At 69.1% G+C, this 54,674-nt stretch carries 56 protein-coding genes and 4 tRNA genes (2 of these 60 cut by a window edge); 42 read left to right on the top strand and 18 right to left on the bottom strand.

Going from position 1 to position 54,674, the window contains the following annotated elements:
* Positions 1-483, bottom strand: the 5' portion of a protein-coding gene (locus AB4Y94_RS03885) for a YajQ family cyclic di-GMP-binding protein (protein WP_441724994.1). Its footprint begins 6 nt before the window's first position; only the first 483 of its 489 coding nucleotides appear in the window; it begins with the start codon at positions 481-483; its stop codon lies beyond the left edge, outside the window.
* A gap of 141 nt (positions 484-624) precedes the next feature.
* Between AB4Y94_RS03885 and AB4Y94_RS03880 the strand changes: the two genes are divergently transcribed.
* A complete protein-coding gene (locus tag AB4Y94_RS03880; protein WP_441724991.1) occupies positions 625-1,761 on the top strand; it encodes a YihY/virulence factor BrkB family protein in 1,137 nt (378 codons plus the stop codon).
* Between the two features lie 35 nt (positions 1,762-1,796).
* Here AB4Y94_RS03880 and AB4Y94_RS03875 read toward each other — a convergent pair whose 3' ends face one another.
* Positions 1,797-2,816: a LacI family DNA-binding transcriptional regulator gene (locus AB4Y94_RS03875; RefSeq protein ID WP_441724989.1), complete on the bottom strand. Its 1,020-nt coding sequence runs from the start codon at positions 2,814-2,816 to the stop codon at positions 1,797-1,799.
* Between the two features lie 178 nt (positions 2,817-2,994).
* Here AB4Y94_RS03875 and AB4Y94_RS03870 point away from each other — a divergent pair.
* The 3 genes from AB4Y94_RS03870 (at position 2,995) to AB4Y94_RS03860 (ending at position 5,648) form a co-directional block, all read left to right on the top strand.
* Positions 2,995-3,076 (top strand) — tRNA-Tyr (locus AB4Y94_RS03870).
* 32 nt (positions 3,077-3,108) lie between these two features.
* Complete coding sequence (locus AB4Y94_RS03865) at positions 3,109-3,942, top strand: inositol monophosphatase family protein (RefSeq protein WP_441724987.1); 834 nt, start codon at positions 3,109-3,111, stop codon at positions 3,940-3,942.
* Positions 3,943-4,229: 287 nt separating this feature from the next.
* Positions 4,230-5,648 carry a M23 family metallopeptidase gene (locus AB4Y94_RS03860; protein ID WP_441724985.1) on the top strand — a complete coding sequence of 473 codons (1,419 nt, stop codon included), beginning with the start codon at positions 4,230-4,232 and terminating at the stop codon, positions 5,646-5,648.
* Positions 5,649-5,979: 331 nt separating this feature from the next.
* Here the strand turns inward: AB4Y94_RS03860 and AB4Y94_RS03855 are convergent, their stop codons facing one another.
* Positions 5,980-7,683, bottom strand: a complete 1,704-nt coding sequence (locus AB4Y94_RS03855; RefSeq protein WP_441724982.1) for a glycoside hydrolase family 13 protein — start codon at positions 7,681-7,683, stop codon at positions 5,980-5,982.
* Between the two features lie 221 nt (positions 7,684-7,904).
* Here AB4Y94_RS03855 and AB4Y94_RS03850 point away from each other — a divergent pair.
* The 4 genes from AB4Y94_RS03850 (at position 7,905) to AB4Y94_RS03835 (ending at position 10,707) form a co-directional block, all read left to right on the top strand.
* Positions 7,905-7,976, top strand: a tRNA-Thr gene (locus AB4Y94_RS03850).
* A 37-nt stretch (positions 7,977-8,013) separates the two neighbouring features.
* Positions 8,014-8,087, top strand: a tRNA-Met gene (locus tag AB4Y94_RS03845).
* A gap of 132 nt (positions 8,088-8,219) precedes the next feature.
* Positions 8,220-10,040: a thiamine pyrophosphate-requiring protein gene (locus tag AB4Y94_RS03840; protein ID WP_441724979.1), complete on the top strand. Its 1,821-nt coding sequence runs from the start codon at positions 8,220-8,222 to the stop codon at positions 10,038-10,040.
* A gap of 10 nt (positions 10,041-10,050) precedes the next feature.
* Positions 10,051-10,707: a DNA-3-methyladenine glycosylase I gene (locus AB4Y94_RS03835; RefSeq protein WP_441724977.1), complete on the top strand. Its 657-nt coding sequence runs from the start codon at positions 10,051-10,053 to the stop codon at positions 10,705-10,707.
* Positions 10,708-10,779: 72 nt separating this feature from the next.
* On the opposite strand, the gene AB4Y94_RS03830 is transcribed toward AB4Y94_RS03835, so the two are convergent.
* Together AB4Y94_RS03830 and AB4Y94_RS03825 are read right to left on the bottom strand one after the other, a co-directional pair.
* Positions 10,780-11,703: an ornithine cyclodeaminase family protein gene (locus AB4Y94_RS03830; RefSeq protein WP_441724975.1), complete on the bottom strand. Its 924-nt coding sequence runs from the start codon at positions 11,701-11,703 to the stop codon at positions 10,780-10,782.
* Positions 11,700-12,710, bottom strand: a complete 1,011-nt coding sequence (locus AB4Y94_RS03825; protein ID WP_441724972.1) for a proline racemase family protein — start codon at positions 12,708-12,710, stop codon at positions 11,700-11,702. Before AB4Y94_RS03825 ends, AB4Y94_RS03830 begins: the two co-directional genes overlap by 4 nt.
* Before the next feature lie 133 nt (positions 12,711-12,843).
* Here AB4Y94_RS03825 and AB4Y94_RS03820 point away from each other — a divergent pair, with 133 nt between their 5' ends.
* The 14 genes from AB4Y94_RS03820 (at position 12,844) to AB4Y94_RS03755 (ending at position 26,706) form a co-directional block, all read left to right on the top strand.
* The gene (locus AB4Y94_RS03820; protein ID WP_441724969.1) at positions 12,844-13,521 is read left to right on the top strand and encodes a GntR family transcriptional regulator; all 678 of its coding nucleotides are present in this window, start codon (positions 12,844-12,846) and stop codon (positions 13,519-13,521) included.
* 79 nt (positions 13,522-13,600) lie between these two features.
* Positions 13,601-14,773, top strand: a complete 1,173-nt coding sequence (locus AB4Y94_RS03815) for a branched-chain amino acid ABC transporter substrate-binding protein (RefSeq protein WP_441724966.1) — start codon at positions 13,601-13,603, stop codon at positions 14,771-14,773.
* An 80-nt stretch (positions 14,774-14,853) separates the two neighbouring features.
* Positions 14,854-15,747, top strand: coding sequence for a branched-chain amino acid ABC transporter permease (locus tag AB4Y94_RS03810; RefSeq protein ID WP_441724963.1), 894 nt, complete (start codon positions 14,854-14,856; stop codon positions 15,745-15,747).
* 1 nt (position 15,748) lies between these two features.
* Entirely contained in the window at positions 15,749-16,789 is a 1,041-nt protein-coding gene (locus AB4Y94_RS03805; RefSeq protein WP_441724960.1) for a branched-chain amino acid ABC transporter permease, read from the top strand.
* Entirely contained in the window at positions 16,786-17,580 is a 795-nt protein-coding gene (locus tag AB4Y94_RS03800) for an ABC transporter ATP-binding protein (RefSeq protein ID WP_441724957.1), read from the top strand. The genes AB4Y94_RS03805 and AB4Y94_RS03800 overlap by 4 nt, the downstream gene beginning before the upstream one ends.
* Positions 17,567-18,277, top strand: coding sequence for an ABC transporter ATP-binding protein (locus AB4Y94_RS03795; protein ID WP_441724955.1), 711 nt, complete (start codon positions 17,567-17,569; stop codon positions 18,275-18,277). The genes AB4Y94_RS03800 and AB4Y94_RS03795 overlap by 14 nt, the downstream gene beginning before the upstream one ends.
* A gap of 68 nt (positions 18,278-18,345) precedes the next feature.
* The gene (locus AB4Y94_RS03790; protein WP_441724952.1) at positions 18,346-19,626 is read left to right on the top strand and encodes an aconitase X; all 1,281 of its coding nucleotides are present in this window, start codon (positions 18,346-18,348) and stop codon (positions 19,624-19,626) included.
* Entirely contained in the window at positions 19,607-20,035 is a 429-nt protein-coding gene (locus AB4Y94_RS03785; protein WP_441724949.1) for an aconitase X swivel domain-containing protein, read from the top strand. The genes AB4Y94_RS03790 and AB4Y94_RS03785 overlap by 20 nt, the downstream gene beginning before the upstream one ends.
* An 85-nt stretch (positions 20,036-20,120) precedes the next feature.
* Complete coding sequence (locus tag AB4Y94_RS03780; protein ID WP_441724946.1) at positions 20,121-21,302, top strand: NAD(P)/FAD-dependent oxidoreductase; 1,182 nt, start codon at positions 20,121-20,123, stop codon at positions 21,300-21,302.
* Positions 21,303-21,304: 2 nt separating this feature from the next.
* Entirely contained in the window at positions 21,305-21,643 is a 339-nt protein-coding gene (locus AB4Y94_RS03775) for a (2Fe-2S)-binding protein (protein WP_441724944.1), read from the top strand.
* Positions 21,640-23,127, top strand: coding sequence for an FAD-dependent oxidoreductase (locus AB4Y94_RS03770; protein ID WP_441724941.1), 1,488 nt, complete (start codon positions 21,640-21,642; stop codon positions 23,125-23,127). The genes AB4Y94_RS03775 and AB4Y94_RS03770 overlap by 4 nt, the downstream gene beginning before the upstream one ends.
* Positions 23,124-24,053, top strand: coding sequence for a dihydrodipicolinate synthase family protein (locus tag AB4Y94_RS03765; RefSeq protein ID WP_441724939.1), 930 nt, complete (start codon positions 23,124-23,126; stop codon positions 24,051-24,053). The genes AB4Y94_RS03770 and AB4Y94_RS03765 overlap by 4 nt, the downstream gene beginning before the upstream one ends.
* A 114-nt stretch (positions 24,054-24,167) precedes the next feature.
* Positions 24,168-25,169: a proline racemase family protein gene (locus tag AB4Y94_RS03760; RefSeq protein WP_441724938.1), complete on the top strand. Its 1,002-nt coding sequence runs from the start codon at positions 24,168-24,170 to the stop codon at positions 25,167-25,169.
* Positions 25,170-25,179: 10 nt separating this feature from the next.
* Positions 25,180-26,706 (top strand): aldehyde dehydrogenase (NADP(+)), encoded by a 1,527-nt coding sequence (locus tag AB4Y94_RS03755; protein WP_441724936.1) that lies wholly within the window; start codon positions 25,180-25,182, stop codon positions 26,704-26,706.
* A 52-nt stretch (positions 26,707-26,758) separates the two neighbouring features.
* Here AB4Y94_RS03755 and AB4Y94_RS03750 read toward each other — a convergent pair whose 3' ends face one another.
* The 3 genes from AB4Y94_RS03750 to AB4Y94_RS03740 are packed head-to-tail and all read right to left on the bottom strand — an operon-like array spanning position 26,759 to position 28,772.
* A complete protein-coding gene (locus AB4Y94_RS03750; protein WP_441724933.1) occupies positions 26,759-27,112 on the bottom strand; it encodes a hypothetical protein in 354 nt (117 codons plus the stop codon).
* Between the two features lie 15 nt (positions 27,113-27,127).
* Positions 27,128-28,048, bottom strand: a complete 921-nt coding sequence (locus AB4Y94_RS03745) for an NAD(P)H-hydrate dehydratase (protein WP_441724930.1) — start codon at positions 28,046-28,048, stop codon at positions 27,128-27,130.
* A complete protein-coding gene (locus AB4Y94_RS03740) occupies positions 28,032-28,772 on the bottom strand; it encodes a histidine phosphatase family protein (protein WP_441724927.1) in 741 nt (246 codons plus the stop codon). The genes AB4Y94_RS03745 and AB4Y94_RS03740 overlap by 17 nt, the downstream gene beginning before the upstream one ends.
* A gap of 68 nt (positions 28,773-28,840) precedes the next feature.
* On the opposite strand from AB4Y94_RS03740, the gene AB4Y94_RS03735 reads away from it, so the two are divergent.
* The 5 genes from AB4Y94_RS03735 (at position 28,841) to AB4Y94_RS03715 (ending at position 33,054) form a co-directional block, all read left to right on the top strand.
* Entirely contained in the window at positions 28,841-29,539 is a 699-nt protein-coding gene (locus tag AB4Y94_RS03735; protein ID WP_441724924.1) for an HAD family hydrolase, read from the top strand.
* Positions 29,536-30,633 (top strand): acyl-CoA dehydrogenase, encoded by a 1,098-nt coding sequence (locus tag AB4Y94_RS03730; RefSeq protein WP_441724921.1) that lies wholly within the window; start codon positions 29,536-29,538, stop codon positions 30,631-30,633. The genes AB4Y94_RS03735 and AB4Y94_RS03730 overlap by 4 nt, the downstream gene beginning before the upstream one ends.
* Positions 30,627-32,072: a PIG-L family deacetylase gene (locus tag AB4Y94_RS03725; RefSeq protein ID WP_441724919.1), complete on the top strand. Its 1,446-nt coding sequence runs from the start codon at positions 30,627-30,629 to the stop codon at positions 32,070-32,072. The genes AB4Y94_RS03730 and AB4Y94_RS03725 overlap by 7 nt, the downstream gene beginning before the upstream one ends.
* On the top strand, positions 32,069-32,773 hold the full coding sequence (locus AB4Y94_RS03720; protein WP_441724916.1) for a glycosyltransferase: 705 nt from the start codon (positions 32,069-32,071) through the stop codon (positions 32,771-32,773). Before AB4Y94_RS03725 ends, AB4Y94_RS03720 begins: the two co-directional genes overlap by 4 nt.
* Positions 32,774-32,889: 116 nt before the next feature.
* Complete coding sequence (locus AB4Y94_RS03715) at positions 32,890-33,054, top strand: hypothetical protein (protein WP_441724914.1); 165 nt, start codon at positions 32,890-32,892, stop codon at positions 33,052-33,054.
* A gap of 88 nt (positions 33,055-33,142) precedes the next feature.
* On the opposite strand, the gene AB4Y94_RS03710 is transcribed toward AB4Y94_RS03715, so the two are convergent.
* Together AB4Y94_RS03710 and AB4Y94_RS03705 are read right to left on the bottom strand one after the other, a co-directional pair.
* Positions 33,143-33,973, bottom strand: coding sequence for an SGNH/GDSL hydrolase family protein (locus tag AB4Y94_RS03710; RefSeq protein ID WP_441724911.1), 831 nt, complete (start codon positions 33,971-33,973; stop codon positions 33,143-33,145).
* A 99-nt stretch (positions 33,974-34,072) separates the two neighbouring features.
* Positions 34,073-34,561: a GNAT family N-acetyltransferase gene (locus AB4Y94_RS03705; protein ID WP_441724908.1), complete on the bottom strand. Its 489-nt coding sequence runs from the start codon at positions 34,559-34,561 to the stop codon at positions 34,073-34,075.
* A gap of 87 nt (positions 34,562-34,648) precedes the next feature.
* Here AB4Y94_RS03705 and AB4Y94_RS03700 point away from each other — a divergent pair, with 87 nt between their 5' ends.
* From AB4Y94_RS03700 to AB4Y94_RS03690, 3 genes are read left to right on the top strand one after another with little or no spacing between them, the layout of a single operon-like run.
* Positions 34,649-35,095 (top strand): FAS1-like dehydratase domain-containing protein, encoded by a 447-nt coding sequence (locus tag AB4Y94_RS03700; protein ID WP_441724906.1) that lies wholly within the window; start codon positions 34,649-34,651, stop codon positions 35,093-35,095.
* Positions 35,092-35,520 (top strand): MaoC family dehydratase, encoded by a 429-nt coding sequence (locus AB4Y94_RS03695; RefSeq protein WP_441724904.1) that lies wholly within the window; start codon positions 35,092-35,094, stop codon positions 35,518-35,520. The genes AB4Y94_RS03700 and AB4Y94_RS03695 overlap by 4 nt, the downstream gene beginning before the upstream one ends.
* 16 nt (positions 35,521-35,536) lie before the next feature.
* The gene (locus AB4Y94_RS03690) at positions 35,537-36,694 is read left to right on the top strand and encodes a UDP-N-acetylmuramate dehydrogenase (protein ID WP_441725189.1); all 1,158 of its coding nucleotides are present in this window, start codon (positions 35,537-35,539) and stop codon (positions 36,692-36,694) included.
* A 78-nt stretch (positions 36,695-36,772) separates the two neighbouring features.
* Here the strand turns inward: AB4Y94_RS03690 and AB4Y94_RS03685 are convergent, their stop codons facing one another.
* Together AB4Y94_RS03685 and AB4Y94_RS03680 are read right to left on the bottom strand one after the other, a co-directional pair.
* A complete protein-coding gene (locus AB4Y94_RS03685; protein WP_441724901.1) occupies positions 36,773-37,117 on the bottom strand; it encodes a hypothetical protein in 345 nt (114 codons plus the stop codon).
* A gap of 3 nt (positions 37,118-37,120) precedes the next feature.
* Positions 37,121-38,722 (bottom strand): PspC domain-containing protein, encoded by a 1,602-nt coding sequence (locus AB4Y94_RS03680; protein ID WP_441724899.1) that lies wholly within the window; start codon positions 38,720-38,722, stop codon positions 37,121-37,123.
* Positions 38,723-38,850: 128 nt separating this feature from the next.
* On the opposite strand from AB4Y94_RS03680, the gene AB4Y94_RS03675 reads away from it, so the two are divergent.
* The 3 genes from AB4Y94_RS03675 (at position 38,851) to AB4Y94_RS03665 (ending at position 41,507) form a co-directional block, all read left to right on the top strand.
* Entirely contained in the window at positions 38,851-40,344 is a 1,494-nt protein-coding gene (locus AB4Y94_RS03675) for an ATP-binding protein (protein ID WP_441724896.1), read from the top strand.
* Between the two features lie 133 nt (positions 40,345-40,477).
* Positions 40,478-41,149: a LuxR C-terminal-related transcriptional regulator gene (locus AB4Y94_RS03670; RefSeq protein ID WP_441725186.1), complete on the top strand. Its 672-nt coding sequence runs from the start codon at positions 40,478-40,480 to the stop codon at positions 41,147-41,149.
* Between the two features lie 115 nt (positions 41,150-41,264).
* The gene (locus tag AB4Y94_RS03665; RefSeq protein ID WP_441724893.1) at positions 41,265-41,507 is read left to right on the top strand and encodes a hypothetical protein; all 243 of its coding nucleotides are present in this window, start codon (positions 41,265-41,267) and stop codon (positions 41,505-41,507) included.
* A 51-nt stretch (positions 41,508-41,558) separates the two neighbouring features.
* On the opposite strand, the gene AB4Y94_RS03660 is transcribed toward AB4Y94_RS03665, so the two are convergent.
* From AB4Y94_RS03660 to AB4Y94_RS03645, 4 genes are all read right to left on the bottom strand, one after another.
* The gene (locus tag AB4Y94_RS03660) at positions 41,559-42,371 is read right to left on the bottom strand and encodes an ABC transporter permease (protein WP_441724890.1); all 813 of its coding nucleotides are present in this window, start codon (positions 42,369-42,371) and stop codon (positions 41,559-41,561) included.
* A complete protein-coding gene (locus AB4Y94_RS03655; RefSeq protein WP_441724887.1) occupies positions 42,368-43,267 on the bottom strand; it encodes an ABC transporter ATP-binding protein in 900 nt (299 codons plus the stop codon). Before AB4Y94_RS03655 ends, AB4Y94_RS03660 begins: the two co-directional genes overlap by 4 nt.
* 237 nt (positions 43,268-43,504) lie before the next feature.
* Positions 43,505-44,440: a hypothetical protein gene (locus AB4Y94_RS03650; RefSeq protein ID WP_441724884.1), complete on the bottom strand. Its 936-nt coding sequence runs from the start codon at positions 44,438-44,440 to the stop codon at positions 43,505-43,507.
* 205 nt (positions 44,441-44,645) lie between these two features.
* Positions 44,646-45,848 carry a pyridoxal phosphate-dependent aminotransferase gene (locus AB4Y94_RS03645; RefSeq protein ID WP_441724881.1) on the bottom strand — a complete coding sequence of 401 codons (1,203 nt, stop codon included), beginning with the start codon at positions 45,846-45,848 and terminating at the stop codon, positions 44,646-44,648.
* Positions 45,849-46,067: 219 nt separating this feature from the next.
* Here AB4Y94_RS03645 and AB4Y94_RS03640 point away from each other — a divergent pair.
* The 6 genes from AB4Y94_RS03640 (at position 46,068) to AB4Y94_RS03615 (ending at position 49,610) form a co-directional block, all read left to right on the top strand.
* Positions 46,068-46,140: transfer RNA gene (locus AB4Y94_RS03640), tRNA-Trp, on the top strand.
* Positions 46,141-46,182: 42 nt separating this feature from the next.
* Positions 46,183-46,458, top strand: coding sequence for a preprotein translocase subunit SecE (gene secE, locus AB4Y94_RS03635; protein ID WP_441724878.1), 276 nt, complete (start codon positions 46,183-46,185; stop codon positions 46,456-46,458).
* An 83-nt stretch (positions 46,459-46,541) separates the two neighbouring features.
* Positions 46,542-47,468 carry a transcription termination/antitermination protein NusG gene (gene nusG / locus AB4Y94_RS03630; RefSeq protein WP_441724875.1) on the top strand — a complete coding sequence of 309 codons (927 nt, stop codon included), beginning with the start codon at positions 46,542-46,544 and terminating at the stop codon, positions 47,466-47,468.
* Between the two features lie 131 nt (positions 47,469-47,599).
* Positions 47,600-48,031, top strand: coding sequence for a 50S ribosomal protein L11 (gene rplK, locus AB4Y94_RS03625; protein ID WP_441724872.1), 432 nt, complete (start codon positions 47,600-47,602; stop codon positions 48,029-48,031).
* A 107-nt stretch (positions 48,032-48,138) separates the two neighbouring features.
* Positions 48,139-48,828, top strand: a complete 690-nt coding sequence (gene rplA / locus AB4Y94_RS03620) for a 50S ribosomal protein L1 (protein WP_441724871.1) — start codon at positions 48,139-48,141, stop codon at positions 48,826-48,828.
* A gap of 173 nt (positions 48,829-49,001) precedes the next feature.
* Positions 49,002-49,610 carry a carboxymuconolactone decarboxylase family protein gene (locus AB4Y94_RS03615; protein WP_441724868.1) on the top strand — a complete coding sequence of 203 codons (609 nt, stop codon included), beginning with the start codon at positions 49,002-49,004 and terminating at the stop codon, positions 49,608-49,610.
* Between the two features lie 61 nt (positions 49,611-49,671).
* On the opposite strand, the gene AB4Y94_RS03610 is transcribed toward AB4Y94_RS03615, so the two are convergent.
* A complete protein-coding gene (locus tag AB4Y94_RS03610) occupies positions 49,672-50,049 on the bottom strand; it encodes a VOC family protein (protein ID WP_441724865.1) in 378 nt (125 codons plus the stop codon).
* 19 nt (positions 50,050-50,068) lie between these two features.
* Positions 50,069-51,436 carry an NAD-dependent succinate-semialdehyde dehydrogenase gene (locus tag AB4Y94_RS03605; protein WP_441724863.1) on the bottom strand — a complete coding sequence of 456 codons (1,368 nt, stop codon included), beginning with the start codon at positions 51,434-51,436 and terminating at the stop codon, positions 50,069-50,071.
* A gap of 176 nt (positions 51,437-51,612) precedes the next feature.
* On the opposite strand from AB4Y94_RS03605, the gene AB4Y94_RS03600 reads away from it, so the two are divergent.
* From AB4Y94_RS03600 to AB4Y94_RS03590, 3 genes are all read left to right on the top strand, one after another.
* Positions 51,613-52,800 carry an acyl-CoA dehydrogenase family protein gene (locus AB4Y94_RS03600; RefSeq protein WP_441724860.1) on the top strand — a complete coding sequence of 396 codons (1,188 nt, stop codon included), beginning with the start codon at positions 51,613-51,615 and terminating at the stop codon, positions 52,798-52,800.
* A gap of 179 nt (positions 52,801-52,979) precedes the next feature.
* Positions 52,980-53,843 carry a hypothetical protein gene (locus AB4Y94_RS03595; protein ID WP_441724859.1) on the top strand — a complete coding sequence of 288 codons (864 nt, stop codon included), beginning with the start codon at positions 52,980-52,982 and terminating at the stop codon, positions 53,841-53,843.
* A gap of 247 nt (positions 53,844-54,090) precedes the next feature.
* Positions 54,091-54,674 carry the 5' portion of a hypothetical protein gene (locus AB4Y94_RS03590; RefSeq protein WP_441724856.1) on the top strand. The gene runs 451 nt beyond the window's last position, so only the first 584 of its 1,035 coding nucleotides appear in the window; its start codon is at positions 54,091-54,093; its stop codon lies beyond the right edge, outside the window.

The following is a 54,674-nucleotide window of genomic DNA, read 5'->3' as shown; positions in this document are numbered from 1 at the left end:
GAAGTTCACGAACTGGAGCGCGACGTCCAGGTCCTTGCCCTTGAGCAGCGCCATGGTCGCCTGCAGGTCGTCGCGGCTCTTGGAGCTGACCCGCAGTTCGTCGCCCTGGATCTGGCTCTTCACGCTCTTGGGAGCCTCGTCGCGGATGATCTTGCTGATCTTCTTCGCGTTCTCCTGGTCGATCCCGGCCTTCATCGATGCCTCGATGCGGTATTCCTTGCCGGAGGCGAACGGGTCGCCGGCGTCGAGGCTGCGGAGGGAGATTCCGCGCTTGATCAGCTTCGCCTCGAACACCTCGAGGATCGCCTTCACGCGGTCTTCCGAGTTCGCCTTCATGAGCACCTTGTCGCCGCTCTGCTCGATCGACGCGCCCACGTTCTTGAAGTCGTAGCGCTGGGCCACTTCCTTCTGGGCCTGGTGGAGGGCGTTGTCAGCCTCCATCTGGTCGACCTTGCTGACGATGTCGAATGTTGAATCTGCCATGCCTGCCATCGTACCGAGAAGGACGTCAAAGCGGGCCGCATGGTAACCGTTCGCGGCCCGGAGCGCAGCCCCGTAGGGAGAGATGCTCGCCGCGGGTACCGTATCGAAAGCCTGGGCCACTGGACGCGGAGGGAAACGCTGATGTCGACACGAACACAAGAACGGGAACCGGAGAGCGGGCGCGAAGACAGCGTCGCCAAGAGCCGGAACGCGCCGCACCCGGAGGACGACAGGAAACCGGACAACGTTACTGAAGTGAGCAAGCCGGCCTGGAAGTACATCTTCAAGCGCACTCTCCACGAGTTCTCCCGGGACAAGTGCACCACGCTTGCGGCCGCGCTCACCTACTACGCCGTCCTGGCCATGTTCCCGGCGCTGCTCGCGTTGCTTTCGTTGCTCGGCATCTTCGGCCAGGCCAAACAAACGACGCGCATCCTCATCCAGGTCGTGTCGTCGGTGGGAGATCCGACGGTGGTTGCGGTGCTGCGGCAACCGATCGGACAGCTTGCCAGCAACTCCAGCGCCGGGTTTGCGCTGGTCGTGGGGATCGTCGGTGCGATCTGGTCCGCCTCCGGTTATGTCGGTGCCTTCGCCCAATCAATGAATCGGATCTACGAGGTGGACGAGGGCAGGCCGATCTGGAAGCTCCGGCCGGTGATCCTGTTGATCACAGTGATCCTCCTGCTGATCGCGGTTGTGATGGCGTTGCTGCTGGTGGTTTCCGGACCCATCGCCCAGGCGATCGGTGATGCCATCGGCCTCGGGGACACCGCGCTGACCGTGTGGAACATCGCGAAATGGCCGATCCTCGTCGCGTTCGCGATCGTCATGATCGCGGTGCTCTATTACGGGACGCCCAACGTCAAGCAGCCGAAGTTCCGCTGGATGAGCATCGGTTCGGCGATCGCGCTGGTCGTGCTGGCCCTGGCCTCGCTCGGCTTCTTCTTCTATGTCTCCAACTTCAGCAACTACAACAAGACCTACGGAAGCATCGGCGGCATGATCGTCCTGCTCCTCTGGCTCTGGATCGCGAACCTGTCCCTTCTGTTCGGAGCCGAATTCGACGCGGAGATGGAACGCGGACGCGAGCTGCAGGGCGGGATCGAGGCCGAGGAGACCATCCAGCTCCCGCCGCGGGACACCAAGCAGAGCGAGAAGAAGCTGGCGAAGGAAGAGAAAGACGTGGACAGCGGGCGGGAGGTCCGGGAACAGCACTCCGATTCCGAGCCCAATCCAGCCGCCGAGAACGCAGTTGATGGGTCTAAACGGCGCTCATAACCCCAACGAGTGCGTTCTCGGCGGGAGAGGGTAGGTCAGGGCGCGGGCGGGCGTGCGGTGCTTGAGCGCACGATCAGCTCGAACGGCATCGGGGTACTGAGGCCGGCCTGGTCGCGCACGCCGGGATGCAGTTGGTCCATCAGGATCTCGACAGCCTTCTCACCCTGGCCCTTGGGGAATTGGGCGATGGTGCTGAGCCCGAAGAAGTCGGCCAGCTCGTGGTCGTCGATGCCGATGATCGACACGTCCCGCGGCACGACCAGGCCGAGGTCCCGCGCGGCCAGGATGCTGCCGATCGCCATTTCGTCTGACGTTGCGAAGATCGCGGTCGGGCGGTCGTGCGGGCTGCCGAGGAGCTGTTTGGCCGCTTGGTATCCGCCGCGGATCGTGAAGTCCGCTGCCTGGACGAGCTCCGGCGCAAGCGGGATGCCCGCCGCCTGGAGGGCGGCCTGGTAGCCGAAACGACGGTTCGTCGGCAGGTGGAAGTCGAGGTCGTAGTCCTTGTTGCCGCCGATGTGGGCGATCCGGGTGTGCCCGAGTGCGAGGAGGTGCTCGGTGGCCAGGCGGGCAACGGCCACATCGTCGATCATGAGCGTGCGCACGCCCTCGATCGGTCCCCCCACCCCCACCAGCGGCTTGCCGAGCGCGTGCAGGCTGCCCACCTCGCGCTCGGTGAGTTCCAGCGATATCGCGATCACGGCATCCACTCGCTGACGCAGCAGGAAGTGTTCGAAGACGCTGCGTCGCTCCTCGCCGCCGCCGGTGAGGTTGTAGAGGGTGAGGTCGTAGCCGTTTCGCAGCAGCGACTGCTGGGCGCCCTCGACAACGCTTGAGAAGAACCAGCGGCCAAGGACCGGCACGACGACGCCGATGTTCTTCATGCGACCGGATGCCAGGCTCGACGCGTTCGACGACACCACGTACCCGAGAGCCCCGGCCGCGGCCTCGACCTTCAACTTCGTGGTCGGCGACACGTGCCCGTTGCCGCTCAGCGCGCGCGACACCGTGGCGGTGGAGACGCCCGCGCGGCGGGCAACCTCATCGATGCCGACCATGGATTCCTCCGTTGTGGCAGCGTCGCTGCATGTGCTGAGCGTGATGAATGGCTGGTTCAGATCATAGCGAGGGCGCCGCGGGGCTACCCGCCGGGGGCTGATTTCGTCCAGCGGGATTCACCTTGTATTCTGAGTGCGCGTCTCCGGTCAGGTGGAAACATATGGTCGGGTGCGCAATGGCGAGTTACCCAAGCGGCCAAAGGGATCTGACTGTAAATCAGACTGCTCAGCATTCGGGGGTTCGAATCCCTCACTCGCCACTGTATTCAGGACAGCGCTGTAGCGTTGACGGATGACTTCACGCGCCTCAGCAGACCTGCTCACCCTTGCCCGCGAGACCGCTGTGACCGCGGGGAACCTGGCGAAACTGCGTCGCTCAGAGGGCGTCGAGGTCGCGGCCTCGAAGTCCGCGCCGGAAGACATCGTCACCCACGCCGACCAGGAGACCGAGGCGCTGATCCGCCGACTGTTGACCGATGCCCGCCCGGATGACGGCTTCTATGGGGAAGAATCGGAGGCCACTCCGGGCACGTCGGGGCTGACCTGGGTGGTCGACCCGATCGACGGCACGGTCAACTTCCTCTACGGCATCCCGTCATATGCGGTCAGCATCGCCGTGGTGGAGGGCGACCCTGACCCCACCACCTGGACCACCCTGGCCGGCGCCGTGTACAACCCCGCCGCCGACGAGTTGTTCACGGCCTCCGCCGATGGAGGGTCGTTCCTCGGCGACCGCCGCCTGCGGGCCAACACCGGCGTCCCGCTCTCGCTCGCCCTGGCCGGCACCGGGTTCGGCTACAACGCCGCCCGCCGGCAGCGGCAGGCGCAGGTGGTGACCGCGCTCGTCGGGCAGGTGCGGGACATCCGTCGCATCGGCTCAGCTGCCCTCGACCTGTGCGCCGTGGCCGCCGGACGGCTCGACCTCTACTACGAGCGCGGGCTCAACCCCTGGGACCACGCCGCCGGCGCGCTTGTCGCCCGTGAGGCCGGCGCCCGGGTGGGCGCGTTCGGCGGTGGCCGAGAAAGCGCCGACCTGCTGATCGCGGCGGCACCGGACCTCTATGACACGCTCGAACCCATCCTCGAGGACTTGTTCGCACAATTCATGAACGAAGACGGGCACTAGCGATCCCTCCCGTGCGCCCGCTTGCCTGCCCCGAGATTACGCGGATCTGGCAACAATCCGGTGAACGACGGGTGAACCAGAGTCGGGCCGGCCGCCCCCGTTTATGGGGGCATTCGGGCCGGTTCGCTTTGAAATCCCGGCGACGGCGGGTTAGCCTTTACCGATTCGTTATTTTGGCACTGGCCAAGATGAGCACCTCTAATCATTCGCCTCTGCCGGAAGAAACCGCCCTTTTGTCACGTCAAACCGCTGCATCGGATGCCTCTGCATCCGGTGTCGGTGAACCCGTGGCAGCGGATCTGACGACGGATGTCCCAGCCGCGGATCGGCCGCTCACTCGCCGGGAGATCCGCGAGCGTGAGCGCCAGGCCGCGACGCGCAACGCGCTGGACCTGGCTCCCGCCGGCATCGTTCAGTCCGCCGTGCCGGTCGTTGGACCGGCCGTCGTGCCGGCCGTCGTGTTGCTCGCGTCCGCGGAGCCGGCAGCGGCGGCAGAACCCACCTCGGCTGCAGTGCCCGTCGTCTCCGATCCACCCATCCTCCCCGATGCGGCCGAGGGCCTCCCCGGCAGCATCGACCTCGCCGACCGTGTCATCGCTGCCCCCGCACCGGCCGATGCCCCGGTACCCGACATCGCGCAGCTGCTGACTGACGTGCCAACGACGACCACCTCGACGCCGATCCAGCTGCCCACCCGCGCGCGGTTGCGGAGTGAATTGCGCGGGACTTCGCAGTCCGGCGCCGGGCGGACAGGCGCCTCGCCGGCAGCCCCGCAGCCGACTATTCTCCAGCAGCCCAGCGGCGACGAAGCCACAACCGGCACCACTACCCAGCAGGTTGCAGGCCCGTCCGAGTCGACCCGGCGGTCCTCAGCCCGGCGCGCATCCTCTGCACCGGCATCCGCTCCCCGCGCATCCGCTGCCCGGCCGGCTGCCCGGCGCGCGAATGCGAAGCCGGCCATCGAGCCGGCGTCCACCCGCGCCGCCATCCGCGTTCGCCGCGGCGCCGCAAAGGGTTTGAGCTTTGCCGCGATGGCGTTCGTCGCGCTGATGGCTGTCTCCACTTCATTGCCCGCCGAGGCGCTGCTCTCCTCCGCCGATGTGCAGGCCGCCGCCGTCGCCGCCCGCCAGTCCGCTCCGGCCGCCCCGGCCCAGACCCTGGACATGGCCACGGGCACGGACACCATCTCGGTCGAGCGCGACGGTTACGAGTCCAAGAGCATCGCCGAGGTCGCAGCGGCCAGCGGCATCCGCCTCGAGGCGACGTTCACCAACAACCCGAACGGCACGATCCAGTGGCCGTTCGCCGTCGGGGTTCACATCGGCGACCACTTCGGCTACCGCAACTGCGCCGGCTGCTCGGTCAACCACGGCGGGCAGGACTTCAACCCCGGTATCGGTGCTCCGATCCAGGCCATCGCCGACGGCGTGGTCAGCCTGGCGGAGGACGGCGAGGGCAGCCTCGGCGTGCACATGATGATCGACCACATGATCGACGGCAAGAAGGTCACCAGCGTCTACGCGCACATGATCCACGGCTCGATGAAGTTCAAGGTCGGCGACGTGGTGAAGGTCGGCCAGGTCATCGGCAACACCGGGAACACCGGTATGTCCACCGGCCCGCACCTGCACTTCGAGATCCGCCTTGGCGGCAAGGACGGCACCCACGTCGACCCGCTCGACTGGCTCTACGCCAACGTGAACTGACCGTCACACTGCCTCCGGGCCGGCCACCGCGGGTCCTCTGCATGTCGCGGGGCGTATTGCGCGCTGAATGCCGCCCGCTGAATGCCGCGCGCTGAATGCCGCCCGCTGAGTGCCACGCGCCGTCGCCCGTCCCGCCCGCCCGTCGCCTCGTGCGCGTCTCCGGTTCGCTCCGTGCGTAACTCCTGCAAATCAGGTGGCGCCGCGCGGGACTTCCGCAAAAAGACGCGGCAGCGCCCTGAGCGCCTGCGCGAATTGCAGGAGTTACGCACTCGGGCGCGGCGAGACTGCCCGCCCGGTGAACGGGGCGGGCCCGCAAGCGGGAGTTGACCGGTTAGACGCGCAGCCAGACGGTGGTGTCAGCGGGGAGCACACGCCCGGAGCCCAGCGCGTCACTCGAGAGCAGCACCTCGCCGTCGGGCAGGCCGACGGAGGCCGACCCGGTGTTCCCGATGACCGTCACGGCCCCGTTGCGGTACGCCACGACGTCCTTCCCGAAGCCGTCCAGCCACTCCACGGTTCCGGTGCCGAGGCAGAGGTCGCGGCGGAGTCGCAGTGCCTGCTTGTACAGTTCGAGGGTCGAGCCCGGCACGCCGTCCTGCCGGTCGCGGGCGAGCAGCGCCCACTCCGTCGGCTGGGGGAGCCAGCTGGCCTGCGACGGGCCGAACCCGTACGAGGGAGCTGTCGCTTCCCAGGGGATCGGGACCCGGCATCCGTCCCGGCCGTACCGCTCCCCGTTGCTGCGGAACCAGGTCGGGTCCTGTCGCGCCGAGTCCGGCAGGTCGATGACCTCCGGCAGGCCGAGTTCTTCGCCCTGGTAGAGGTAGCTCGAACCCGGCAACGAGAGCATCAGCGACGTGGCCGCGCGCGCCCGGCGGAGTCCCACCGCCTGGTCGGGCAGGCCCACCGTCTTCGGCCCGATGCCGGCGCCCTGCAGGTTGTCGGCGGTCAGGGCCAGCCGCGACGCATGCCGAACGACATCGTGATTCGAGAGCACCCAGGTGCTCGGCGCCCCGACCGCGCCGAACGCGTCAAGCGACGCGTTGATCACGGCCTTGAGGGCCGCCCCCTCCCACGGCGTCTCGAGGTAGGCGAAGTTGAAAGCCTGGTGCATCTCATCGGCCCGCACCCAGCGGGCGACGTGGCTGAGCGGGTCGACCCACGCCTCGGCGGCCAGGATCCGCTCTCCCGGGTACTCTTCCAGCAGCTCGCGCCAGTCGCGGTAGATCTCGTGCACGCCGTCCTGCGCCCAGTACGGGGCCGGAACCTCCGGCTCGGCACTGATCGACGGCTCGAGCGAGGCGGTGCCGCCGCCCATGCTGCCGCCGTCGACCGGCGGGTGGTAGTCAGGCAGCCCGTCAGCCTTGATCATGCCGTGCGCAACATCGACACGGAAGCCGTCGACGCCGCGGTCGAGCCAAAAGCGGAGGATGCCGCGGAACTGCTCGCGCACCCACGGGTTCTGCCAGTCCAGGTCGGGCTGGGACGAGTCGAACAAGTGCACGTACCACTGCCCGGGTACGCCGTCCCGATCGGTCACCCGGGTCCAGGCCCGGCCGCCGAACACGGAGTCCCAGTTGTTCGGCGGGAGCTCCCCATTCTCGCCGCGGCCGTCGCGGAAGATGTACCGGCCGCGTTCCTCGCTCCCGGCCCCGGCGGCAAGCGCAGCCTGGAACCAGGGGTGGTCGCTCGACGTGTGGTTGGGTACCAGGTCGACGATGACGCGGATGCCGCTGGCGTGGGCCGTGTTCAGCATCAGGTCGAAGTCGGCGAGGGTCCCGAAGAGCGGGTCGACGTCGCAGTAGTCTGCGACGTCATACCCGGCGTCACGCTGGGGAGACGTATAGAACGGAGAGAGCCAGATTGCGTCAATCCCCAGCTCGAGGAGGGCCGGGAGCCGGTTGGTGATGCCGGCCAGGTCGCCCATGCCGTCACCGTCGGCGTCAGCGAACGAGCGCGGGTAGATCTGGTAGATGACGGCGGTGCGCCACCATTCCCGGCCGGGCTGGTCCAGAACATGCGTCGAAGAGGCACTCATGTGCGACACACTACGGCATCCCGCGCGCATTGGAAGCGTTTGCACTTACCCCGTGCGACCCACCACCTCCGCGAGAACGCAGTAGTTGGGTCTAAGAGGCGCGGATAACCCCAACGAGTGCGGGTTCGCGGGGACGGGGGCGGTCACGGACGGGCGGGAGTGATGATATTCTTTACCGGTTGCCAAAAACGGCGGCGCTGCTTCGTCTCGTGTGAAGCTTCGCCCCCTTAGCTCATTGGTAGAGCACTTCCTTGGTAAGGAAGAGGTAGTGGGTCCGATTCCCACAGGGGGCTCAGGCTTGGTTCGCGCTTCGGCTCGGGTCACAGTCGCGGCGGGGTAGCTCAGGTGGTTAGAGCACACGGCTCATAATCGTGGTGTCGCGGGTTCAAGTCCCGCTCCCGCTACAACACAACATTCGGCGAACAGGCTCGCCCTCGTACAGGGCCCGAGATCAGCCCACCGTCGCACCCGGTGCCCCGGCCAATCGGGCGTACCATGGCGCCCATCGGCAGTAGGCGACGCGGAGGGTGAGTGACGTGGGCGAAAAAACGGTAGCGGATGCCGTGGTGGAGCGTTTGCAGGACTGGGGCGTCGGCCGCATCTTCGGTTACAGCGGCGACGGAATCAACGTCTTCATGGAAGCGCTGCACCGCGCCGAGTCGACGGGCGGGCCCGAATTCATCCAGGCCAGGCATGAGGAGAACGCGGCGCTGATGGCCGTGGGCCACGCCAAGTACGCCGGCGGCGTCGGCGTGGTGACCGCCACCCAGGGCCCGGGAGCCGTGCACCTCCTGAACGGGCTCTACGACGCGAAGCTCGACAGTGTGCCGGTGGTCGCGATCATCGGCCAGCAGAAGCTGAGCGTGCTCGGCTCGGCATACATGCAGGAAATCGACCTGCTCACGCTGTTCAAGGACGTCGCAGCGCAGTTCGCCGGCCAGATCAGCACGCCGGACCAGGCGCTGATGGTCATCGACCGGGCCTTCCGCACCGCCCTGGAGACCAGGTGGCCGTGCGTCGTCATCCTCCCGCACGACGTGCAGCTGGAGCCGGCGCCGACCCTCGAGCAGGAGCACGGCATCGTGGTCACCTCCCCGACCTGGCACCAGGCCCGGGTGCGGCCCTATGACGAGGACCTCGCCGCGGCCGCCGAGGTCCTTGCCGCGGGCAGCAGGGTTGCCCTGCTGGTTGGCCAGGGTGCGCGTGCCGCGGAGGCGCAGGTCGTGGCGATCGCTGACCGGCTCGGCGCCGGCATCGGCACCAGCCTGCTCGGCAAACCCTACGTCGACGAGTCCCTGCCGAACGCCGTCGGCACGATCGGCCACCTCGGAACGACGGCATCCGCTCACCTGATGGGCGGCTGCGACACCCTGCTCATCATCGGATCGAACGACCCCTGGACCGAGTTCTATCCACCGCCCGGCGCCGCGCGGGCCGTGCAGATCGATATCGACGGTCGGAAGATCGGCAACCGGTACCCGATCGAAGTGGGCCTGGTCGGCGATGCGGCCGAGACCCTGGATGCCCTGCTCGACCTCATCCCGGCCCGAACTGTCGCGTCCGACGGGGGCTGGCGGAACGAGGTCGAGCAGGAGGTGGCGGCGTGGCACGCGCTGGCCACCGAGCGGGCGATGACGCCGGCCGACCCGGTGAACCCGGAGCGCGTGGTCTTCGAGTTGAACGCCGTGCTGCCGGCCGACGCCCGGGTCGCGGTGGATGTCGGCAGCTGCGTCTACTGGTACGCCCGGCAGTTGCGCCTGCCGCGGGGGGCCCCGGCGCACCTGTCCGGCACGCTCGCGACCATGGGCTGCGGGGTCCCCTACGGGCTGGCCGCGAAACTCGATGCCCCGCAGCAGCCGGTGGTGGTGCTGAGCGGCGACGGGGCCATGCAGATGGCCGGACTCGCCGAACTCATCACGGTGAGCCGGCTCTGGCCTGGCTGGTCCGACCCGCGCTTCGTCGTCTGCGTGTTCAACAACGGTGACCTGGCCGAAGTCACCTGGGAGCAGCGGGAGATGGAGGCGGAGCCGCGGTTCCCGGCCAGCCAGGCGCTCCCCGACTTCCCGTACGCCGGCTACGCCGAACTGCTCGGGCTGACCGGCATCCGCGTCGACGACCCGGAGGCGCTGGCCGGAGCCTGGGAGCGGGCATTCGCCGCCGACCGCCCGGTGCTGATCGAGGTGATCACCGACCCGAATGTGCCGCTGCTTCCGCCGTTCCCGGCCGGCGCGGAGAAGCTCGAGTCGATGCGCGAGGGCCTGGAAGCCGAAGGCGCGGAGGGGGAGGCCGCGCGCCGGCTCCTCGACGTGTACGCAGGGCAGGAGGAGCGCCTGCGCGGTTCGCGTCCGACCGGGTAGCGTGGTGCAGGTGGATCAGACGGATGCGACAGGGGCGGCCCCGCCGGTGGTCCGCGGTGACGACGGACTCGCCCGGCCGACCTGGGCGGCGACCGATCCGCTCCTCCGCGACTACTACGACACCGAGTGGGGCATGCCGGTGCGTGACGAGCACGGGCTCTACGAGCGCATCAGCCTCGAGGCGTTCCAGGCCGGGTTGTCGTGGGCCACGATCCTCCGGAAGCGTCCCGCCTTCCGGGAGGCGTTCCACAACTTCGACCCCGACGCGGTGGCACAGTTCACGGATGCCGACGTCGAGCGACTGCTCGCCGACGCCGGAATCGTGCGCAACCGGATGAAGATCGCCGCCGCCATCACCAACGCGAAAGCGACCGTCGCCCTGCGCGCCGAGGGCGGCCTGGTCGACTTCGTCTGGTCGTTCCAGCCCGCCACCACGCCCGCGCCGCGCTCATACGCTGAGATCCAGACCACCTCGCCGGAATCGGTGGCGCTCTCGAAGGGGCTGCGTGCGAAGGGATTCGCGTTTGTCGGCCCGACCACCATGCACGCGCTGATGGAGGCGATCGGCATGATCGACACGCACCTCGTCGACAGCCACCGGCGCGGCACGTCCGGCGTATGGGCATCCGTACCCCTGCACGGCGCACTTTCCGGCGATGCGCGGTAGTTGCGCAGCAGTGCGGCAGGCGCGCCACCCGCATAACGGCGCAAGTACCGCATGACGCGGGCGAGGACCTGGTCAGCTTGCGCGATAGACCTCCGCGGCGACCACGAGGTCCTCCCACGACATCCCTGAGCTCTTGAACACCCGGGGGCGGTCCAGGTCCACCGGGACCGCGCCGGTCACGATGGCGCGCATCGGCACCAGCGAACCGGCGTCAAAGACCCCCTCGTCGATCGGGATGATCAGGTCCCCGGCTTCCCGGAGGGCGACGGAGGTGTCCTCCACCACCAGCTGGGCCCGGCCCACCAGGGCGGACGGAAGTTCCCTGACGCCCGGCTCGTGCGAGCCGACGGCGACGCTGCAGGAGTCGACCGGTACCAGCGCCCCGTCGAAGAGCGGATGCCGCGCCGTCGTCGCGCAGACGATCAGCTGGGCGTCCCGCACCGAGTCGGGTGTGCCGACGCCGGCAGCGAGCCCGCTGTCCTGCACCCGGAGCGCGAGCGCGGCGGCACGCGCCTGGTCGCGGGCGACGATCGACACCCGTCCGATCGCGCGAATCGAACGCATGGCTTCGATGTGCCCCCAGGCTTGCGGTCCTGAGCCGAACACGACGAGCTGGTCGACCTGTGCCGGGGCGAGCAGGTCGGCCGCCGCGGCGGAGACGGCGGGGGTGCGCAGCGTGGTGAGCGCGGTGCCGTCCAGCAGTGCGATCGGTGAGAGCGTCGCGGCGTCCATCAGCAGGTAGACGCCCTGGATGCGCTCCTTGCCGACGGCCGGGTTCCCAGGCGCCACCGTGGCGACCTTGACACCGACGAACTCCGGCGATTCGGTGGGCATCAGCAGCAGCTGGCCGCGGGCCAGGTCGAGGATGCCGCGATCGAAGTCGGTGGCCGGGTCGAGGCCGGCGCGCAGCTCCCGTTGCACAGCCCGGACGGCGTTGCGGAAGCTGAGGCGAGCGAAGATGTCCTGTGCGGAGATCCAGGGAAGGGCTGCGGTCATGAGAGCACGAACCCGGTCCCGAGTGGGTCGTTCCGGTCGAGCGTGAAGGTGTGAATGCCGGTCCGGTATGCCATGCCTTCGACCTCCGGGATGAGTGCGCCGGGTATCTCTCCGTCTGACGCCGCCCGCACCCGACCGAGGAACCGGGTGCCGACGATCGAGTCGTGGGTCAGTACCTGGCCGGCGCCGAGGCGCCCGGAGTCGGCGAGCATGGCGACCCTGGCCGCGGTGCCTGACCCGCAGGGCGACCGGTCAATGCGGCCGTCGGCGAAGACCGTGACATTGCGCTGGTGCGGCCCGCTCTCGGTGTCGCCGAGGTCGTCGAAGATGATCGTGCCGTAGACGCCGCTCAGCCGGTCATCGACCGGATGCCGCGCCAGCTCGCTGTCGTCCAGGGCCCATTTGATCTCGCGGCCCAGGGCGCGCAACCGCTCCGAGTGTTCGGGCGTCACCGCCAGCCCCAGGGCGGATGCCGGCACGCACGCATAGAGGGCGCCGCCGAAACCGAGGTCGACCGTGACGTTCCCGGCGGAGGTGTCGACCCCGATGCCGCGCGCCACCGGATAGGACGCCACGTTCTCGAAGGTGACGCCGGCAACCCTGCCGCCCTGCTGCCGCACGTGCGCGACCACCCGGCCAGACGGGACGTCGATCGTGACCGGGGTGACGCCATCCGCTGCCGCGCTCACCCGGCCGGTCTCGACCGCCCAGACGCCGAGTGCGATCGTGCCGTGACCGCAGGCCGTCGAATAGCCGTCGTTGTGCCAGAACAGCACCCCGAAGTCGGCGCTGTCGTCGTCGGGCGGCACGATGAAACCGCCGTACATGTCGGCGTGCCCACGTGGTTCCCGGCACAGGAGTTGGCGGTACGCGTCCACCTCGGAGGAGTGCTGGGCGAAGACGCGTCGTTCAGCCACTGTCGCGCCCACGATCTCCGGGATGCCCTCCGCGACCACCCGGAACGGTTCACCGGCGGTGTGGTAGTCGACTGTTCCGACCTCGCTCATAATATAGCACATATCACGATGCTAGCGACGCCGTGTGAAAGTGGCCACCCTGTGCGATATGGCACATACTATGGTGCAGGCGAGGGACGCTCGGGCAGTGGGATCCGACGCCGCAGCCGGAGCGAGGGGTCACATGTCTGTTTCGTCGATCACCAAGGTGGAGCAGGCGGCAAGCCTGCGTGGCCGTATCGGGGAGTCGCTCGCCAATGCGATCATCTCGGGGGAACTGGCACCGGGCACGCTCGTTTCCGTACCAACGCTGGCCGCCCAGTTCGAGGTGTCGGCCACCCCGGTGCGGGAGGCGATGCTCGACCTTGAGCAGCGCGGGTTTGTGTCGTCGGTGCGCAACAAGGGTTTCCGGGTCACCGAAGTCAGCGAGAAAGACCTCCGCGAGATCATTGAATTGCGGCAGCTTCTCGAAGTGCCGGCCATGCGGGCGCTGGCCGACAGCTTTCCGGCCGAGACGCTCCCGAAGTGGCGGGCCATGGCCGCGGAAATCAGCGAGTATGCCGACACGGCCAACCTCACCGGGTTCATCGAGCGGGATCGTGACTTTCACCTGGGGCTGCTCGAGCTCTATGGCAACGGCCGGTTGGTCGACGCCGTCCGCGAGCTCCGCCAGCAGACGCGCATGGTCAACCTCGCGCGGATGTCGCAGAGCAACAAGCTGCACGACTCTGCGGCCGAGCACCACCAGATGCTGGACCTGCTGGAGCGCGGCGACGGGGCCGCCCTCGAGCAGCTGATCATCCTGCACCTCAGCCACGTCGTCGGCTGGTGGTCGGGGGATCCGGGTGCAGAAATGGATTGACGGCGCCTCAGTACAGTGTCATATTGTACTGATTCCCGATTGTCACCATCGGAGTGTCACCATCAAAGGAGAGGCAGACATGAAATTCGGACAGCGAGGCACCATCCTGCTCGGCATTGCCACGGCAGTCGTGCTCGGCACCAGCGCCTGCAGCGGGGGCTTGCTCGGCGGAGGCGGATCCGGGGACAGCTCGGGCGACAGCGGCCCGATCAACGTCGCCATGGTCATCCCGATCTCCGGCAGCAGTGCCCCGACCGGTGCGTACATGCAGAACGGTGCCCAGATGGCGATCGACGAGATCAACAAGGCGGGCGGCGTCTTGGACCGCCAGCTGAAGCTGGACGTCGAGGACGAGGCCTGTGACGCACAGCAATCCGTCGCCGGCGCCAACAAGGCCGTGTCCAACGGCGCCGTCATTTCCGTCGGGGGCTACTGCTCCGGCGCCACGCTGCCGGAGATCCCGATCTTCCAGCGGGCCAACATCCCGATGATCGTGCCGGCGGCGAACTCGCAGGACCTGGTCAACCAGAAGGCCAAGAACGTCTTCATGATCAACGGCACTGGCAAGCAGCAGTCGACCGCGGCCCTCGACTTCATGAAGAAGCAGGGCTTCAAGACGGTGGCGCTGGTCGACGACAACACCAGTTACTCCAAGGACATCAACACCGAGACGGCGAAGCAGATCGATGCCGACGGTTCGGTGAAGGTCGCGCTCAGCACCTCCGTCACCGCGGGCGAGAGCGACTATTCGGCGGTGGTGCGCGACATCATGGGCGCCAACCCGGAGCTGGTCTACTGGACCGGTTATTACCAGGAAGGCGGCCTCATCATCAACCAGCTGAAGAACGCCGGGTTCACCGGCAAGATCATGGTCGCCGACGGAAGCGTCGACCCGTCGCTCTCGCAGATCGCCGGTGCCGGCGCCGAAGGCGTGTACGCCACCATGACCCAGACCCCCGACACCCTGAAGGGCGCCGCGGACTGGATCGCCAACTACAAGAAGCAGTTCAACTCCGAGCCCGGCCCGTACTCGACCCAGTCCTACGACGCGGTCCGCCTCGCGGCAGAGGCGATCAAGAAGGCCGGCAGCACCGACGGGGACAAGATCATCAAGGCCCTCGAGGGCATCGACGGCTTCAAGATGTTCTCCGGCCCGCTGAAGTTCACCCCGGAGCACACTCTCTCCAGCGGTGGCTTCGTGATCCTGGTGATCAAGGACGGCAAGTTCGTACTGGAAGACGACCTGTCCTAAGACCGTTATGACGGATGCCGGTGGCCGGCCCACCCGGCCGGCCGCCGGCACCCGTCGCCAACCTTGAAAATCGGGTCACCATGGCACAGCTCATCTGGGACGGATTATTCGTCGGTTCCTTTTACGCCTTGATCGCGCTGGGATACAGCATGGTCTACGGCATCATCAAACTCTTGAACTTCGCCCACGGCGACATCTACATGCTCGGCGCCTTCATTGGTTTCGCGGCGCTCACCTCACTCGGCGGGATCCCGGCGACGCTCTCGATCGGGGCGCTGCTGGTGGTCATGCTGCTGAGCATGCTCCTCACCGGCACCGCCGGCGTCATCATCGAGCGGCTGGCCTATCGGCCGCTCCGCGGGGCACCGCGCCTCGCCGTGCTGATCACCGCCGTCGGCGTCTCCTTCTCCCTGGAATACGGCATCGCCGCTCTCGCGGGGCCCAACCCGAAGGCGTTCCCGATCCGGCTCGAGGGCAACGTCTTCAACCTGATCGGCGCACGGATCTCGCTGCCGCAGATCATCCTGATCCTCATCGCCGGCGTGCTGATGATCCTGCTCAACTTCTACGTGCAGAAGACCTCCACCGGGCGCGCCATGCGGGCGATCTCGCTCGACCGGAACGCCTCGCTCCTGATGGGGATCAACGTGAACTCGGTGATCACCCGCACCTTCTTCATCGGCTCCGCGCTCGCCGGGGCGGCCGGTGTGATGGCCGGCGCGTACTACGGCAAGATCGACTTCCTGATGGGGTTCATCATCGGGCTGAAGGCGTTCACCGCCGCGGTGATCGGTGGCATCGGAAATATCAAGGGCGCCATGCTCGGTGGCCTAGTCCTCGGGTTCGTTGAAGCGTTCGGCTCGGAATGGTTCGGCGGCCAGTGGCGCGACGTCTTCGCATTCGCCGTGCTCATCCTGTTCCTGACCCTCCGACCAACCGGCATCCTCGGCGAACGTGTGACGGAGCGTGTCTGACATGAGCGAAAACGTCGATACCACCCTCGCCCCGAAACTGGTCGGGCGCCCCTCGAGCTGGATCTCCCGATTGTTCGAAAGCCGGCAACTCGGCTGGGCCGCCCTCGCGATCGCGTTGCTGGCCCCGTTCGTCATCGCGACGCCGTACGCACTCAACGTGATGACCACCGCCGCCATCTTCGTACTGCTGGCCTCAGGACTCAACATCGTGGTGGGCTACTGCGGCCTGCTCGACCTCGGGTACATCGCCTTCATGGCGGTCGGAGCATACACGGCCGGCATCATTGCCAAGGCGTTCGAACTGCCGCTGATCTTCACCATCCCGGCGGTGATCGTGATGACGGTGCTCGCCGGCCTGATCATCGGTGCGCCGACCCTCCGGCTGCGAAGCGACTACCTGGCGATCGTCACACTCGGTTTCGGGGAGATCACCCGCATCACCGCGAACAACCTCTCCATCACCGGTGGGCCGTCGGGCATCTTCGGCATCCCCGGGATACTCAAGATCGGCGACTTCGACCTGCAGCAACCGGCCGTGTTCTATTACCTCACCGTGCTGGTCGTGGCGGCCTTCGTGCTCGCCGCGGCGCGGCTGGGCAAGTCCCGGCTCGGACGGGCCTGGCGCTTCGTGCGCGAAGACGAGGACGCCGCAGAGGCGATGGGCATCCACACCTACAAGGTGAAGCTGATGGCCTACATCTTCGGCGCCGTCTGGGGCGGGTTCGGGGGCATCCTCTTCGCCGCGCACCTCTCCGCGGTGTCGCCCCAGAGCTTCATCTTCCTCCAGTCGGCGCTGGTGCTGATGGCGGTTGTGCTCGGAGGGATGGGCAACATGCGCGGCGTCGTGATCGGGGCGCTGGTGATCAGCCTGCTGCCCGAACTGCTCCGCGACCTGTCGGCCTACCGGTACCTGGCTTTCGGCCTGCTGCTGGTGGTGGTCATGGTGTTCCGCCCGCAGGGTTTCTGGCCGTCGCGTGCCTATGAACCGGAACGCACCGGCGCAGTCAGCGACCGTGCGCTCGCGAAGGGAACTCTCCGATGAGCGCCGTACTCGAAGTGAAGAACCTGCAGATCGCCTTCGGTGGCGTGAAGGCTGTCGACGGGCTCACGTTCACCGCGCACGAGAAGGAGATCATCGCGGTGATCGGCCCGAACGGCGCCGGGAAGACCAGCGCGTTCAACTGCATCACCGGCTTCTACAAGCCCACCTCGGGGACTGTGACGCTCGGCGGACGCGACATCACCGGGAGACGACCGGCCGACATCGCGGCGGCCGGCGTCTCCCGCACCTTCCAGAACCTCCGTTTGTTCCCGGACCTGACCGTGCTCGACAATGTTCGCGCCGGCATGCACCTCTACGGCGGCCAGAACTGGGTGGATGCGATCTTCCACACGCCCCGGTACAAGCGGAGTGAGGCCTCGTACACCGACGAAGCCCACAACTGGCTCGACTTCGTCGGATACACCGGCGCGCGCGGCGTGCCGATCCGCAACCTCTCCTACGGGCAGCAGAAACAGGTGGAGATCGCCAGGGCCCTGGCGCGGAAGGCCGACCTGCTGCTCCTGGACGAACCGGCAGCGGGTCTCAACTACAACGAGAAGCAGGGCCTGCTGGCGCTCTGCCAGCGCATCCGTGAACTGGGGACCGCCATCGTTCTGATCGAGCACGACATGGGGCTGGTGATGGAACTGTCGGAGCGGATCGTCGTGATGAACTTCGGGAAGGAGATCGCCACCGGGACACCGGCCGAGGTCAAGCGGGATCCCGCCGTGATCGAGGCTTACCTCGGCAAGGACGAGGACGAGGAGGTGGCGAACAATGGCAATGCTTGAGTTCGACAACGTCGAGGTCTTCTACGGGAAGGTGCAGGCGCTGCGCGGGATCAGCCTCACCGTCGACGAGGGCGAGATCGTCGCCCTCCTCGGCAACAACGGCGCCGGGAAGACGACGACCCTCTCCACCGCCTCGGCCCTGGTCAAGACGCACTCCGGGTCGGTGCGCTTCAACGGCAAGGACATCAGCAGGGCGCACCCGTGGGACACCGTCAGCGCAGGTCTCATCCATGTGCCGGAGGGCCGGCACATCTTCAGTACCCTCACCGTGCTGGAGAACCTGCAGCTGGGCGGCTACCTGGTGAAAGACCGGGCCCTGGTGGCCAAGCGGATCGAGCGCGTGTACGAGCTGCTCCCTCTCCTGGCCGAACGCCGGGCGCAGCAGGGCGGAACGCTCTCCGGTGGCGAGCAGCAAATGCTGGCCATCGGTCGCGGGCTCATCGCCGGACCGAAGATGCTCATGCTCGACGAGCCGTCGATGGGGCTGGCACCGCTGATTGTGAACCAGGTGATGCAGGTGATCAGCGAGATCCGCGACCAGGGCACCACGGTCCTCCTGGTGGAGCAGAACGCCAGGGCCGCACTCAAGGTGACCGACCGCGCGTACGTGATCGACGGCGGGGAGACGACGCTCGAGGGCAGGGCCTCCGACCTCATCTCCGACCCGCGGATCATCGACGCCTACCTGGGAGCCTGATGGTGCCCCACCGGGCTCGGCAACCGGGCGCGGTCGTGGTGTCTCGACAGGCTCGACATCCGACGCCGGTGATCGAGCCTGTCGAGATCCGGTTGACCCCTGAGGATGAGGCGAAGCTGTCGGGCGCGCACGGGCCGGGCGTTGCGATGGCCATGCGCCTCGTCGTGGCGCTCGCCGAAGCGACCGAAGCGCCGCACCTCATCGACATCGAATCCGCTCACATCGACGGATGCCTGTACCACGGGCAGGCGGGGCTCGACTTCGCCGAGAAGCTGGTCAGCCTTGGGGCGACGGTCTCCGTGCCGACCACCCTCAACGTGAGCTCGCTCGACCTGATGCATCCGGGACTCGTGCGCTTGCCGGCCGAGGAATCGGCGGCGGCCCGGCGGCTGATGGAGGCCTACGTCGCCCTGGGCGCCACGGCCACCTGGACCTGTGCCCCCTACCAACTGCCGGGCAGGCCCGAAACCGGAACGGATGTCGCCTGGGCTGAATCCAACGCGATCGTCTTCGCGAACTCGGTGCTCGGGGCGCGCACGGCACGGTACGGGGACTTCATCGACATCTGCGCTGCCATCACCGGGCGGGCGCCGCTGGCCGGCCTGCACCTGCCCTCGAACCGGGTGCCGACGCTGGAGCTGGACTGCTCCAGTATCCCTCCGAGGGTGCTCGACAGTGATGCGGCCTGGGCGGCGCTCGGGTTCACGGTCGGCCGCCGGGTGGGCGAGGAGGTGTGCATCCTGACCGGCATCCCGGCTGCGCTGGCGAACGAGGACCGGTTGAAGGCGCTGGGTGCGACAGCGGCGTCGAGCGGCGGGGTCGCCCTCTTCCACGTGGCCGGGGTCACACCGGAGGCGCGGGTCGCCGGAGGCGAGTGGCCCCCGCCGTCCGTGCGACGCGTCGAGATCACGCCGGAGGCGCTGCGGGCGGCACGCGATGAGCTGACGACGGCGACGGTCGGGGAAACGCTCGACGCGCTATCCCTCGGCACTCCTCACTTCTCATTGAGTGAATTCGAGGCGCTCGCCGACGCGCTCGCCGGCGGCTCGCCCTTCGCGCCGACCTGCACGGTCTGGATCTCCACGTCCCGTTCGGTGCTGGCCGAGGCCCGCGCGGCGGGATATCTCGAACCGTGCGAGAGCGCGGGCGCCAGGCTGGTCGTCGACACCTGCACCTACCTGGTGCCGATCCTCTCCGAAACGGTGCGCACCGCCATGACGACATCGGGAAAATGGGCCTGGTACGCGCCGGCCAACATGGGCATCGCCGTGGTGCTCGGCACGCTGGCCGAATGCATCGCCTCCGCGCGCGCGGGCCGGGTGATCCGCGATGAAGCCGCCTGGCGCTGAAGTGCGGGCCGAAACGCTCAGCGCCGGGTCAAGCACCGGCGACGTGCTGTGGCTGGACGAGCCGCTCTCGTTCTGGGGCGGGACCGACCTCACCACCGGTGTGATCACCGACGTCCACCATCCGCAGCACGGGCTGCCGCTGGCCCACCGGGTGCTTGTGATGACGGCGTCGCGGGGTTCCAGCTCCTCATCCAGCGTGCTGGCGGAGCAGATCCGCCTCGGCGTCGCCCCGGCCGCCATCCTGTTGGCCTCCCGGGATGCGATTGTCACGCTGGGAGCACTCGCGGCCGCCGAGGTGTACGGAATCCGGCTGCCCATCCTGCTCCTGGACGCCGGTGCCCTGGCGGCGCTCCCGCGCTCGGGCCCGGTGTCGGTCGAGGCAGGGCAGCGGGCCTCGGTCTCCTGGTGAGGCGTCGCAGGGGCTGGCGAGGGACATCGGAAAGCACTATGGTATGTAACATATTATTGACCGGACACGAGGGAGTGGGGGCGGCATGGGGAACGATGTGATCATCGTCGGCGCCGGCATCGTCGGTGCCGCCTGCGCCCGCTCGCTGGCCGCTGCCGGCTGGGATGTCACCGTCGTCGACCGCGGAGTGACCGCAGGAGGGACGTCTTCGGCCTGCGAGGGCAACCTCCTGGTCTCCGACAAGGGCCCCGGCCACGAACTGGAGCTCGCCCAGTACGCCTCCACCCTGTGGAAGACGACTGTCGCCGACCTCGCCGAGCAGCTCGGCACGGGTTTTCCCTCCGTCGAATACGACCCCAAGGGCGGACTGGTCGTCGCCACGACGGATGCCGGCGCGCGTGCGCTGCTCGCCTTCGCCGCCGGGCAGCGTGGTGCGGGAGTGGATGCCAGGGTGCTGACCATCGCCGAGGCGAGGGAACTGGAACCGGACCTGGCACCATCCATCGCAGCGGCCGTGCACTACCCAGAGGACGCCCAGGTGCAACCCACGATCGCGACGGAAGCCCTCATGGCCTCGGCCAGGCGACACGGCGCCCGGCTGCTGGAGAACACCGCGGTCACCGGTCCCCTCCTCGACTCCACCGGCGGCGTCGCCGGCGTGCGCACCACGACCGGGGAACTCCGAGCCAGCCGGGTGCTCGTCGCGGCGGGGCCCTGGTCGGGGGAGGTGGCCGCACTGTTCGGCGTGCACCTGCCGGTGCGCCCGCGCCGCGGTGAACTCCTCGTCACCAGCCGCATGCGACACCGGATCTTCCACAAAGTGTACGACGCCGACTATGTCGGGGCCGTCGGCTCTGACGACAGCGCCCTGCAGACCTCCAGCGTGATCGAATCGACCGCCGGCGGCACCGTGCTGATCGGTTCGTCCCGGCAGCAGGTCGGCTTCGACTCGCGGCTGCAGGTCGCGGCGCTGAGCGAAATCGCGGCCAAGGCCATCCGCTTGTTCCCCTTCCTGGCCGGGGCCGCGGTGATGCGCAGTTACGGCGGGTTCCGCCCGTTCATGCCTGACCATCTCCCGGTGATCGGCGAGGACCCGAGACTCCCGGGGCTCTGGCACGCGGCCGGCCACGAGGGCGCCGGAATCGGCCTCAGCATCGCCACCGCCGAGATGATCGCCGCGCTGATGCGCGGTCTCCCCGCACCGATCGACGCCTCCCCGTTCTCCCCCGCGCGCGGCTCACTCGCGCCCCACCTCGAGGCGGCATGAGCATGGCACCACGACTGCTCCCGTTCGGGGACGACCCCATCCGGCCGGCCAGGCCGGCGCCCGTCACCATCACCGTCGACGGCGAGACCACCGCGGGGGTGCTCGGGCAGAGCCTGGCCGGGGTCATCCTCGCCACCGGCACACTCGGGTTCCGCCGCACCTCACTCGAAGGCCGCCCACGCGGGGTCTTCTGCGGAATCGGCGTCTGCTACGACTGCCTGGTCGAGGTCAACGGCCAACGTGACGTGCGCGCCTGCCAGCGCCGGGCCTCGGACGGCGACGTCGTGCGCACCCAGCACGATCTCCTGCCCGGGCACCCGCACGGGGACGAGGCCTCATGAGCGAGGTCGTCGTCATCGGGGCCGGCCCGGCCGGCCTGGCCGCCGCCAGGGCTGCGCGCGCCCACGGCAGGGCCGTCACCCTGCTCGACTCGTCCGACCAGCTCGGCGGCCAGTACTGGCGCCATCTCCCGCCGACCCGGCCGTCAACGCACGAACGCATCCTCCACCACGGCTGGGACACCTTCCACTCGCTGAGCGCTGAACTCGAGGCCGACGACGGATGCCTGATCATCCGATCCGCCACGGTCTTCGCCCTCGAGGCATCCGCTTCCGGCCCGGGCGTGCTGCACGTCGTCGTTGGCGCCCCGGACGGGGTGGGCCGCGGTCGCCTGCGCCTCACGCCGGACGCCATCGTGCTGGCCACCGGCGCCCACGACCGCACCCTGCCGTTCCCCGGCTGGGACCTGCCCGGTGTGTTCACCGGCGGGGCGGCGCAGGCCCTCGCCAAGGGAGAACGCCTCGCCGTCGGGCGCCGGGTCATCGTCGCGGGGGCGGGTCCCTTCCTGCTTCCGGTCGCCGCGTCCCTTGCTGCCACCGGGTCCACGGTGGTCGGCGTCTACGAGGCGACCCGGCTACCGGCGCTCGTGCGCGGCTGGCTCCCCCAGCCCTGGCAGCTCCTCGGGGCGTGGAGCAAGGGGGCGGAACTCGGGGGTTACCTGGGCGGACACCTCCGCCACCGCATCCCGTACCGGCTGGGCCAGGCCGTGATCATGGCCCACGGCGACACGGCAGTCGAGTCGGTCACCGTCGCGGAGGTCTCCGCGGACTGGACGCCGATCCCGGGGACCGAGCGCCGCATCGACGTGGACGCGGTGTGTGTCAGCCACGGGTTCACGCCCCGGCTGGAATTGGCGATAGCGGCGGGCTGCTCGCTCACCGCCGAACGCTTCGTCGAGATCGACGACCGCCAGGAGAGCAGCGTCCCCGGCGTCTTCGCTGCCGGCGAGATCACCGGGATCGGTGGCGTCGACCTGGCCCTGGCCGAAGGGGCGATAGCGGGTCACGCCGCGGCCGGGGCATCCGCCGCCGACCCCGGGCTCCGGGCCAGCGAGCGCAGCCGCCGAACGTTCCGCCGGTTCGCGGCGCGCATCGAAGCCGCCCACGGCATCCGCCCCGGCTGGCCCGAGATGCTGACACCGGAGACCGTGGTCTGCCGGTGTGAGGAAGTGACCTACGGCCACCTCTGCGCGACCGCGGACAGCACCGGCTCACGTTCGATGCGCGCCATGAAGCTCAGCACCCGGGCGGGGCTCGGCATCTGCCAGGGCCGCGTGTGCGGCCGGAGTGTCGAGGAACTGCTGGCCCGGCGGGCCGGCGAACCACTGGGGGACGCGGTCCTCAGCGACCGACGCCCGATCGCCGCACCGCTTCGGCTCGGCGAACTGGCGGCAGCGCCGGTCACGACGAGCTCGGTCACCGAACCCGCCGAACCACCCGCACCCACCGATTCACCCACGGTTTCACCCACGAAAGGACCGAAATGACCAAGCAGTTCGATCTCGGCGGCGTCATCGTCGCGACCACCCTCGCCTTCAAGGAGGACTCCTCAGCCCCGGCCGGCCTCGCCGTCGACTACGACAAGTTCGCCGCGCACTGTGACTGGCTGATCAGCAACGGATGCCGCGGCGTCGGCCCGAACGGATCCCTCGGCGAGTACTCGTCGCTGACCGACGAGGAGCGTCGACGGGTGATCCAGGTGGCCGTCGAGGCCGTCGGCGGCCGTGGGCTCGTCGTGGCGGGAGTGCACGGTGTCGGCTGGCACCAGGCGAAGCAGTGGGCGGAGTTCGCAAGGGAAGACGGTGCAGACGGGGTGCTGCTCCTGCCGCCGACGATCTACCGGGCGAACGAATCAGAGGTCATCGAGCACTACACCCGCGTAGCCGAGGTCGGGCTGCCGATCATGGCCTACAACAACCCGTTCGACACCAAGGTCGACCTCACCCCGCGCCTCATCGCCAGGCTGGCCGAGATCCCCGAGGTCGTCGCGGTCAAGGAGTTCTCGGCCGACATCCGCCGGGTGCTCGAGATCAAGGAGCTGTGCGACATCGACGTCATCGCCGGTGCGGACGACCTCCTCTTCGAGTCGCTGGTCGCCGGTGCCACCGGCTGGTTCGCCGGATACCCGAACGCGTTCCCGCGCGAAGCCGTGGAGATCTACGACCTGGTCAAGGCCGGGCAGATCGACGAGGCGCGCGAGTTGTACACGCAGCTGGTGACGGTGTTCCGGTGGGACTCCAAGACCGAGTTCGTGCAGGCGATCAAGCTGTCGATCGACCTGGCCGGCGGCAGCTACGGGGGGCTCACCCGTCCGCCGCGTGGGCCGCTCAGCCCTGAGCAGGACGCGCAGGTGCGCCAGGACACCAAGAAGGCGCTCGACTACATCGCCGCCCGCCGCGCCCTCGCCGCCTAGGCGCTCGTGCAGTCGGCGATACGCGGCGGTTGCGCCGTTATGCGGCAGGCATGCCACCCGCAGAGCGGCGCAACTACCGCATCACGCACATTGAGTTCCTGAAAGGATTGCAGCATGCGTTCCAAGCGGATGTTCACAGCCGTCGATTCCCACACCGAGGGCATGCCAACGCGGGTTATCACCGGCGGTGTCGGCGTGATTCCCGGCGCGACCATGAACGACAAGCGCCTCTACTTCATGGAGCACCTGGACGACATCCGCTTGTTCCTGATGAACGAGCCGCGCGGCCACCAGGCGATGAGCGGCGCGATCCTGCAGGCGCCGACCAGGCCGGACGCCGACTGGGGTGTGGTGTACATCGAAGTCTCCGGGTGCCTGCCGATGTGCGGCCACGGAACCATCGGCGTCGCGACGGTGCTGGTGGAGACCGGCATGGTCGAGGTGCAGGAGCCGGTGACGACCATCCGGCTCGACACCCCGGCCGGCCTGGTGATCGCCAGGGTCGCGGTCAGCGACGGGCACGCCGACTCGGTGACCATCGAGAACGTCCCGTCGTACAGCGTGCGACTCGACGACGAGGTGGAGGTGCCCGGTTACGGTATCGTGCCGTACAGCCTGGCCTTCGGCGGCAACTTCTACGCCATGGTCGACCTCGACGCGGTCAACCTGCCGTATGACCGCGCCAACCAGGAGGAGATCCTGCAGGCGGGTCTGGCCATCATGGACGCGATCAACACGACCAATCCACCGCGGCATCCGCTGATCGAAGGACTCGACCACTGCCACCACGTCGAATTCATCGCACCCGGCTCGACCGCCCGGTACTCACGGCATGCGATGGCGATCTTCCCGGGCTGGTTCGACCGGTCGCCCTGCGGAACCGGCACCTCTGCCCGGATGGCGGAACTCTGGTCCCGCGGTGAACTCGGCCTCGACGAGGACTTCGTGAACGAGTCGTTCATCGGGTCGACCTTCACCGGGCGCCTGGTCAGGGAGACTACCGTGGGTGACATCCCTGCGGTCGTGCCCACCATCACCGGCCGCGCCTGGGTCACCGGCATCGGCCAGTACCTGCTCGACCCGTCAGACCCCTTCCCCACCGGATTCCAGTTCTAGGAGCACCACCATGACACCCGCGACGACCACCACCGTTCCCGCCTCCACCTCGTCGGCCGAACTCGACGCCATCGCGGGCCGGGCAGCGGATGCCGCGCCGCGCTGGGCCGCGCAGCCCCCGCAGGACCGGGCGCGGGCGCTTGTCGCCGCGGCCGACGCGCTGGAGGAAAATCGCGCGGAACTGGTCGCCATCGCCATCGGCGAGACCGGCCTCGCCGAGGCGCGTCTCTCCGGCGAGTTGACCCGCACGGCCGTGCAGTTGCGCCTGTTCGCTGACACCATCGTCGACGGCGCCTACCTCGACGTTCGCATCGACGAGGCCGACCCGCACTTCGCCCTCGGGGTACGCCCCGACATCCGCCGCTACCGCATCCCGGTGGGCCCGGTGCTGAATTTCGCGGCGAGCAACTTCCCGTTCGCCTTCTCGGTGGCCGGCGGAGACACCGCTGCCGCGCTCGCGGCCGGCAACCCGGTGATCGTCAAGGCGCACTCCGGACACCCGAAGCTCTCCGAGCGCACGGGCGCCGTCGTGGCTGCCGCCCTCGAGGCCGCGGGCGCCCCGGCCGGCACGCTCCAGCTGATCTACGGCCAGGAGGCCGGCGTCGAGCTGCTCACGGACGCCCGCGTTGCCGCCGGAAGTTTCACCGGCTCGATCCGCGCCGGGCGCATCCTCGCCGACATCGCAGCCGCCAGGCCCGCGCCGATCCCGTTCTATGGCGAACTCGGCAGCGTCAACCCCGCCTTCGTGACCCGGGCCGCCCTCGCCGAGAGGGCCGACGCCCTCGCAGACGGATACGTCGCCAGCGTCTCAGGGTCCGCCGGACAGCTCTGCACCAAGCCCGGATTCCTGTTCCTGCCGGCCGGGCACGGCCTGGACGACACGCTCGCCGCTCGCGCGGGCGCCGTCGCGGAACACCGGCTGCTCAACCCGGGGATCGCGGCCGGCTACCGGGACCGCCGCACCAGCATCCTGGCCGCCCCCGGCGTGACCCCGATTGCGGAAGGGTCGCTCCGCTTCGACGACGCGGGGCAGGGCTGGGCCACGCCGACCATCGTCAGGGTGCGGGCCGACGACCTGGCCGCCCAGCGCGACGCCCTGCTGGGGGAGGCGTTCGGCCCGCTGTCGGTCGTCGTCGAGTACGACGACGAGGACGAGCTGGCCGCCCGTGCCGACGACCTGTTCGAGGGCAACCTCACCGGCACCGTGCACGCAGGCGCGGGTGAGGCTTCAGCGCCGCTCCGATCGCTGATCGGCTGGATCACCGGCCACGCCGGGCGGGTGCTGTTCGACGGTTGGCCGACCGGCGTGGCCGTCACCCCGGCCATGCAGCACGGCGGCCCGTGGCCGGCGACCACCAACGACAGCAGCACATCGGTCGGCACCGCCGCGATCGACAGGTTCCTCCGCCCGGTCGCCTACCAGGACGTACCGCAGGCGCTGCTCCCCGAGCCGCTCCAGGATGCGAACCCATGGGGCGTGCCGCAGCTGCGGAGCGCGGCCGGCCAGTCGCAGGCATGGGGGGCCGCGGCCCGGTAACCGACCGACGCGGGCGGGCACGCATACCTGGCTGCGACGGTGGCAGCGGCGGCTACTTCGTGTCGGCGTCGATCTGCGCGAGCAGCTGCTTCAGCGCGTCCTCGATGTCGTCATGGTCGTACTGGCCGGCCCGGCTCTCCGCGGAGATCACCGCGCAGCGATGCACCTTCGCGAAGTCGCCGTAGGGGAATGTGTAGTGCCCCTTGGTGTCGTCCGGATGCTCATCGTCCACGCCCAGGTGCCACTTCGAGTACTCGGCGAAGTCGTGTGCGTCGAGGAAGGTGTTCTCGTCATCGGCAGACGGGGCGTGCTCGCTCCAGTCATCGCGTTCGTCGTGCACCACCGTGCCCTGCTCGATCAATTTCCTGGCGTGCGTGAACGCCGCGCGGTTGAGTTTCGTTGCCACTGCTGTTCCCTTCTTTTACGCGTGCTGGCCGAGCTCGGCCAGCACCATCGGCAGTTCGTCGGCGAGTTCACGGGCCAGGGTCCCGGTCGGCCCAATCCGGGCGGCGAGCCGGTCGCCGGCGGTGGCGTGCAGGTGGGTGCCCCAGCACGCAGCCTGGTCGGGGTCGGCTCCACGGGCGAGGAGCCCGCCGATAGCCCCGGCCAGCACGTCGCCGCTGCCCGACGTCGAGAGCACAGCCTGCCCGGAGCCGATCTCCCAGCGCCGGCCGCCCGGTGCCGCGATCACGCCGAAGCAGGTCACGACCGCCTGGTAGCGGTCCGCGATCTCCCCCAGGTCGGTCGCGAGGTCACTGATGTCGCGCCCGAGCAGGCGGGCCGCTTCGTCTGTGTTGGGTGTGAGCACCAGTTTGCCGCCCAGGGCCCGCAGCGTGTCGTGACCGTCAGCGTCGACGTCCGGCAGCACGCCCAACGCGTAGGCGTCGAGGAGAACGGCCGGGGTGGTGTTGCCCTCCGCCAGCAGTGCCAGGACTCCGAGGACCAGCTTTCTCGCCTCGCCGGCGTCGTCGAGTCCTGAGCCGATCACCAGCGCATCCGCTGCGTTGATCTCGTCCCGCAACGGTGTGAGGCTGTTCCCCCGCACAGCGCCGGTTGACGACTCGGAGAGTCCGATCACGCCGGCTTCGGGCATGGCAACGGCCAGCGCCACCGCCGCCGACTCGGCGACGCCCATGGACAGGCGCCCGGCCCCCACCCGAAGCGCCGCCGTTCCGGCGAGGAGAGCGGCGCCGGGGGTGTGGCGGGCGCCGCCGATCACGACGATCCGTCCGCGATCGTACTTGGACTCCGCGCCGCTGGGCAGGGACCAGTCGCGGAGCCGCGTCGGGGTCAAGATCTCCGGCGGCGCCTCACCCGGCGCCGGCTCACCGCGGGAAGACATCCGCGTCCCCGGTGTGCACGGTGACCGGCGCTCCCAGCTCCCTGAGGTGCGCCACCGAGTTGTACTCCTCCACGGCCCAGCGGCCGGCGCCGTCGGGCCGGGTCAGGATGCTCACCGACGCGTTGAGGAGCGGCGAGGTGCGGGCGACCTCGAGCAGCTGGGACTCGGTGAGCGCCTCGCAGACATAGCGGATCAGCATGATCACGGCGTCGTGGGTCACGACCAGCACCCGGCCGCCGTCGGCCACCCGGTCCAGGTCAACCAGGAACGACCTCGCCCGCAGGGCGACGTCCGCCCAGGACTCGCCGCCCGGCGGTCGGTAGTAGAACTTGCCCAGCCGTCGTTTCCTCGCCGCTTCGGTGGGGAGCCGGGCCTCGACGCCCACGGTCGTGAGTGCGTCGGTGATGCCGAGCTCCCGGTCGCGCAGGCGCTCGTCGGTATATGCGGCCAGCTGGACCGGTTGGCCGGCAGTGGCCAGCCGGGCCGTCTCGGCCGCCCGGAGATACGGGGAACTCCATACGAAGCCAGGGAACGATGTCGGCGGTAGGGAACGGAGCCAGCCGCCCACGGCCGCCGCCTGGTCCATCCCGACGCTACTGAGCGGCACGTCGGGGTCGCGGAGCGGCGCGTCGACCACCTCGGCGCCAGCGGACTCCGCGGCCGAGGCGGCCAGGTTGGCTGTGCTCTCACCATGACGAACCAGGATCAACGACGTCGCGCCCATAGTCAGAACATACAACGACTGGTTCCGGCGCCCTAGGCCCGTGCTGCATGCCGGCGTAGCCTGACGATATGGCGCACCCCACTCCCGACCGGCCGAAGGCCGTACTCTTCGACATCGACGGAACCCTGGTCGACTCCAATTACCTCCATGTGGACGCCTGGGGTCGGGCGCTGGTTGCCGTCGGCCATCCCACCGATGCCTGGCGCATCCACCGTGCCATCGGTATGGGGACGGACCAGCTGCTTTCCACGCTCGTCGGCGACGACGCCGGCCGCATCGCGGAGGAGTCCACGCGCCTGCACGGCGTGTACCTGGCCGAGTCCGCTTCGCTGCTGCGCCCGTTCCACCGGGCCCGCGACCTGTTGCGTGCCGTCGCCGCGGAGGGCAGCCAGGTGGTGCTCGCCACGTCGGCCTCGCCGGACGAACTCGAACGGCTGCTTCGCGTGATCGACAGCGACGAGTCGGTGTCGGCGGTGACCGCGGCCGACGACGTCACGGAAGCCAAACCGGATCCGGACATCGTGCACACGGCGCTCCGGAAGGCCGGAGTGTCGGCGTCGGAGGCGGTCATGGTGGGTGACGCGGTGTGGGACATCCAGGCGGCCGCCCGGGCCGGTGTCCCGTGCGTTGCCGTCCTGAGCGGCGGCACCGGCGAAGGCGACCTGCGGGCAGCCGGCGCCGTCGAGGTGTACGCGGATGCCGAAGCGCTGCTCGCCGCGTTGCGCGACAGTCCACTGGGCGCGGGTTTCGCCCGGCTGACGACGTGAGGGCGGCACTGCCCGTCACGCTGCCCAGTGTCGCACGGACCCGGGCGCCGGTTGAATCGCACCGCGGAGGGGCGCCGGCCGAACTCGCCCAGGCGGCCGCCCGCGTGAACGGTGATCCGGCTGCGGCGCTCGCCATGGCCCGGGACCTCGGCGGCGTCGCGCCCCGCCCCGGCGACGGGAACACCGCGGGACTGTTCGAACTCCTGGCCACGGTCGCCGCCGCCGATCTCACCGCCGCGCGCGTGGTGGAGGCGCACCTCGACGCGCTCTCGATCCTGGAGCAGGCGGGTCCGGTCGGGGCGGGCCGGGCACCCGTTCACTCCACGGCGGAAGCCGACCGCACCTGGGGGGTGTTCGCGGCCGAGGGCGCCGGGTTGCGACTCTCGGCGACCCGGGTCGCCGACCGGTGGCAGGTGGACGGCACCAAGCCGTGGTGCTCGCTCGCAGGGACGCTCAGCGACGCGCTGGTGACCGCGCACACCGGGGACTCACATCGCCGCCTGTTCGCCGTGCGCCTCGGCGACCCGGGCATCATCGTGCACGAAGACGCCTGGGTCGCCCGCGGCCTCGCCCAGGTGCCCAGCGGCCCGGTTGACTTCAGTGCCGTCGAGGCGACCCCGATCGGAGTCGACGAGTGGTACCTCGACCGTCCGGGGTTCGCCTGGGGCGGCATCGGGGTGGCCGCGTGTTGGTGGGGCGGGGCCATCGGGGTGGCCAGGGCGCTGGCGGCATCCACGGAGCCCGGCGGACGCGAACCCGACCAGATCGCCCTGGCCCAGCTCGGTGCCATCGACATTCTGCTCTCCGCCTGCGGAACTGCGCTGGCGAGCGCCGCCGCGGCCATCGACGACGGGCGCGCCACGGGCAGCGATGGCGCACTCCTGGCCGCGCGGGTGCGCGGGCTCGTCGCGCGCACGGTCGACGAGGTGGTCGGCCGGGTCGGCCACGCCCTCGGTCCGGCTCCACTGGCGCTCGACGAACAGCACGCCCGGCGGGTCTCCGACCTGCAGCTCTACGTGCGCCAGCACCACGCCGAACGCGACGACGCCGCCCTCGGACGGATGCTGAGTGCCGCCGGGGTGATGCCATGGTGACGTTCAGCCACCGGGAGGCCGGCACCCCTGAGCTCACCTGGCTGGAGGCCGCACGCCGGGAGCACCCGACATCGCGGCGTCTTCCGCTGGGCGGACTCGCCCGCCTGGTCGTGGTGGCCGCGCATCCCGACGATGAGACCCTGGCCGCCGGTGGGCTGCTGGCCAGGGCCTCGCGGCTGGGAGTCCCGATCGTCGTGGTGGTGCTGACCGACGGCGAGGCATCGCATCCGTTGTCGCCCACCCACACCCCGCAGCAGCTCGCGTCGCTGCGGCAGGCCGAGGTGACGGATGCGGTCGGACGGGTCGCGCCCGGCGCATCGGTGTTGTTGGCCGGGCTTCCGGATGGAGCGGCGGCCGCCCATCGGGATGAAGCGGTGCGGGCGATCGCTGAGGCGCTCGGCACCCTCGGTGCCGGTGAGTCTGAAGAGGGACCCGGCCCGGACGACCCATCGCCCGCGTCGCCCGGCGAAACCTGGGTGGCAGCGCCCTGGCGGAACGACGGGCATCCGGATCATGCGGCCGCCGCGCAGGCGGCGTCGATCGCGGCAGCGCAGACCGGCGCGCGGCTCTGGGAGTACCCGGTGTGGGCGTGGCACTGGTCGACGCCGGAGGACGCGGTGTGGGAGGGCGTCTCGCGGTACGTGTTGCACCTCGAGGAGGCAGAACGCACCGCGAAGGCGGCCGCGATGGCCGCGCACCAGAGCCAGGTGGCGCCGCTCTCCGCCCAGCCCGGTGACGAAGCGATCGTGCCACCATGGTTCGCAGCGCACTTCGAACGCACCTGGGAGACATTCATCAGCACCTCCGACGACACAGCGATTCCCGACCAGACCGCGAGCCTCGACGCGGGCTTCTTCGACGACTTCTACTCCGGCAGCCGGGATCCGTGGGGCTTCGAGACCCGCTGGTACGAGCGCCGCAAACGCGCGCTCACCCTCGCGGCGCTGCCCCGCGAGCGCTTCAGGTCTGCCCTGGAACTCGGCTGCTCGATCGGCACCCTCACTGCCGGCCTCGCAGAGCGCTGCGACGACATCCTCGCGACCGACATCGTCGCCGGCCCGCTCGAGGCCGCGCGCGAACGGCTGACGGGTCACGCCAGCGTTCGCTTCGAGCGGCTGGCGTTCCCGGATGAATGGCCGCCCGGGCAGTTCGAGCTGATCGTGCTCTCCGAAGTCGGCTACTACTGTTCGCCGCACGACCTCGAGCGGCTGCTCATCCGGTGCCGATCCAGCCTCACCCCCGATGGCGTGCTCATCGCCTGCCACTGGCGGCACCCGGTCGAGGGCTACCCGCAGACGGGCGATGCCGTCCACGCCGCCCTGGCACGCGTGCCCGGCCTGGCGCGCACCGTTCGGCACAGCGAACGCGACTTCATCCTCGAGGTCTTCGAGCCGGAGCCGGCCCGCTCGGTCGCTGAACGCGAGGGGCTCACGCCGTGACGCTGATCGACGCGATCGCCGTCATCGTCCCGGCCAGGGACGAGGAGGAGCTCCTGCCGCGCTGCCTCGCGGCGCTCGAGGGCGCGGTCGAGGCGGTGGGTGACACGGCCGAGCCCCCCGAGGTCACGGTGGTCGTCGTCCTCGACAGCTGCACAGACTCCTCGCTGGCGATCGCGGCCCGCTGGCCGCACTACCACCGCGTCGCCATCACAGCCGGTGCCGTCGGCACCGCACGCCGGGTGGGCGTTCGGAGGGCGCTCACCGGCATCCGTCACCCCGCGAGCAGGGTCTGGCTGGCCACAACGGATGCCGATTCCGCGGTCCCCGAGAACTGGCTCACGACACAGCTCGCCTTCGCCCGCACCGGCAGCGAACTCGTGCTCGGCACCGTGCAGCCAGACGCCGACCTGCCCGGTCATGACCCGGCGAGCGGCGGCGCACCCGGCGACGCGCACGGGCATCCGTTCATCTACGGCGCCAACCTCGGGGTGCGGGCCGACCGGTACCTCAGGGCGGGAGAGTTCAGTGAGGCCGACGGCGATGAGGACGTGCTCCTGGTGGCCGCACTCCGCCGGCTGGGGATCGCCCCGGTGCGCACCAGCCGGAACCCCGTGCTGACGTCGGCCCGCCTGCACGGAAGGGCCCCTCACGGGTACGCCGGGTACCTGCGAGAGCACTACGGCGCGGGGAAGCCCGCGTGATTGTGCGGCTCAGGGGCGAAATTAATCGTTTTCAACGTGCCCCTTGCCCGATCCGCGCGCAGGGGTAGGCTCACAAAAACAGGGGAGATATCCCTGCAGTCAAGAAAGGTCCTCACATGAACCTCCTGCTCATCATCATCGCCGTTGTCGCAGTCATCCTGCTTATCACCGGCGGGCTCGTCCAGTCGCTTCAGTTCCTCCTCTGGGTCGGAATCGTCCTGGCGATCATCGCAGTCATCATGTTCCTCCTGCGGACCCTCTCCGGGCGCAAGAGCGTCTAGCTGACCCAGTTCACGGCCTCACGGCTGAGCGCGAAGGCCGCACGGGATTCCGTGCGGCCTTCTGCGTGTGTGCGCGGACGGCCGTCGGTCAGCCCAGGTCGACCGGCTCAAGCCCCGGCCGCTTCGGCGGGCGGCCGTCCCCGGACGAGCGGCCCGTCAGCCGGCGCCCGATCCACGGCAGCACGTAGTCGCGGTAGTACGCGACGGTGCCCTGCACCCGCTCGTCTGCGGGCGCGGCGGCCGACGGGCCGTCGGCATCCGTTGCCCACTCGGTGGGGACCGGCACCCCCAGAGCGGCCAGCACATTGCCGGCAACCCGCGTGTGGCCGCGGGCGTTGAGGTGCAGTTTGTCGGCCGACCAATAGCGGATGCTCCTGAGTTCCTGGTCGGCCCAGTTGTCGACGAGGGTCACGCCGGGCCGGGTGAACGCCGCCCGGGCGGCGTCGGCCAGGCGATCGCCGCGACGCTGCATCAGTCCACCCATCGGCAAGTGCGCGGTCGGGTTCGCACCGCTGAGGACGATGACGTGCGCGCCGGTTTCCAGGGCCCGGTCGACCACCTGCCCGAGCAGGTCGACGACATACGAGATCTCGACGCGGGGCCGCATGATGTCGTTGCCGCCGCCACACACCGAGAGCAGGTCGGGGCCGAGGGCCAGGGCGGGCTCCAACTGGTCGCGCACAATCGGCCCGAGCAGTTTGCCGCGGATGGCGAGGTTCGCGTAGGAGAGGGCGCTCCCGCCGCCTTCCGCCCCGTCGCCGGCGTGCGCTTCCGGCCCGGTCACGCGTGCGGCGCCCGCGTTCGCGTGGGCGAGTCCGAGAGCGACCAGGTCGGCCCAGCCGCGCACCTGGCCATCCGGCAACTCGTCGCCGACGCCCTCGGTGAAGCTGTCGCCGATCGCCACGTACCGCTGATACATCCGCCCCTGCTTTCCGTTCGCCCGCCGAGCCTACGCCTCAAATCTCGCGTGAGGTGCCATGAAACCCGAGTGCGGGGGCGCTCGCGGCCAGCCCGCGGATCAGGTCTGGTCGACGAGCCACCGCTCGAAGCCGTAGGCGTGCGGGTAGCGCCCGTATGGGCCGGTCTCGCGGTAGCCAAGACGGCGGTAGAGGGCGAGCGCTTCGGGCTGGGCCGGACCGGTTTCCAGGAGCAGCCGCTGGTAGCCGAGCTCCCGCGCGATCGACTCCAGTTCGGCGAGCACAGTGATGGCGTGCCCCTGCCTGCGGTAGGCGGAGCTGGTCCACATCCGCTTGATTTCGCAGGTGACCTCGTCGTAGCGACGGATGCCGCCACCCGCGACGACCACCGGGTCACCATTGTTGCCGGCCAGGGCGGGAGCATCGTCGTCGAGCAGCACCACGAACAATCCATCCGGCGGGTCGAATTCCGGTGCTGCCACGTCGTCGGCGGCGTCGCTCGGCCCGTACCGTTCCTCGTACTCCCGGCGCAGGTCGGCGATCAGCGGGGCGGCCAGCGGGTCTTCGTACCGAACGCGCGCGAATCTCATCCGCACCATTCTGCCACCGGCTCGACGCCGCGATCCCGCCGCCGGCCGGCCACGCCGGCCAGGGGCCGACCAAAGTACACTCGGAGGGTGCCAGTGAACCCCGAACTCCAGGGGCGGGTTTTCCCGCCGGTCCAGCCGTACCTGGTCGGCCGTGAAAAGGTGCGCGAGTTCTCCCGCGCGGTATTCGCGACCAACCCGATCAACCACGACCCCGAAGCCGCGCGCGCGGCCGGCCACGCCGACGTCGTCGCTCCGCCTACCTTCGCGGTGGTCGTGCAGGAGGCCACCCTCGCGCAACTCCTCGCCGAACCCGACGCCGGCATCGACTTCACCCGGGTCGTGCACGGCGACCAGCGCTTCAGCTACTCCCGCCCGATCGTCGCCGGCGACGAGCTGACCGCCACCCTCACCGTGGCGAGCGTCAAAACCCTCGGCGGCCACTCGATGGTCACCGCGGAATCCACGGTGGTCGACGCGAACGGCGAGCACGTCGTCACCGCGACCTCCACCCTCGTCGTCAGGGGAGACGAATGACCCAGGCGCCGTCCCTCGACACCCTCACCGTCGGCGACGTCGTCGCCGGGGGCAGCTTCCCGCTCACCCGCGACTCCCTCGTTCGCTACGCGGGCGCATCCGGGGACTTCAACCCGATTCACTATCGCGACGACGTTGCGGCATCCGTCGGCCTGCCGGGCGTGCTGGCCCACGGCATGCTCACCATGGGACTCGCTGTGCAGCCGGTCGTGGACTGGGCCGGAGACCCGGCGCGGGTGATCGACTACCAGGTGCGCTTCACCCGGCCGGTCCTGGTCGACCCGATGGAAGGGGCCATCGTGACCGTCGTCGCGCGGGTCGCCGCCATCGACACGGACGCCAAGGTCGCCCGGATCGACCTCGCCGTCACCTTCAACGACCAGACTGTGCTCGGCAAGGCGCAGGCGCGCGTCAGCCTGGCCTAGTCGCGTGGTTTCTTCGATGAACGCCCGGCCGAGCGAGCGAATCGAGCCGGTTCCGCTCCGCGATCTCACCACGCTGCGGGTCGGCGGCCTCCCCGCCCGCATGGTGGCGCCGGGCACCGAGCGGGAGCTTGTCGATGCGGCGCTGGGCATCTGGGCCGATGATGACGACTGGATGCTGCTCGGCGGCGGCTCGAACACCGTGGCCGGCGACGACGGATTCGACGGCACGGTGATCCGGCTGGTGACCCGTGGCATTGAGGTGCTGCCAGCGGATGCGCCGGACCGGGTGCGCCTGCGGGTACAGGCGGGAGAGCCGTGGGACGCCCTCGTGGCCTACGCCGTTGGGCGGGGCTGGTCGGGCATCGAGGCGCTCTCCGGAATCCCCGGCGCGGCCGGCGCGGCGCCGGTGCAGAACATCGGCGCCTACGGCCAGGAGCTCTCCGCCAGCCTGGTCGCCATCGACTTCCTGGATTACGAGTCCGGTGAAATCCAGCGGATGCCGGCCGCCGCACTGCAGCTCGGCTACCGCACGTCGGTGCTGAAGCAGGGCCTGCGAGGGGTCGTGCTGGCGATCGAACTGGACCTGCACGACACCGCTGCTGAGGCATCCGTTCTCGGAGCAGCACTCGGCCAGCCCGTCGCCTACGAGCAACTCGCGGGTGCGCTCGGCGTGCAGCTGGGGGACCGGGTTCCGATCACCCAGCTTCGCGACACGGTTCTCGCGCTTCGCGCGGCGAAGGGGATGGTGCTCGACGCGGCCGACCCCGACACGGCCAGCGCCGGGTCGTTCTTCACCAACCCGATCGTGAGCGAGAACTTCGCCCGGTCGTTGCCGGATTCTGCGCCGCGCTGGCCGCTCGAGCCGGACCTGCCGGACCGCGTGATCCCGCTCGAGCATTACGCCGGCGTGGGGCCGGCACCGGGCGCCGACGCGGCACGCGGAGTGAAACTCTCCGCGGCCTGGCTGATCGAGCGAGCCGGGATCAGCCGGGGTTTCCGGTTGCCGGGATCCCGCGCGGCCATCTCGAGCAAGCACACGCTCGCCCTCACCAACACCGGTGGTGCGACGGCCGACGAGATCGCGCAACTGGCCCGCTTCGTGCAGGGCCGGGTCGCCGCCGAGTTCGGCATCATCCTGCAGCCGGAACCGGTGCTGATCGGCGTCACTGTGTAGCTGCCCCTCACCTGTCGCGGGGGTGCTGTGGCGGGGGTGCTGTGGCGGTGGGGCCGGGCGGGGTGCCGGTGCGCCGGTTCAGCCGGCCCGCCGGGACGCGGCGGCAATGCCGGCGGCGACGAGCGCCACGCCGATCGCGATGACGCCGCCGAGCAGCCACAGCGTCGGATCAGGCATCACCGGCAGCGCCGTCCACACCACCATGAAGGCGGCAAAGGCGAGCAGCAGCACGCCCCAGAAGATCGTGCCGAACAGCGGTCGGTCGCGGCGCCGGGCGACGGATGCCGCCGGTATGGTCGGAAGCTCCGCGCCGGTGGTCGACGTCGTTGCCGTCGGAAGATCCGCGGCCGTTGGCTGTGTCGGCTGCGTCGGTGGCGTCGACGCTGCGCCGTCGTGCTCGGGGATGTTCAGTGGCTCGCTCATGGCTTACTCCGTTATGGTGTGGACGTCGACCTGGCCGACGAGCGACCAGATGCGGATGCTGGCGACCGGGCGGTCCGGATTGCCGTTCAGGCTGCGGGCGTCGTGGAACAGAACGCCACCCTGGTCGTTGGAGTGATCGTCGCCGTAGTCGACGCCGCCGACGATCGAATTGGTTTCCACGCGCACCGACCGGTCGGCCGGCAGGATCACATCGGTGGCGCCGAAGCCCAGCCAGACGTCGATCGTGCGGGTGTCGCTCCTCCCCGCCGTGGACAGGTCGCTGAGGTCGACGGTGGGGTTGCCGGCGATCATCGCGAAGCTGGGCGTGGCGTCGGACGACGAGGAACTCACCACCCAGTGGTTGTCGCCGAACGGAGAGAACTGCGTGCCCTGCGGGAAGACGCCGACGAACAGGAGGGTGAGCACGGCGAGGAACGCAAACCCGCCCATCGCCCCGCTGTCCCGGCCGCGGATGCCTGACACGATGATTCCGAGTGCGAGCACTCCCAGCGTGAACGCGACTCCGACGAGCAACGCGGAGCTCGACCAGGTCCCGGCGGAGTACACGCCTGCCGCAACCGCGCCTACCGCCAGGGCGAACCCCAGCACGATCGCGGTGAATCCGGCGCCGGGGTGGCGGTGCTGCCAGCGATAGTGCGCGCGTTGCGCCCGCTGCTCGGCGCGCCAGGCCCGATGTTGCGCCTGCCAGTGGCGGTTCTGCTCCTGCCACGCGTCCCACGCGCTACGCGGGGCCTGGGCGTCCGGCCGGGGCGGTGCGGCGGTGGGGTAAGCGCTGCCGGCGGCACCCCACCTGCCCGTGCCTGTGCCCCCGTCGCCTGATACTCCGTCGACCGGTGTTCCGGCATCCGCTGTCGCACTACCCGTGGCCTGGGCGCCGAGCCACGTGGCATCAGCCGTTCCGATGCCCGTTCCCCCGATGTCGTCCGTCCCGGTACCCGGTGTCCTTGCGCCCGTCGCGGCGAAGCTCGCGGATCCGGCGCCGCTCCCGGCGCCCGTCGTGCCCGCTGCAGTTCCGCTCCCGCTCCCGGTGCCCGTCGGAGCCGCCGGCCCGTCGGCAGGCCAGCTCGCGCCGTAACCGCCCGCCGGAATCCGCCGCAACAGGAAGACGACCAGCCAGATCACACCGATCGTGACTGCAATCGCCCAACCGACCGCGAGGGTGGTGGCAAGCCAGCCCGGCATGCCCCAGCCGTCCGGCGGCCCCTGCCACCAGAGCCCGCGGGTGAACGGAACGAAGGTGAAGAGGATCAGGGCGAAGATGACGACCATCGCCGGCTCGAAGATGCCGCGGAACAACTGCTCGGCGTGGATGCGTCCCGCCGCGTCGGGCAGGAACGCCCAGCCGAGGGCGTAGGCGATGAGCACGGGGCCGCCGAGGATGGCGAGCACGATGACGGCGCCGCGCACGATCATCGGGTCGAGGCCCGTGCGGCGGGCGATGCCGCCGCAGACCCCGGCCAGCCAGCGGTCACCGCCGCGGGTGATTCCGGAGGATCGGATCCAGTCGAAGAAACGGTCGAGCTGCTCACGGCCGTCGTGTCCGGCATTTGACGGGTAGCGGGGGGAGGGAGGTGCATCGGTCATGATTCGAGTGTGCCGGGTGGGTCCGGCCGCTGCCATGGGGCATCACCCTGATTCGACCCTGAGATCGTCCCCGGTCACCGCGCCGGGGCCGGCGGGCGTGCTTTGATGCATAGGTGAACACCGAACGCATGACCAGGCCACGGCTTCGGCTGGTCGGCGGCGTCTGCGCGGGGTTCGCCGAGCACACGGGCCTGCCGGTCAGCGCCGTTCGGGTCGGTGCGCTGCTGCTCACCCTGTGCGGTGGCGCAGGGATCCTCCTCTACGCCTGGCTGTGGCTGACGACCCCGTCCGCAGCGTCGGCGCTCGCCGGGTCGACGCTGCCCAAGTCCGGCCTGGGCCGGGCGTTCCCGGCCCGCGCCGCGACAATTGCCTTTCCGGTCGAGAGTGGCCGTTCCGCGCGTATCCCTCGACCGGAGATCTCACTCTCGGGCCAGCCGGTCACGCCAGCGGATGCCCCGCCGATTGCTGGGATATCGGATGCCGCTTCCGCCCGCTCCGCACCCGTCACGGAAATCCTGCTCGGACTCGCGCTCCTCGCCGCCGGCACCACACTTGTTGCCAGCCGCCTCGGCGCCGGCATTCCGCTGGCCATCGTCATCCCCGCCATTGTCGTACTCGCCGGTGTCGCGCTGGCGTGGCGGCAGTTCGCCGACATCCGCTCCGGCGCCGCGCAGCGGTCGTCTGCGCTGCTGGTGCGCACCCTCGGTGCCCTCGTCCTCGTGGCGGTCGGGATCCTGCTGTTTTTTGTGACCGGCGAAGCGCCGAACGTCTGGACCGTGATCGTGGCGGCCGTCGCTGTGCTGCTCGGGGTCGCCGTGGTGATCGCACCCTGGTTCATACGCTTGTCGAACGACCTCGCCGAGGAACGCTCGGCACGGGTGCGGGAGGCCGAGCGCGCCGAGATCGCCGCCCACCTGCACGACTCGGTGCTGCAGACCCTGGCGTTGATCCAACAGAAGGCAGGACCGCACAGCGACGCCGCCCGCCTCGCCCGCGCCCAGGAGAGGGAACTCCGGGAGTGGCTGTTCACCGGGGCCGGTGGCGCCACGGTCGACCTGGCCGCGGAGCTCAGGCGCATCGCCGGCGTGATCGAGCAGGACTTCCCGGTCCACTTCGAGCTGGTCACCGCGGGGGCCAGCCCGGATGACGTGCCCGAAGGGCTGGTGGCCGCGGCCCGCGAAGCCATGCTCAACGCGGCCAGGCACGCCGGCGGCACAGTGTCCCTCTACCTCGAAACCGGCGCGACCGGCACCTCGCTCAGCATCACCGATCGTGGGCCCGGCTTCAGCCTCGACGACATCCCCGAAGACCGCCTCGGCGTGCGTGAGTCGATCTTCGGACGGATGCGACGGGTCGGCGGCACCGCGGAGGTGCGCCCGGGGCCGGGCGGAAGTGGGACCGAGATCCTGCTCACGCTCCCGACCCAGCGCGGGGCGCAGGCCGCCGCCGAGTACGCTGCAGGGCCCGCTGTTGCAGGGCCCGCTGTTGCAGGGCCCGCTGCCGCCGGACCCTTTGCTGCCGGGCCGTCTGCCGCGGGCCCATCCAGTGCCGATGGGTCCGCCGCCCACCGATCCGCCGCGCCCGAAACCACACGAGGCGAGCACGGGCCGGAACGCGAATGATGACTATGAGTCCACCCCTCCCCCCGCCCGCACCGGCACCCGAAATTGCATCCGGCGCGCGCGATCGCGCGCGCCCGAAGCGATTTCCCACGCCCGCCCCTGCCCGGCCCCTCAGAAAGGCGACACCATGACGATGACCGAACCCGACGCATCCGCTGCCCTGCCGGTGGTGATCGTCGACGACCATTCGATCTTCCGCTCGGGGCTGCGCGCGGAACTCGACGGCGGCATCCGGGTGCTGGGGGAGGCGGCGACCGTCGAGGAGGCGATCGCCCTGGTGGTCTCCTCCCAGCCGCGGGTCGTGCTCCTCGACGTGCACCTGCCCGGCGGGCGCGGTGGCGGAGGCGCCGAGGTGATTCGGGAGGCTGCCCCGCAAGCGCCGCGCACGCTGTTCCTGGCGCTGTCCGTTTCGGATGCCGCCGACGACGTGGTGCGGGTGATCCGGGCCGGGGCGCGCGGGTACATCACCAAGAGCGCGTCAGGCGCCGAGGTATCGGATGCCGCCCGGCGCGTCTCCGAGGGGGATGCAGTCTTCTCGCCCAAGTTGGCCGGATTCGTTCTCGACGCGTTCGGCGCGGTGGCCGGCGAGACGGCCGAGTCCACCGACGAACTTGACCGGCTCTCCGCCCGCGAGCAGGAGGTGATGCGCCTGATCGCGCGCGGATACGCCTATAAGGAGGTGGCCGGCGCCCTGTTCATCTCGCCCAAGACGGTGGAGACGCACGTGTCCGCGGTGTTGCGGAAGCTGCAGCTGTCGTCCCGGCACGAACTGACCGCGTGGGCACTTGAACGCAAGCTTCTCTGACACCCGACGACCGGGCGCCCCGGTGACCGCCGCGACACACGCCGAATGGCCGGGACGCAGGCACGGCCGTGCCGGACCGGCGGTAGGGTGATCGGCATCAACCGGAGGGCGCCTGATGAATGCCGATGACACCAATGCCGACGAGACCAATGCCGACGAGATGACCGCCGACGAGAAACGTGTGGACCAGCTGAGCCGCGCGCCCAAGTCGGACCCGGGTGACGCCGCACCGCGGATCGATGTGACCGAGTCGGCGGATGGACCCACCCGGATCGACGTGCGTGACGACGCGGTGGTTCGACCCGGCGGCAGTCGCGCTGGGACCGACGACCGTGGTGCCGAGCCCGATCGGGACTAGAGAAGCCGGCCCTCCGTCGCCCGCGTCACCGCGCCGCCACACGGCATCCGCTCAACTGTCCTTGCGGATCCAACGGAAGGTGACCCGGCTGAGCACCAGGCCCACCACCAGCCAGACGCCCAGGGCCACCGCGACCCAGCCGAGATCCCAGCTGCCGTTCTGTTCGACGGCCTTGAAGCTGTCGGGGAGGAACACCGAGCGCATGCCCTGGGCCATCCACTTGAGCGGGAAGATGCTCGCGATGTTCTGCATCCACTCCGGCAGCACGTTGAACTGCAGGTAGACGCCGGAGATGAACTGCAGCACCAGCAGGATCGGGATGACGACCGCGGTCGCGCTCTTGCCGGAGCGGGGAAGAGCCGACAGGGCGATGCCGAGGAATGCGCTCGTGATCACTCCGAGCACGAACACCCAGGCGAACGTGAGCCACTTCTCCGGGTCGGTCGGCAGGTCGATGTCGAACACGAAGCGCGCGAACAGCAGCAGCAGCCCCGCCTGCAGCACGCCGGTGACGAACACCTGCCCGATCTTGCCGATGAAGTAGCTGAACGGCGACAGCGGTGTGCCGCCCAGGCGTTTCAGGGTGCCGTCGCTCTTCTCCATCGCGATGTCGACGGCCAGGTTCTGCACGCCGGAGAGGAGCATCCCGGCGGCAAGCATGCCCGGCAGGTAATACGCGCCGACGCTGATGCCGCCGGTGCCGTCGGGTGCCGCGCCCATATTGCCCGAGGCGCTGAAGGCGGTGGTGAAAATGCCGAGCATGACGAACGGGAACAGGAAGGTGAAGAACAGGGTGTCAAAGGAGCGGAAGTAGGTGCGGGTCTCGTAGCCGATCCGGGACGCGCCCAGCGCGATCGTGCTCATGCGAGCACCTCCTCTGCGGTGTTGAAGCCGGTTCCGGTGCCGGCGGCGGTGCCGCGCACCAGGTCGAGGTAGACGTCCTCCAGGCTGGGCCGGATGACCTCCAGGTCGGCCGGTTCACCGCCGAGCTGCGCCGCGAGTTCGGCCACCACGCGCGCCGGCCGCTCGGTGCGGGTTTCACTCAACTGACCGGATGCGTCTCGCCAGCGCACCAGCGGAACGCGCGCATCCGCTCCGCCGATTTCATCGATCGCGCCGATGTCGATCAGTCGGCCGTCGGCGATCACGCCGGCCCGGTCGCCGAGCTGGGCCGCCTCGTCGAGGTAGTGCGTGGTGAGCAGGATGGTCGTCTCCTCTGACTTGAGCTGGTGCACCAGGTCCCAGAATGAGCGCCGGGCCTCCGGGTCGAAACCGGTGGTCGGTTCGTCGAGGAACAGGAGCTCGGGGCGTCCGATGATGCCGAGCGCGACGTCCACCCTGCGGCGCTGCCCGCCGGAGAGCTTGCCGATGCGGGTCTTGGCCTGCTTCTGCAGCCCGACAGCCTCGATCACCTCCCCGACGCTGCGTGGTTTCGGGTAGAAGCCGGCGAAATGGGTGAGCTGCTCCTCCACGGTGACGAGGCCGCTCTCGCCGGTGGACTGCAGCACAATGCCGAGGCGGGCCTTCCAGTCCAGGCCGCCGCGCTCCGGGTCGACGCCGAGCACACTCACATCGCCCGACGTGCGGTTGCGGTAGCCCTCGAGGATCTCGATCGTGGTGCTCTTGCCGGCGCCGTTCGGGCCGAGCAGCGCGAACGTCTCGCCGGGCAGGATGTCGAAGCTGATACCGGCGACGGCCTTCGCCGCCCCGTAGGTCTTGTGCAGGTCGCGCACCCGCACGACCGGGTCAGATGAATTCATGTAACCAGAGTCGCAGGCCCGGCGGCGTCGCGGTAGCCGTCACTCGGTCGATTCGCGCATCCACCCGTCGACGGACGCCCGATACGTCCCGCCGCTCCCGCCTTCCGCGCTCCACCGGCACCCCCGCTCGCCGCGCTCCACCGGCGCCCCTGCCCCCACCCTGCTCGGCCCTCCGTGAGGGGTCACATATCGACCTTCCGGTGGCCCGGGAAGGTCGATTTGGGGCCCCTCACGCGGTCAGCGCTGCTCGGGCGGATCGATCGGACGGGGACGGGCGGGGAAGAGGGCGAGTGCATCGCGGATCAGCTGCAACAGCATCCGTCGGTCGGCAAGCTCGTTCGCCGCAATTTCGATGACGTGCCATCCTGCCGCCGCCAGTCGGGCTCGCCGGGTACGGTCCTTGCGCCAGCGATCTGGTTCGGTGCGGTGATAGTCGCCCTGGTACTCGAAAATAACCCGGTGCGCGGGGAAGCATAGATCGGCCGACGCGATCTGGATCCCCCGGGCGTCGTAGATCGCGTAGTTGGCGCGAACGCCGGAAATCCCGGCCAGCACAATAGTCACGCGGATGATCGACTCCGGCGGCGAATCGGCGTGGTCATCCAGCAGCTCCAGCGCCTCCAGCAAGCGCGAGCGGCCGCGTCGGCCGGGGTGGCCGGCGACAGCGGCGCGGAGGTCGGCTCTGCTTGCAAGCGGATGCGCATGGTGGATGATGCGGTCACCGGCAGCCACAAGGTCCTCAAGGTCCAGGACCGCGCCGAGGTCGCACCACGTTCGTGCCGGCGTCGTGAGTCGGATTCCGCGCCAGGCGAGCACGTCTCCTGGGCGCATCTGCATCTTATGGCCGCTCGCGCCACGGATCCTGGAGGCCCGCTGGGGCGAGGGGACGCCAATGTGCAGGTCAGACCCGGCCTGGAGGCGCAGGGGCAGCGGGAGGCCGATGATGAGTGCCGCAGTGACACCGCAGAAGAACGCTGTGTCCGGCATCCGCTTCTGAAGTGCCGACGCGCGCGCCCACGCCGACGTGAGGGGCATCGGTGCGCGGATGCCATGGAACGGGCGCTCGAGGTCGGCGCCGCGGAGGCGCCCTTCGCCCACCCCGTGCCGCGCTGCGGTGCGCGTGCTGAATGGTCCAGCGTAGAGGGGCTCGGGGAGCGGCTTTCGTGGCTTCACCCCGTCAGGATGCGCTCGAATGATGGGCCGATGGCGGTTATCCACAGCCCAAAAAGTTGTACGGCGCGCCTTAAGAGTGTGAGGGGTCACATATCGACCTTCCCGGAGCATCGGAAGGTCGATATGTGACCCTTCACGGGAGGAACCAAGGGGGCGGCGCGGCGGGGGTGGGCGGGCGCGGCGCGGGCGCGGCGCGGGCGCGGCGCTACGCGAAGAGACGCTGCAGGCGCTGCACGCCCTCGAGGAGGGCCTCGTCGCCGAGCGCGTAGGAGAAGCGCAGGTAGCCGCTCGGCCCGAACGCCTCACCGGGGACCACGGCGACCTCGGCCTGGTCGAGGATCAGGTCGGCCAGCTCCAGCGACGTGGTGGGTGTGACGCCACCCCAGGTGCGGCCGAGCAGCCCGGTCACGTCGGGGTAGACGTAGAACGCGCCCTGCGGCGTGGGGGTGACCATGCCGGGGATCTTGTTCAGTTCGGACACGATGAGCTTGCGGCGCCGGTCGAACGCTTCCCGCATCGCGAATGCGTCGTCCTGCGGTCCGTTCAGCGCGGCGATCGCGGCGCGCTGGGAAATGTTCGACACGTTGGACGACAGGTGCGACTGCAGGTTGGCCGCGCCCTTGATGGCGTCGGCCGGCCCCACCATCCAGCCGACCCGCCATCCGGTCATGGCGTACGTTTTGGCGACTCCGTTCACCAGGATGGTGCGGTCCGCGAGGGATGGAACCGCCTCCACGATCGACACTGCGCGCACACCGCCGTAGGTGAGGTTCTGGTAGATCTCATCGGTGATCACCCAGAGCCCGTTGGCGTCGGCCCACTCGCCGATCTCGCGGGTCTGCTCGGGCGAGTAGACCGCCCCGGTCGGGTTCGACGGAGACACGAACAGCAGCACCTTGGTGCGCTCCGTGCGAGCGGCCTCGAGTTGCTCGACGGTGACCAGGTACCCCTGGTCGCTGCCGGCGAAGACGTCCACCTGAACGCCGCCGGCCAACTTGATCACCTCGGGGTAGGTGGTCCAGTAGGGGGTCGGCACGAGTACTTCGTCGCCCGGGTCGAGCAGGGTCGCGAAAGCCTCGTACACGGCCTGCTTGCCGCCGTTGGTGATGATCACCTGGGCGGCGCCGACCGCCAGCCCGCTGTCCCGCAGGGTTTTGGCGGCGACCGCCTCGCGCAGCTCGGGGAGTCCGGCAGCCGGGGTGTAACGGTAGTTGCGCGGATCGCGCACGGCGTCCAGCGCCGCCTCGACGATGTGGGCGGGGGTCTGGAAGTCGGGCTCGCCCGCCGCGTAGCTGATCACCGGGCGGCCGGCAGCCTGGAGCGCTTTCGCCTTCCCGTCCACTTTGAGGGTTGCCGACTCCGCGATGGAGCCGATTCTGGTCGAGATGCGCTGGAATTCATGGGCCACGATACGAGCATACGGGGGCGTGCCATCTGTCGACAGGGCGGTTACCATTGAAAACAATGCGCCGGCCGGATGCGGCATCCGCTCACCCGGGACCACTCGGCCTCGCAGCGCCTCAGTTTTACAGCGGTGCCGGTGTGACCTACACTGGTTCGAGGTAGTTGAATTCTGCCATGCTTCTTTGCGCCTATTTTGGGCAGGAGGCGGGCGAGTTCACACCATAGGGTGGTGGCTCAATTGGTAGAGCAGCGGTCTCCAAAACCGCAGGTTGCAGGTTCGAGTCCTGTCCGCCCTGCAAGTCGGTGGTATTTCCACCGGCCCATGAAAGGTGTAACAGGTGGCCCGAAAAGTTATCGACGAACCCAGTGAGGAAATCGTCGCCAACGCGAGGAAAGAGCGCGAAACCAAGCGCGGACCCTTCGCTCGGCTTGCCCTGTTCATCCAGCAGGTCATCGCCGAACTGAAGAAGGTCGTCACCCCGACCCGCAAGGAACTGCTGAGCTACACGGGCGTCGTGCTGATCTTCGTGATCATCATGATGGCCCTGGTGTCGGGCTTCGACTGGGTCTTCGCGCTGGTGGTCACCTATGTGTTCGGAACACCAGCGCCATAAGGCGCGGCCACTGCGGTTCGCCTGGCATTTCATGGCAAACGCTGTACGGGATGCCCCATGCAACAGAGAAGGATTGAGATTTAGTGACTGACACGAATCACGACGACGTCGACTGGGCCACCGCCGCTGAGCAGTCCTCCGACGACGACGAGGCGCAGGAGGGCAACACCCTCGCTGCCGATGAGCGTTCCGTGGAGGCCGCCGAGCAGGTCGCCCTGCACATCGAAGACGAGAACGTCGACGTCGAAGACAACCTGGACGCCGTGCTCGACGCGCTGGCCGAGGCAGCCGACCCCGAAGCCGACGCCCTCGTCGACGACGCGCTCGACATCGACTCCGTCGACGAGGCTGAAGCCGCCGTCGAAGCCGTCGAGGACGAAGAAGAGACGACGACGGATCCCTACGAGGAGTTCCGCAAGGAACTCCGGTTCATGCCGGGCAAGTGGTACGTCATCCACTCCTACGCCGGCTTCGAACGTCGCGTGAAGTCGAACATCGAGAACCGCAAGCAGTCGATGGCCATGGAAGATTACATCTACCAGGTCGAGGTTCCGATGGAAGACGTCGTCGAGATCAAGAACGGCCAGCGCAAGATGGTCACCCGCGTGCGCATCCCCGGCTACGTCCTGGTGCGCATGGACCTCAACGAGGACAGCTGGTCGGTGGTTCGCCACACGCCCGGCGTCACCGGCTTCGTCGGCAACTCGCACAACCCGACCCCGCTGCGTTTCGAAGAGGCTTTCGGCATGCTCAAGGGCCTGGTCGAGGTAGCGGATGTCCCGGCCACCAAGGGAGGCGGGCAGGGCGGCAAGTCCCAGGCTCGCGTCATCCCGGCCGAGGTCGACTTCGAGATCGGCGAAACCATCACGATCAAGGAAGGCTCGTTCGCGGGCCTGCCCGGTTCGATCAGCGAAATCAAGCCGGAGAGCGGCAAGCTCACGGTGCTGGTCTCCCTGTTCGAGCGTGAGACCCCGGTCGAGCTCAGCTTCGACCAGGTCACCAAGCTCTAAACTCCCCCCAACCACCGCCCCCCGGAATCGCCGGGGACGCGGGAGAACCTCGGATCTCGACAGGCTCGACCACCGCACGATGGGCCAGGCCGCCGAAATCAAGGGTTCGATCACCGAAAAGGAAAAGAAGAATGGCACCGAAGAAGAAGGTTACGGGTCTGATCAAACTTCAGATCAAGGCCGGCGCCGCCAACCCCGCACCGCCCATCGGGCCGGCGCTCGGTCAGCACGGCGTCAACATCATGGAATTCTGCAAGGCGTACAACGCCCAGACGGAGTCCCAGCGCGGCAACGTCGTCCCGGTTGAGATCACCGTGTACGAGGACCGCTCGTTCACGTTCATCCTGAAGACCCCGCCGGCAGCAGAACTCATCAAGAAGGCCGCCGGTGTCGCCAAGGGTTCAGGAACCCCGCACACCGTCAAGGTTGCCAAGCTCAGCCAGGCCCAGGTGCGCGAAATCGCCGAAACCAAGATGGTTGACCTCAACGCCAACGACATCGACGCCGCGGCGAAGATCATCGCCGGCACCGCCCGCTCCATGGGCATCACGGTCGAGGCGTAACAACCCCGCCGCGGGCGTCCGTTTCTCGGAGCCTGACAGCAGCACCACGTGGGAGAGCCAGCCAGGCTCACGAAACCACATCTCAGTTTTCATTACAGGAGATTCACATGGCACAGAAGTCAAAGGCCTACCGGGCCGCGGCCGAGAAAATCGGAGCCGACAAGTTCTACACCCCCACCGAAGCCGTCACCCTCGCCAAGGAGACCGGCTCCGCTAAGTTCAACTCCACCGTCGAGGTCGCCCTCAAGCTCGGTGTCGACCCGCGCAAGGCCGACCAGATGGTCCGCGGAACGGTCATCCTGCCGCACGGCACCGGTAAGACCGCGCGCGTCATCGTCTTCGCGACGGGCCCCGCGGCCGACGCTGCGATCGCTGCCGGCGCCGACGAGGTCGGTGGCGACGAGCTGATCGAGAAGGTGGCCGCCGGCTACACGTCGTTCGACTCCGCCGTCTCCACCCCGGAGCTCATGGGCAAGGTCGGTCGTCTCGGTAAGGTCCTCGGCCCGCGTGGCCTGATGCCGAACCCGAAGACCGGAACCGTGACGCCGGACGTGGCCAAGGCCGTCTCCGACATCAAGGGCGGAAAGATCGAGTTCCGCGTTGACAAGCACTCCAACGTGCACTTCGTCGTCGGCAAGGCCTCCTTCTCCGCCGAGCAGCTGGACGAGAACATCTCGGCCGCGCTCGAAGAGATCGTGCGTCTGAAGCCGAGCTCCTCGAAGGGCCGTTACATTACCAAGGGCGCCGTCTCGACCACGTTCGGTCCTGGCATCCCGCTCGATGTGAACAGCATCTAAGTTCGCTCGAACCGTGCAGGAGGGGCTCGCCGACAGGCGGGTCCCTCCACTCGTTAACCCCCGGTGAGCGGATGCCGGCCGTGGCTTGCTGCGGGGTGCACGACGGCGTAGCCTTCCAGCATCGTGCGGGGCCAGGGTGGCCCGGGCGATCGCGCGCGACGCGAGGTGGCGCCATGACTCACATCCCAATGCCCGATGACTCGGAGGTCTCCGACGAGACCGCGCAGCTGTACCGGGACGAACGCACCAGGGTCGGTTACCTGCCCAATTTCACCCGCGTATTCGCTGGGCGGCCGGCCGTCTACCGCGGCTGGATGGCGTTGAACGGTGCGGTCAAGGCGTCATCCGACCCTCGGGTCTATGAGCTGGCGACCGTCGCGGCGGCCGCCCGGCTGGGTTCCAGTTACTGCGTGCTGGCGCACGGAAAGGTGCTGGCGGAGCAGCACTTCCCCGCAGAGGTGGTCGCGGACCTGGTCCGGGACCCGGCCTCGGCCGACATCACCGCCGCGGATCGCGAGGTGATGCGCCTGGCTGACCGGGTCGCACACGACGCGGCGGGGATGACGCCGGCTGACCTGCAGCCTCTCCGCGATGCGGGATTCAGTGACGACCAGATCTTTGACGTCATCCTGTCGGCGGCGGTCCGCTGCTTCTTCAGCAACGTGCTGGAAGCAGTCGGAGCGGAGCCGGACGCGGCGTATCTGGACCTCGACCCGGCCCTCCGGGATGCGCTGAGCGTCGGACGGCCGATCGGATCCGCGGCAGCGACAGAGGGAACCTGACCGCGGAGGAACCATGCAATCGGCGACTGCCGGTTCGGCGGACCGGGTCGACGCTCGGCGGTCACGGGTCGTGGCGGGGTTCGTGGCTGACCAGTCCCACCGTGTTGCCTTCGCTGTCGCGGATGAATGCCATCCACTCGTCCGTTCCGGCCGGCCCCAGGCTGTCGTCAGTGTGACTGAAGATCACGTGCGGCTCCGCGACGACCTCCACCCGGAGTGCCCGCATCCGCTCGACCGTCGACACCACGTCGTCAACCTGCAGGTAGACGAGAGCGGATGCCGCGGCGCGCTCGAGCAGCAAGCGGGAGCGTCCCACGTTGAAGAAGAGCAGGCCGGGGGGATCGAAGCGCGCCGCGGGCGGACTGCCCAGCAGCACCTCGTAGAAAGCGGCGGCCCGGTCGAGGTCGTCGGCGTGCTGGGCAACCTGCAGGATTTCCATCGTGACCTCCGCGCCGGTATCAGCCGATCCGGATCATTTTCTTGTTGACGAACTCTTCCATCGCGAAACGACCCAGCTCCCGGCCGAAGCCGCTTCGTTTGACACCGCCGAAGGGGAGTTCGGCACCGTCGGCGCCGACGACGTTGACGAAGACCATTCCGGCTTCGATTCGGTCGGCGACCCGGAGCGCCTGGTCAGGGTCGGTGGTGAACAGGAACGACCCCAGGCCGAAGGGGGTGTCGTTGGCCTTGCCGATGGCGTCATCCTCCGAGTCGGCACGGAACACCATCGCGACCGGGCCGAAGAACTCCTCGTGGTAGGCGTCGTTGTCCGGGGTGACGTCGGTGAGCACCGTGGAGGGGAAGAAGGTGCCGTCCCGGTTGCCGTTCGACACGACGGTCGCGCCCTGGGCGACGGCCCGGTCGAGTTGCTCCTGCAGCCGGTCGGCGGCCGCAGCGGAGGACAGCGGGCCGAGCACGGTGTCGGCCGCGGTCGGGTCGCTGGGTGCCACCGCGGTGAGGGCGGCGGTGAACTTCTCGAGGAACGGCTCGTAGAGCTCGCCCTGCACGATGAAGCGCTTGGCGGCGTTGCAGGACTGGCCGCTGTTGTCGAGGCGGGCGGCGACGGCGGAGTCAACTGCCGCGTCGAGGTCGTCAGTGCTCAGCAGGATGAACGGGTCTGAACCGCCGAGCTCAAGGACGACCTTCTTCAGGTTGCGTCCGGCGACCTCGGCCACCGCAGCACCGGCCCGCTCCGAGCCGGTGAGCGAGACCCCCTGCACGCGACGGTCGGCGATGAGGGTCGCGACCTGGTCGTTGCTGGCATAGATGTTGACGTAGGCGCCGTCGGGGAAACCGGCATCCTGGAAGATCTGTGCGATCGCGGCAGCCGACTCCGGGCACTGCGACGCATGCTTGAGCACGATCGTGTTGCCGACGATGAGGTTCGGCCCCGCGAAACGGGCGACTTGATAGTAGGGGAAATTCCACGGCATGATGCCGAGCAGCACGCCGAGCGACTGGCGGCGGATCAGGGCCGAACCGTCGCCGGCGCGGAGTTCGATCGGCTCGTCCTTCAGGAATTCCTCGGCGTTCTCCGAGTAGTAGGCATAAATGTCCGCGCTGAAGTCGACCTCGGCGAGGGCCTGTTCGATGGGCTTGCCCATTTCCCGCACGATGATCCCTGCGAGCTCGTCGCGTCGTTCGGTGTGCAGTTCGCCGACCCGGCGGATCAGGGCAGCGCGCTCGCTGACGGTGGTTGATCGCGACCACGTCCGGTGAGCCGCATCCGCTGCCGCCACCGCGGCGTCGAGCTGCTCGTTCGACATCGTCGGATACGTGTCGACCGTTTCTCCGGTTGCCGGGTTGATCACTGCATACTCCGTCATCGGTTCCTCCTCCTCGGCGCGCGCCGTGCAACACCCGGGAAGGGTGGCGGCGGTGCATCCCTCCCGCCAGCCTAGAGGGAACTGCCTCTCGCAGGCCATGGCCCTGCCGTCAGACACTGCCCGGAGACGGCTAGTCTGGTCGCGGAAGTCGCCGAGGTGGTGGCGAGGGGAGAGCCGTGACAGGAGAAGCTTCGAGCAGGCGCGTCTCGTTCGTGGACGAGGTCTTCGACCTGGACGGCCTGCTCAGCGACGAGGAACGCGGTTGGCAGAGTAAGGCCCGCTCGTTCGCGACCGAGCGCATCCTGCCCACGATCGAGCAGGATTTCGAGAATCAGTACTTCCGGCGTGAGCTGGTTCCGGAGCTCGGCGCGGCAGGCTTCCTCGGCATGCACCTGACCGGGTATGGCTGTGCGGGGGCCGGCGCGGTGAGCTACGGCCTCGCCTGTCTCGAGCTCGAGGCGGCGGACAGCGGATGGCGCACCTTCGTCTCCGTGCAGGGGTCGCTCGCCATGACCGCGATCCACCGATTCGGCTCCGACGAGCAGAGGCAGCGCTGGCTTCCCGGGATGGCGTCCGGTTCCTGGGTCGGCTGCTTCGCGCTGACCGAACCGACCGGCGGCAGCGACCCGGCGGGCATGCTCACCACGGCCAGACGGGACGGCGATGACTGGGTCATCGACGGCGCCAAACGCTGGATCGGGCTGGCCAGCATCGCCGACGTCGCGGTGGTGTGGGCGCACACGGATGCCGGCGTGCGCGGTTTCCTGGTCCCGACGTCGACGACTGGTTTCGCCGCGACGCCGATTGATACGAAACTCTCCATGCGCGCCTCGATCCAGTGCGACATCCGCTTGGATGCGGTTCGCGTCCCGTACTCCGCGATGTTGCCCGGGGCGAGGGGCTTGTCGGGGCCGTTCAGCTGCCTGAACGAGGCGCGGTTCGGTATCGTCTGGGGCGCGATGGGCGCGGCACGCTCCTGCCTGGACGCAGCAATCGGTCGCGCCCGCGCCCGCGAGGTCTTCGGCAAGCCGATCGGGGCGACCCAGCTGATCCAGGCCAAGCTCGCCGACATGCTGGTCGAATACGAGAAGGGCGTGCTGCTGGCACTGCACCTCGGCCGGCTGAAGGAGCGCGGCGCCCTCACCCCGGCTCAGATCAGCGTCGGCAAGCTCAACAGTGTGCGCGAGGCACTGCGGATCGCAAGCGAGGCGCGGGCGATCCTCGGCGGTGACGGTGTCACCAGCGAATTCCCGGTGATGCGGCACCTGGCGAATCTCGAGTCGGTGCGCACCTACGAGGGCACCGACGAGATCCACCAGCTCATCCTGGGCCGGGCCCTCACCGGCCTGAACGCGTTCGCCTGAGGCGCCACCGTCTCCGGGGGCGCGGGCGACCCTGCAGGAGATACCGACCCGCGCGGCAGGCCGGCCACATTCCTTCGCCTTGTGGCGACAGGGTGCGCAGGCGCACAATGACACTTCAATGACCGGCCCTGTCTCCGCGTCGTGGTCACGCATCCGGTCTCGAACAAGCGAGGTGCGTAATGGCAAGTGGAGCCGACGAATCCGGCGATGACATGGTGGTTGGGCGCACCAATGTGAGCGAGGAGCGAACCCTTCTCCTCGCCAGCAACGGCGACAACGCCCCCGACGGTTACGGCGAGGATTTCGTGCTCAACGTGTCGACGAAGGACGACAAGGTGTTGGTGTCGTCGTCACACGGCGTGGACGCGATTCACGCCAAGGGCACAGTCGCGTTCCCGACCGGCGGCGCGATCGGGACCATCCCGGCCGGCAACGGCGTCATCGCGCAGGGGATCAACGGCGCTGTCGGCTATGTGCACGAGGTCGCCCGTGACAAGAACCTGGAGAATTCCGTCGGCGCCGGCGTGCTCGGCGTCGGGGGTGCCGGGGCCGCCGGCGTGTTCGGCACCGGGCAGAACGGCGTGGTCGGGTATGAGCAGGCGACCCCACGCGACGTCGCCTTCGAGACCGCCCAGCGGGCCGGAGTGCTCGGCCGCGGCGAGACCGGGGTCAGCGGAGACGGCGCGAACGGGCCCGGAGTCTTCGGCCGCGGCCTTCCCGGCGTCCAGGGGCTCTCCGCCGGCGGCCCAGGCCTGCTGGGGGAGGGCCAGACGGGCGTGATCGCAACCGGCAACGACGGACCCGGAGTGATCGCATCCTCACCCGCGGAGCAGGGAGCCGTGCTGGAATCGAAGCGGATGGCCCAGCTCTGGCTGGTGCCGCTCCGCATCCAAAGCCCGCTGGATCTCCCGCGGTCGAACGCCGGGGAGCTGTTGACCACGATCTGGGCCGACAAGGAGCAGCGCGGCAAGGAGATCACCAGCCTGTGGTTCTGCACGGTGGGTGGCGACCCGACGCAGGCGAACTGGGTGAAGCTCGCCTAGATCCTCGAGCGCCGCCGGCGCTGGCAGGGGCCCGCGCGCAATGAACGCCGCTACGCGCGCTGAACTGCACGCGCGCGGGGGCGTTCAACCCGCGCTCCAGCATTCGGTGAATGGATGTCGTGGCGTTTCGACCTGCGCAGCGGCATCCAGCACGCGCACCTCCTCAACAGGTCCCGCAATCGCAGCGTTGTCCACTGAAACCTCAGTCTCCTCCTCGCTGAAGCTCAAGACGGCGCACATTTGACGGATGGATCCAGAAATCAACGCAGGGGCTTGGGCATCGGCCGCGCATGGGCCCGCTGTTGCAGCACCGCCTCGGGGCCCGGCCGACGTCCTGATCTTTTCGAAGGATGTGAGTGGCGCCTTCGGAGCAGACATGCGCCCCAGGCGGCTCGTCGATCGCGGGATCCTGCATCGGCTCAATCGGGGCCAGTACGTTGCCCAGCGCGAATGGGAGCTCCTCAGCAAGGACCAGCGTTATCAGGTGCGAGTGCTGGCCGCGGCAACCTCCCGCACGGCGCCACCGCCGCTGAGTCATGAGTCGGCCGCCGTCATGTGGGGATTCCCGGTGCTCGGCGCGTGGCCGCTTGAGGTGCATTTTCTGAGCGGACGTACGTCAGGAGGGCGCTCATACAGCGGGATCCGGATTCACGCCGTGGGATTCGATGCCCGCGATGTTGTGATGCGCGACGGCGTGCTTGTCACCACCGTTGAGCGTACTGTCGTCGACCTCGCTGCGCGCCTGGACGTGAAGTCAGCTGTAGCCGTGATCGACCGCTCCCTCGCGGTAGATCGATTCGGCCGGGTCCCGCCCCTGACGAAGAAGGTCAA

Source organism: Glaciibacter sp. 2TAF33 (genome assembly GCF_052114945.1).
In the GTDB taxonomy this organism is placed as follows: domain Bacteria; phylum Actinomycetota; class Actinomycetes; order Actinomycetales; family Microbacteriaceae; genus Cryobacterium.
The sequence above is the reverse complement of the archived record's forward strand: the minus strand, read 5'-3'. Positions and strand labels throughout refer to the sequence as shown.

What these genes read in the sequence shown, in the direction of transcription:
- AB4Y94_RS03705 (WP_441724908.1), bottom strand. Translation starts at nt 34,561, where the DNA reads ATGAGATTCGCGCGCGTTCGGTACGAAGACCCGCTGGCCGCCCCGCTG.
- AB4Y94_RS03595 (WP_441724859.1), top strand. Translation starts at nt 52,980, where the DNA reads ATGGCAAGTGGAGCCGACGAATCCGGCGATGACATGGTGGTTGGGCGC.
- AB4Y94_RS03735 (WP_441724924.1), top strand. Translation starts at nt 28,841, where the DNA reads ATGGCGCACCCCACTCCCGACCGGCCGAAGGCCGTACTCTTCGACATC.
- AB4Y94_RS03780 (WP_441724946.1), top strand. Translation starts at nt 20,121, where the DNA reads ATGGGGAACGATGTGATCATCGTCGGCGCCGGCATCGTCGGTGCCGCC.
- AB4Y94_RS03690 (WP_441725189.1), top strand. Translation starts at nt 35,537, where the DNA reads ATGAACGCCCGGCCGAGCGAGCGAATCGAGCCGGTTCCGCTCCGCGAT.
- AB4Y94_RS03715 (WP_441724914.1), top strand. Translation starts at nt 32,890, where the DNA reads ATGAACCTCCTGCTCATCATCATCGCCGTTGTCGCAGTCATCCTGCTT.
- AB4Y94_RS03820 (WP_441724969.1), top strand. Translation starts at nt 12,844, where the DNA reads ATGTCTGTTTCGTCGATCACCAAGGTGGAGCAGGCGGCAAGCCTGCGT.
- AB4Y94_RS03810 (WP_441724963.1), top strand. Translation starts at nt 14,854, where the DNA reads ATGGCACAGCTCATCTGGGACGGATTATTCGTCGGTTCCTTTTACGCC.
- AB4Y94_RS03825 (WP_441724972.1), bottom strand. Translation starts at nt 12,710, where the DNA reads ATGAGCGAGGTCGGAACAGTCGACTACCACACCGCCGGTGAACCGTTC.
- AB4Y94_RS03770 (WP_441724941.1), top strand. Translation starts at nt 21,640, where the DNA reads ATGAGCGAGGTCGTCGTCATCGGGGCCGGCCCGGCCGGCCTGGCCGCC.
- AB4Y94_RS03685 (WP_441724901.1), bottom strand. Translation starts at nt 37,117, where the DNA reads ATGAGCGAGCCACTGAACATCCCCGAGCACGACGGCGCAGCGTCGACG.
- rplA (WP_441724871.1), top strand. Translation starts at nt 48,139, where the DNA reads ATGGCACAGAAGTCAAAGGCCTACCGGGCCGCGGCCGAGAAAATCGGA.
- AB4Y94_RS03665 (WP_441724893.1), top strand. Translation starts at nt 41,265, where the DNA reads ATGAATGCCGATGACACCAATGCCGACGAGACCAATGCCGACGAGATG.
- AB4Y94_RS03785 (WP_441724949.1), top strand. Translation starts at nt 19,607, where the DNA reads ATGAAGCCGCCTGGCGCTGAAGTGCGGGCCGAAACGCTCAGCGCCGGG.
- AB4Y94_RS03660 (WP_441724890.1), bottom strand. Translation starts at nt 42,371, where the DNA reads ATGAGCACGATCGCGCTGGGCGCGTCCCGGATCGGCTACGAGACCCGC.
- AB4Y94_RS03610 (WP_441724865.1), bottom strand. Translation starts at nt 50,049, where the DNA reads ATGGAAATCCTGCAGGTTGCCCAGCACGCCGACGACCTCGACCGGGCC.
- AB4Y94_RS03670 (WP_441725186.1), top strand. Translation starts at nt 40,478, where the DNA reads ATGACCGAACCCGACGCATCCGCTGCCCTGCCGGTGGTGATCGTCGAC.
- AB4Y94_RS03710 (WP_441724911.1), bottom strand. Translation starts at nt 33,973, where the DNA reads ATGTATCAGCGGTACGTGGCGATCGGCGACAGCTTCACCGAGGGCGTC.
- AB4Y94_RS03740 (WP_441724927.1), bottom strand. Translation starts at nt 28,772, where the DNA reads ATGGGCGCGACGTCGTTGATCCTGGTTCGTCATGGTGAGAGCACAGCC.
- AB4Y94_RS03725 (WP_441724919.1), top strand. Translation starts at nt 30,627, where the DNA reads ATGGTGACGTTCAGCCACCGGGAGGCCGGCACCCCTGAGCTCACCTGG.
- AB4Y94_RS03760 (WP_441724938.1), top strand. Translation starts at nt 24,168, where the DNA reads ATGCGTTCCAAGCGGATGTTCACAGCCGTCGATTCCCACACCGAGGGC.
- AB4Y94_RS03865 (WP_441724987.1), top strand. Translation starts at nt 3,109, where the DNA reads ATGACTTCACGCGCCTCAGCAGACCTGCTCACCCTTGCCCGCGAGACC.
- AB4Y94_RS03695 (WP_441724904.1), top strand. Translation starts at nt 35,092, where the DNA reads ATGACCCAGGCGCCGTCCCTCGACACCCTCACCGTCGGCGACGTCGTC.
- AB4Y94_RS03875 (WP_441724989.1), bottom strand. Translation starts at nt 2,816, where the DNA reads ATGGTCGGCATCGATGAGGTTGCCCGCCGCGCGGGCGTCTCCACCGCC.
- AB4Y94_RS03615 (WP_441724868.1), top strand. Translation starts at nt 49,002, where the DNA reads ATGACTCACATCCCAATGCCCGATGACTCGGAGGTCTCCGACGAGACC.
- AB4Y94_RS03880 (WP_441724991.1), top strand. Translation starts at nt 625, where the DNA reads ATGTCGACACGAACACAAGAACGGGAACCGGAGAGCGGGCGCGAAGAC.
- AB4Y94_RS03805 (WP_441724960.1), top strand. Translation starts at nt 15,749, where the DNA reads ATGAGCGAAAACGTCGATACCACCCTCGCCCCGAAACTGGTCGGGCGC.
- AB4Y94_RS03680 (WP_441724899.1), bottom strand. Translation starts at nt 38,722, where the DNA reads ATGACCGATGCACCTCCCTCCCCCCGCTACCCGTCAAATGCCGGACAC.
- AB4Y94_RS03815 (WP_441724966.1), top strand. Translation starts at nt 13,601, where the DNA reads ATGAAATTCGGACAGCGAGGCACCATCCTGCTCGGCATTGCCACGGCA.
- AB4Y94_RS03675 (WP_441724896.1), top strand. Translation starts at nt 38,851, where the DNA reads ATGACCAGGCCACGGCTTCGGCTGGTCGGCGGCGTCTGCGCGGGGTTC.
- AB4Y94_RS03745 (WP_441724930.1), bottom strand. Translation starts at nt 28,048, where the DNA reads ATGTCTTCCCGCGGTGAGCCGGCGCCGGGTGAGGCGCCGCCGGAGATC.
- AB4Y94_RS03795 (WP_441724955.1), top strand. Translation starts at nt 17,567, where the DNA reads ATGGCAATGCTTGAGTTCGACAACGTCGAGGTCTTCTACGGGAAGGTG.
- AB4Y94_RS03775 (WP_441724944.1), top strand. Translation starts at nt 21,305, where the DNA reads ATGGCACCACGACTGCTCCCGTTCGGGGACGACCCCATCCGGCCGGCC.
- AB4Y94_RS03755 (WP_441724936.1), top strand. Translation starts at nt 25,180, where the DNA reads ATGACACCCGCGACGACCACCACCGTTCCCGCCTCCACCTCGTCGGCC.
- AB4Y94_RS03800 (WP_441724957.1), top strand. Translation starts at nt 16,786, where the DNA reads ATGAGCGCCGTACTCGAAGTGAAGAACCTGCAGATCGCCTTCGGTGGC.
- AB4Y94_RS03655 (WP_441724887.1), bottom strand. Translation starts at nt 43,267, where the DNA reads ATGAATTCATCTGACCCGGTCGTGCGGGTGCGCGACCTGCACAAGACC.
- AB4Y94_RS03855 (WP_441724982.1), bottom strand. Translation starts at nt 7,683, where the DNA reads ATGAGTGCCTCTTCGACGCATGTTCTGGACCAGCCCGGCCGGGAATGG.
- AB4Y94_RS03605 (WP_441724863.1), bottom strand. Translation starts at nt 51,436, where the DNA reads ATGACGGAGTATGCAGTGATCAACCCGGCAACCGGAGAAACGGTCGAC.
- rplK (WP_441724872.1), top strand. Translation starts at nt 47,600, where the DNA reads ATGGCACCGAAGAAGAAGGTTACGGGTCTGATCAAACTTCAGATCAAG.
- AB4Y94_RS03765 (WP_441724939.1), top strand. Translation starts at nt 23,124, where the DNA reads ATGACCAAGCAGTTCGATCTCGGCGGCGTCATCGTCGCGACCACCCTC.
- AB4Y94_RS03830 (WP_441724975.1), bottom strand. Translation starts at nt 11,703, where the DNA reads ATGACCGCAGCCCTTCCCTGGATCTCCGCACAGGACATCTTCGCTCGC.